This is a genomic window from Bradyrhizobium sp. Y36, from assembly GCF_002531575.1.
GTDB lineage: Bacteria > Pseudomonadota > Alphaproteobacteria > Rhizobiales > Xanthobacteraceae > Bradyrhizobium.
Window position 1 is genome coordinate 1 of record NZ_NWTI01000026.1, and the last position, 55,455, is coordinate 55,455.

At 65.4% G+C, this 55,455-nt stretch carries 57 protein-coding genes and 1 pseudogene (1 of these 58 only partly in view); 29 read left to right on the plus strand and 29 right to left on the minus strand.

Annotated features, from left to right (window positions below):
• The 4 genes and pseudogenes from CO669_RS36490 to CO669_RS30780 form a co-directional block, all read left to right on the plus strand.
• A pseudogene (locus CO669_RS36490) lies at positions 1-97 on the plus strand (chemotaxis protein CheW); the annotation flags it as partial.
• A gap of 72 nt (positions 98-169) precedes the next feature.
• The gene (locus tag CO669_RS30770) at positions 170-535 is read left to right on the plus strand and encodes a response regulator (protein WP_007600538.1); all 366 of its coding nucleotides are present in this window, start codon (positions 170-172) and stop codon (positions 533-535) included.
• A 78-nt stretch (positions 536-613) separates the two neighbouring features.
• Positions 614-1,804 carry a protein-glutamate methylesterase/protein-glutamine glutaminase gene (locus tag CO669_RS30775; RefSeq protein ID WP_097665701.1) on the plus strand — a complete coding sequence of 397 codons (1,191 nt, stop codon included), beginning with the start codon at positions 614-616 and terminating at the stop codon, positions 1,802-1,804.
• Positions 1,801-2,673 carry a CheR family methyltransferase gene (locus CO669_RS30780; protein ID WP_097665703.1) on the plus strand — a complete coding sequence of 291 codons (873 nt, stop codon included), beginning with the start codon at positions 1,801-1,803 and terminating at the stop codon, positions 2,671-2,673. Before CO669_RS30775 ends, CO669_RS30780 begins: the two co-directional genes overlap by 4 nt.
• 54 nt (positions 2,674-2,727) lie before the next feature.
• Here CO669_RS30780 and CO669_RS30785 read toward each other — a convergent pair whose 3' ends face one another.
• From CO669_RS30785 to ctrA, 4 genes are all read right to left on the minus strand, one after another.
• The gene (locus CO669_RS30785) at positions 2,728-3,888 is read right to left on the minus strand and encodes a glutathionylspermidine synthase family protein (protein WP_097665705.1); all 1,161 of its coding nucleotides are present in this window, start codon (positions 3,886-3,888) and stop codon (positions 2,728-2,730) included.
• An 85-nt stretch (positions 3,889-3,973) separates the two neighbouring features.
• Positions 3,974-4,369: a hypothetical protein gene (locus tag CO669_RS30790; protein ID WP_097665707.1), complete on the minus strand. Its 396-nt coding sequence runs from the start codon at positions 4,367-4,369 to the stop codon at positions 3,974-3,976.
• Positions 4,370-4,386: 17 nt separating this feature from the next.
• Positions 4,387-4,791, minus strand: coding sequence for a DUF350 domain-containing protein (locus tag CO669_RS30795; RefSeq protein ID WP_097665869.1), 405 nt, complete (start codon positions 4,789-4,791; stop codon positions 4,387-4,389).
• A gap of 167 nt (positions 4,792-4,958) precedes the next feature.
• Positions 4,959-5,660, minus strand: a complete 702-nt coding sequence (gene ctrA, locus CO669_RS30800; RefSeq protein WP_016848562.1) for a response regulator transcription factor CtrA — start codon at positions 5,658-5,660, stop codon at positions 4,959-4,961.
• A gap of 451 nt (positions 5,661-6,111) precedes the next feature.
• Here ctrA and fliI point away from each other — a divergent pair, with 451 nt between their 5' ends.
• From fliI to CO669_RS30825, 5 genes are all read left to right on the plus strand, one after another.
• Positions 6,112-7,437, plus strand: a complete 1,326-nt coding sequence (gene fliI / locus CO669_RS30805; protein WP_097665709.1) for a flagellar protein export ATPase FliI — start codon at positions 6,112-6,114, stop codon at positions 7,435-7,437.
• A 121-nt stretch (positions 7,438-7,558) separates the two neighbouring features.
• Complete coding sequence (gene fliJ / locus CO669_RS30810) at positions 7,559-7,978, plus strand: flagellar export protein FliJ (RefSeq protein WP_011084990.1); 420 nt, start codon at positions 7,559-7,561, stop codon at positions 7,976-7,978.
• Between the two features lie 181 nt (positions 7,979-8,159).
• Entirely contained in the window at positions 8,160-8,705 is a 546-nt protein-coding gene (locus CO669_RS30815; protein ID WP_097665711.1) for a sigma-70 family RNA polymerase sigma factor, read from the plus strand.
• A gap of 36 nt (positions 8,706-8,741) precedes the next feature.
• Positions 8,742-9,791 carry an anti-sigma factor gene (locus tag CO669_RS30820; protein ID WP_097665713.1) on the plus strand — a complete coding sequence of 350 codons (1,050 nt, stop codon included), beginning with the start codon at positions 8,742-8,744 and terminating at the stop codon, positions 9,789-9,791.
• Between the two features lie 273 nt (positions 9,792-10,064).
• Positions 10,065-11,024, plus strand: coding sequence for a helix-turn-helix transcriptional regulator (locus tag CO669_RS30825; RefSeq protein ID WP_097665715.1), 960 nt, complete (start codon positions 10,065-10,067; stop codon positions 11,022-11,024).
• A 1,293-nt stretch (positions 11,025-12,317) separates the two neighbouring features.
• On the opposite strand, the gene CO669_RS30835 is transcribed toward CO669_RS30825, so the two are convergent.
• The 8 genes from CO669_RS30835 to CO669_RS30870 all read right to left on the minus strand — a co-directional run bounded on the left by CO669_RS30835 (position 12,318) and on the right by CO669_RS30870 (position 19,673).
• Positions 12,318-12,518, minus strand: a complete 201-nt coding sequence (locus tag CO669_RS30835) for a hypothetical protein (RefSeq protein ID WP_097665717.1) — start codon at positions 12,516-12,518, stop codon at positions 12,318-12,320.
• A 294-nt stretch (positions 12,519-12,812) separates the two neighbouring features.
• The gene (gene flhA, locus CO669_RS30840) at positions 12,813-14,954 is read right to left on the minus strand and encodes a flagellar biosynthesis protein FlhA (RefSeq protein ID WP_198964345.1); all 2,142 of its coding nucleotides are present in this window, start codon (positions 14,952-14,954) and stop codon (positions 12,813-12,815) included.
• Between the two features lie 331 nt (positions 14,955-15,285).
• Complete coding sequence (locus CO669_RS30845; protein ID WP_097665721.1) at positions 15,286-15,591, minus strand: copper-binding protein; 306 nt, start codon at positions 15,589-15,591, stop codon at positions 15,286-15,288.
• Positions 15,592-15,607: 16 nt separating this feature from the next.
• Positions 15,608-16,084, minus strand: a complete 477-nt coding sequence (locus tag CO669_RS30850; protein ID WP_502694535.1) for a cupredoxin domain-containing protein — start codon at positions 16,082-16,084, stop codon at positions 15,608-15,610.
• 8 nt (positions 16,085-16,092) lie between these two features.
• A complete protein-coding gene (locus CO669_RS30855; RefSeq protein ID WP_097665871.1) occupies positions 16,093-17,424 on the minus strand; it encodes a multicopper oxidase family protein in 1,332 nt (443 codons plus the stop codon).
• Between the two features lie 13 nt (positions 17,425-17,437).
• Positions 17,438-18,862, minus strand: coding sequence for a TolC family protein (locus CO669_RS30860; RefSeq protein WP_097665725.1), 1,425 nt, complete (start codon positions 18,860-18,862; stop codon positions 17,438-17,440).
• 9 nt (positions 18,863-18,871) lie between these two features.
• A complete protein-coding gene (locus CO669_RS30865; protein ID WP_097665727.1) occupies positions 18,872-19,156 on the minus strand; it encodes a hypothetical protein in 285 nt (94 codons plus the stop codon).
• A gap of 73 nt (positions 19,157-19,229) precedes the next feature.
• Entirely contained in the window at positions 19,230-19,673 is a 444-nt protein-coding gene (locus tag CO669_RS30870) for a hypothetical protein (RefSeq protein ID WP_097665729.1), read from the minus strand.
• 153 nt (positions 19,674-19,826) lie between these two features.
• Between CO669_RS30870 and CO669_RS30875 the strand changes: the two genes are divergently transcribed.
• On the plus strand, positions 19,827-21,092 hold the full coding sequence (locus CO669_RS30875) for an MFS transporter (RefSeq protein ID WP_097665731.1): 1,266 nt from the start codon (positions 19,827-19,829) through the stop codon (positions 21,090-21,092).
• Positions 21,093-21,098: 6 nt separating this feature from the next.
• On the opposite strand, the gene CO669_RS30880 is transcribed toward CO669_RS30875, so the two are convergent.
• Complete coding sequence (locus tag CO669_RS30880) at positions 21,099-21,515, minus strand: cupin domain-containing protein (RefSeq protein ID WP_097665733.1); 417 nt, start codon at positions 21,513-21,515, stop codon at positions 21,099-21,101.
• A gap of 74 nt (positions 21,516-21,589) precedes the next feature.
• On the opposite strand from CO669_RS30880, the gene CO669_RS30885 reads away from it, so the two are divergent.
• Positions 21,590-22,510: a LysR family transcriptional regulator gene (locus CO669_RS30885; RefSeq protein ID WP_158228806.1), complete on the plus strand. Its 921-nt coding sequence runs from the start codon at positions 21,590-21,592 to the stop codon at positions 22,508-22,510.
• Positions 22,511-22,513: 3 nt separating this feature from the next.
• On the opposite strand, the gene CO669_RS30890 is transcribed toward CO669_RS30885, so the two are convergent.
• Both CO669_RS30890 and CO669_RS30895 read right to left on the minus strand, forming a co-directional pair.
• Positions 22,514-22,921 (minus strand): DUF4864 domain-containing protein, encoded by a 408-nt coding sequence (locus tag CO669_RS30890; protein ID WP_097665737.1) that lies wholly within the window; start codon positions 22,919-22,921, stop codon positions 22,514-22,516.
• A 65-nt stretch (positions 22,922-22,986) separates the two neighbouring features.
• Entirely contained in the window at positions 22,987-23,622 is a 636-nt protein-coding gene (locus tag CO669_RS30895; protein ID WP_097665739.1) for a TetR/AcrR family transcriptional regulator, read from the minus strand.
• A 251-nt stretch (positions 23,623-23,873) separates the two neighbouring features.
• On the opposite strand from CO669_RS30895, the gene CO669_RS30900 reads away from it, so the two are divergent.
• From CO669_RS30900 to CO669_RS30910, 3 genes are read left to right on the plus strand one after another with little or no spacing between them, the layout of a single operon-like run.
• On the plus strand, positions 23,874-24,371 hold the full coding sequence (locus CO669_RS30900) for a (2Fe-2S)-binding protein (protein WP_097665741.1): 498 nt from the start codon (positions 23,874-23,876) through the stop codon (positions 24,369-24,371).
• A complete protein-coding gene (locus CO669_RS30905) occupies positions 24,368-25,423 on the plus strand; it encodes an FAD binding domain-containing protein (RefSeq protein WP_097665743.1) in 1,056 nt (351 codons plus the stop codon). The genes CO669_RS30900 and CO669_RS30905 overlap by 4 nt, the downstream gene beginning before the upstream one ends.
• A complete protein-coding gene (locus CO669_RS30910; protein ID WP_097665745.1) occupies positions 25,416-27,677 on the plus strand; it encodes a xanthine dehydrogenase family protein molybdopterin-binding subunit in 2,262 nt (753 codons plus the stop codon). Before CO669_RS30905 ends, CO669_RS30910 begins: the two co-directional genes overlap by 8 nt.
• A gap of 132 nt (positions 27,678-27,809) precedes the next feature.
• Here the strand turns inward: CO669_RS30910 and CO669_RS30915 are convergent, their stop codons facing one another.
• The 3 genes from CO669_RS30915 to CO669_RS30920 all read right to left on the minus strand — a co-directional run bounded on the left by CO669_RS30915 (position 27,810) and on the right by CO669_RS30920 (position 30,313).
• Positions 27,810-29,321, minus strand: a complete 1,512-nt coding sequence (locus CO669_RS30915) for a lysozyme inhibitor LprI family protein (RefSeq protein WP_097665747.1) — start codon at positions 29,319-29,321, stop codon at positions 27,810-27,812.
• Positions 29,322-29,425: 104 nt separating this feature from the next.
• Entirely contained in the window at positions 29,426-29,578 is a 153-nt protein-coding gene (locus CO669_RS36230) for a hypothetical protein (protein WP_198964346.1), read from the minus strand.
• A 186-nt stretch (positions 29,579-29,764) separates the two neighbouring features.
• The gene (locus tag CO669_RS30920; RefSeq protein ID WP_097665749.1) at positions 29,765-30,313 is read right to left on the minus strand and encodes a cupin domain-containing protein; all 549 of its coding nucleotides are present in this window, start codon (positions 30,311-30,313) and stop codon (positions 29,765-29,767) included.
• Positions 30,314-30,461: 148 nt separating this feature from the next.
• On the opposite strand from CO669_RS30920, the gene aptA reads away from it, so the two are divergent.
• Together aptA and CO669_RS30930 are read left to right on the plus strand one after the other, a co-directional pair.
• Complete coding sequence (gene aptA, locus CO669_RS30925) at positions 30,462-31,790, plus strand: omega-aminotransferase AptA (RefSeq protein WP_097665751.1); 1,329 nt, start codon at positions 30,462-30,464, stop codon at positions 31,788-31,790.
• Between the two features lie 65 nt (positions 31,791-31,855).
• Positions 31,856-33,121 carry a D-amino acid dehydrogenase gene (locus CO669_RS30930; protein WP_097665753.1) on the plus strand — a complete coding sequence of 422 codons (1,266 nt, stop codon included), beginning with the start codon at positions 31,856-31,858 and terminating at the stop codon, positions 33,119-33,121.
• A 192-nt stretch (positions 33,122-33,313) separates the two neighbouring features.
• On the opposite strand, the gene CO669_RS30935 is transcribed toward CO669_RS30930, so the two are convergent.
• Positions 33,314-33,871, minus strand: a complete 558-nt coding sequence (locus tag CO669_RS30935) for an SMI1/KNR4 family protein (RefSeq protein ID WP_097665755.1) — start codon at positions 33,869-33,871, stop codon at positions 33,314-33,316.
• A gap of 63 nt (positions 33,872-33,934) precedes the next feature.
• The gene (locus tag CO669_RS30940) at positions 33,935-34,579 is read right to left on the minus strand and encodes a helix-turn-helix domain-containing protein (protein ID WP_198964347.1); all 645 of its coding nucleotides are present in this window, start codon (positions 34,577-34,579) and stop codon (positions 33,935-33,937) included.
• A 178-nt stretch (positions 34,580-34,757) separates the two neighbouring features.
• Between CO669_RS30940 and CO669_RS30945 the strand changes: the two genes are divergently transcribed.
• Genes CO669_RS30945 through CO669_RS30960 form a run of 4 tightly spaced genes read left to right on the plus strand, consistent with a single transcriptional unit; the run spans position 34,758 to position 38,220 of the window.
• Positions 34,758-35,516, plus strand: a complete 759-nt coding sequence (locus tag CO669_RS30945; RefSeq protein ID WP_097665759.1) for an ABC transporter substrate-binding protein — start codon at positions 34,758-34,760, stop codon at positions 35,514-35,516.
• 26 nt (positions 35,517-35,542) lie between these two features.
• A complete protein-coding gene (locus tag CO669_RS30950; RefSeq protein WP_097665761.1) occupies positions 35,543-36,196 on the plus strand; it encodes an amino acid ABC transporter permease in 654 nt (217 codons plus the stop codon).
• Positions 36,193-36,924, plus strand: coding sequence for an amino acid ABC transporter ATP-binding protein (locus tag CO669_RS30955; protein WP_097665763.1), 732 nt, complete (start codon positions 36,193-36,195; stop codon positions 36,922-36,924). The genes CO669_RS30950 and CO669_RS30955 overlap by 4 nt, the downstream gene beginning before the upstream one ends.
• A 12-nt stretch (positions 36,925-36,936) precedes the next feature.
• Entirely contained in the window at positions 36,937-38,220 is a 1,284-nt protein-coding gene (locus CO669_RS30960; RefSeq protein ID WP_097665765.1) for an NAD(P)/FAD-dependent oxidoreductase, read from the plus strand.
• A 52-nt stretch (positions 38,221-38,272) separates the two neighbouring features.
• Here the strand turns inward: CO669_RS30960 and CO669_RS30965 are convergent, their stop codons facing one another.
• Together CO669_RS30965 and CO669_RS30970 are read right to left on the minus strand one after the other, a co-directional pair.
• Positions 38,273-38,503, minus strand: coding sequence for a hypothetical protein (locus CO669_RS30965; protein WP_198964348.1), 231 nt, complete (start codon positions 38,501-38,503; stop codon positions 38,273-38,275).
• Positions 38,504-38,661: 158 nt separating this feature from the next.
• Positions 38,662-40,251, minus strand: a complete 1,590-nt coding sequence (locus CO669_RS30970; RefSeq protein ID WP_097665769.1) for a gamma-glutamyltransferase family protein — start codon at positions 40,249-40,251, stop codon at positions 38,662-38,664.
• Positions 40,252-40,374: 123 nt separating this feature from the next.
• Between CO669_RS30970 and CO669_RS30975 the strand changes: the two genes are divergently transcribed.
• Complete coding sequence (locus tag CO669_RS30975; RefSeq protein ID WP_097665771.1) at positions 40,375-41,148, plus strand: enoyl-CoA hydratase-related protein; 774 nt, start codon at positions 40,375-40,377, stop codon at positions 41,146-41,148.
• 128 nt (positions 41,149-41,276) lie between these two features.
• Here the strand turns inward: CO669_RS30975 and CO669_RS36235 are convergent, their stop codons facing one another.
• Positions 41,277-41,453: a hypothetical protein gene (locus CO669_RS36235; protein WP_198964349.1), complete on the minus strand. Its 177-nt coding sequence runs from the start codon at positions 41,451-41,453 to the stop codon at positions 41,277-41,279.
• A 9-nt stretch (positions 41,454-41,462) separates the two neighbouring features.
• Positions 41,463-41,696, minus strand: coding sequence for a DUF6894 family protein (locus CO669_RS30980; RefSeq protein ID WP_097665773.1), 234 nt, complete (start codon positions 41,694-41,696; stop codon positions 41,463-41,465).
• 276 nt (positions 41,697-41,972) lie between these two features.
• Between CO669_RS30980 and CO669_RS30985 the strand changes: the two genes are divergently transcribed.
• From CO669_RS30985 to CO669_RS30995, 3 genes are all read left to right on the plus strand, one after another.
• Positions 41,973-44,000, plus strand: a complete 2,028-nt coding sequence (locus CO669_RS30985; protein WP_502694536.1) for a PQQ-dependent sugar dehydrogenase — start codon at positions 41,973-41,975, stop codon at positions 43,998-44,000.
• Positions 43,957-44,895 (plus strand): SMP-30/gluconolactonase/LRE family protein, encoded by a 939-nt coding sequence (locus CO669_RS30990; RefSeq protein WP_198964350.1) that lies wholly within the window; start codon positions 43,957-43,959, stop codon positions 44,893-44,895. The genes CO669_RS30985 and CO669_RS30990 overlap by 44 nt, the downstream gene beginning before the upstream one ends.
• A 122-nt stretch (positions 44,896-45,017) precedes the next feature.
• Positions 45,018-46,043, plus strand: a complete 1,026-nt coding sequence (locus tag CO669_RS30995) for a histone deacetylase family protein (protein WP_097665779.1) — start codon at positions 45,018-45,020, stop codon at positions 46,041-46,043.
• Between the two features lie 115 nt (positions 46,044-46,158).
• On the opposite strand, the gene CO669_RS31000 is transcribed toward CO669_RS30995, so the two are convergent.
• Positions 46,159-46,890, minus strand: coding sequence for a 4'-phosphopantetheinyl transferase family protein (locus tag CO669_RS31000; RefSeq protein ID WP_097665780.1), 732 nt, complete (start codon positions 46,888-46,890; stop codon positions 46,159-46,161).
• Between the two features lie 609 nt (positions 46,891-47,499).
• On the opposite strand from CO669_RS31000, the gene CO669_RS31005 reads away from it, so the two are divergent.
• Positions 47,500-48,450: a DUF6492 family protein gene (locus CO669_RS31005; RefSeq protein WP_198964351.1), complete on the plus strand. Its 951-nt coding sequence runs from the start codon at positions 47,500-47,502 to the stop codon at positions 48,448-48,450.
• Positions 48,451-48,462: 12 nt separating this feature from the next.
• On the opposite strand, the gene CO669_RS31010 is transcribed toward CO669_RS31005, so the two are convergent.
• Positions 48,463-49,530 carry an endo-1,4-beta-xylanase gene (locus CO669_RS31010; protein WP_097665784.1) on the minus strand — a complete coding sequence of 356 codons (1,068 nt, stop codon included), beginning with the start codon at positions 49,528-49,530 and terminating at the stop codon, positions 48,463-48,465.
• Positions 49,531-49,838: 308 nt separating this feature from the next.
• Between CO669_RS31010 and CO669_RS31015 the strand changes: the two genes are divergently transcribed.
• The 3 genes from CO669_RS31015 to CO669_RS31020 all read left to right on the plus strand — a co-directional run bounded on the left by CO669_RS31015 (position 49,839) and on the right by CO669_RS31020 (position 52,260).
• Positions 49,839-51,275: a lipopolysaccharide biosynthesis protein gene (locus CO669_RS31015; RefSeq protein ID WP_097665786.1), complete on the plus strand. Its 1,437-nt coding sequence runs from the start codon at positions 49,839-49,841 to the stop codon at positions 51,273-51,275.
• A 319-nt stretch (positions 51,276-51,594) separates the two neighbouring features.
• Positions 51,595-51,861, plus strand: a complete 267-nt coding sequence (locus CO669_RS35515) for a hypothetical protein (RefSeq protein WP_143278773.1) — start codon at positions 51,595-51,597, stop codon at positions 51,859-51,861.
• A 48-nt stretch (positions 51,862-51,909) separates the two neighbouring features.
• The gene (locus CO669_RS31020) at positions 51,910-52,260 is read left to right on the plus strand and encodes a hypothetical protein (RefSeq protein ID WP_097665788.1); all 351 of its coding nucleotides are present in this window, start codon (positions 51,910-51,912) and stop codon (positions 52,258-52,260) included.
• A gap of 79 nt (positions 52,261-52,339) precedes the next feature.
• Here CO669_RS31020 and CO669_RS31025 read toward each other — a convergent pair whose 3' ends face one another.
• The 3 genes from CO669_RS31025 to CO669_RS31035 all read right to left on the minus strand — a co-directional run bounded on the left by CO669_RS31025 (position 52,340) and on the right by CO669_RS31035 (position 53,758).
• Positions 52,340-52,606 (minus strand): hypothetical protein, encoded by a 267-nt coding sequence (locus CO669_RS31025; protein WP_245444591.1) that lies wholly within the window; start codon positions 52,604-52,606, stop codon positions 52,340-52,342.
• Between the two features lie 16 nt (positions 52,607-52,622).
• On the minus strand, positions 52,623-53,300 hold the full coding sequence (locus tag CO669_RS31030) for a Crp/Fnr family transcriptional regulator (RefSeq protein WP_097665790.1): 678 nt from the start codon (positions 53,298-53,300) through the stop codon (positions 52,623-52,625).
• 137 nt (positions 53,301-53,437) lie between these two features.
• The gene (locus CO669_RS31035) at positions 53,438-53,758 is read right to left on the minus strand and encodes a hypothetical protein (protein WP_245444593.1); all 321 of its coding nucleotides are present in this window, start codon (positions 53,756-53,758) and stop codon (positions 53,438-53,440) included.
• Positions 53,759-54,587: 829 nt separating this feature from the next.
• On the opposite strand from CO669_RS31035, the gene CO669_RS31045 reads away from it, so the two are divergent.
• Positions 54,588-55,455, plus strand: the 5' portion of a protein-coding gene (locus CO669_RS31045; protein ID WP_097665794.1) for a fatty acid desaturase. 161 nt of this gene lie beyond the right edge of the window; only the first 868 of its 1,029 coding nucleotides appear in the window; it begins with the start codon at positions 54,588-54,590; its stop codon lies off the right edge, out of view.

Consider the following 55,455-nt stretch of genomic DNA (forward strand, 5'->3'; position numbering starts at 1 on the left):
GCTCGCCGGCGGCGTCCATCGCCTCGACGGTCAGCTCATGGTCGTCCTCGACGTCGATCGCGTGCTCGAGCTCGCGCCCGAGATGATGGCGGCCTGATACGGCGGTCTCGCCGCCGACGTGCCAGTAATTGGAAGTGCCCCCGCAAAGGGGGAGGAAGCAGAGGTTCACATGCGAACTTGTCTCGTCGTTGATGATTCCAGCGTCATCCGCAAGGTTGCGCGCCGGATTCTGGAGGGCCTCGACTTCCAGATCCTCGAAGCCGAGGACGGTGAGAAGGCGCTGGAAGCCTGCAAGCGCGGCTTGCCCGACGCGGTGCTGCTCGACTGGAACATGCCCGTGATGGACGGCTACGAGTTCCTCGGCCATCTCAGGCGGATGCCCGGCGGCGACCAGCCCAAGGTGGTGTTCTGCACCACCGAGAACGACGTCGCGCATATCGCGCGCGCGCTGCATGCCGGTGCCAACGAATACATCATGAAGCCGTTCGACAAGGACATCGTGACGGCGAAATTCCAGGAAGTCGGCCTTATCTGAGCGACCGGCCGGAGGAGGCCTCACGGATCCTTCGGCGCCCGTTTTCAACTGTCCTCTTTCAGTCTGAGTTGGTGAGTAATGAGTGTTGCGTTCGCAGGGAATTCGACCACAGGCTCGTCGCGCGAAGCCGGGCCGCTGCGTGTGATGATCGTCGACGACTCCGTCGTCATCCGCGGTCTGATCTCGCGCTGGGTCGGCGCCGAACACGACATGGAGGTCGCAGCTTCGCTGCGGACCGGGCTCGAGGCGGTCAACCAGCTCGAACGCATCAACCCCGATGTCGCCGTGCTCGACATCGAAATGCCCGAGCTCGACGGCATCTCGGCGCTGCCGCAGCTGCTGGCGAAGAAGCGTGATCTCGTCATCATCATGGCTTCGACGCTGACCCGCCGCAACGCGGAGATCAGCTTCAAGGCGCTGTCGCTCGGCGCCGCCGACTACATCCCGAAGCCGGAATCGACGCGCGAGGCGTCGGCCGCCGACATCTTTCACCACGACCTGATCCAGAAGATCCGTCATCTCGGCGCGCGGCTGCGACGCAAGCCCGCGGTTGCGAGCCCGCCGCTGGCGCCCGCAACGCCGGCTCCGGCCCCGCGCGGTCCCGTGGCGCGGCCCGCCGCGCCCGCGCCGGCCTCGCAGGTCCCGTCGTCGGGATCGCTGGTCACGCGTCCGTTCTCCAGCCAGGCTCCCAAGGTTCTGCTGATCGGCTCCTCGACCGGCGGCCCGCAGGCGCTGATGGCGCTCGTCACCGAACTCGGTTCGGTGATCGATCGCTTCCCGGTGCTGATCACCCAGCACATGCCGCCGACCTTCACGACCATCCTTGCCGAGCATCTGGCGCGCTCGAGCCGCAAGCCGGCAGCCGAGGCGGTCGACGGTGAGCCGGTGAAACCGGGACGGATCTATCTGGCGCCCGGCGGCAAGCACATGCGCGTCGCACGCAACGGCGCGGACACCGTGATCGCACTCGACGACGGCCCCGCCGTCAATTTCTGCAAGCCCGCGGTCGATCCGCTCTTCACCTCCGCCATCGACATCTGGCACGGCAACATCCTCTCCGTGATCCTGACGGGCATGGGCTCGGACGGCATGCGCGGCGGCAAGGACATCGTCGCCGCCGGCGGCAGCGTGATCGCGCAGGACGAGGCCTCCAGCGTGGTCTGGGGCATGCCGGGCGCGGCGGCCAATGCCGGCATCTGCGCGGCGATCCTGCCGCTCAACCAGATCGGCGCCAAGGTCAACCGCCTGTTCGCGGGAGACCGCTCGTGACGCCCACCGATTACGATTATCTGCGCAAGTTCCTGAAAGAGCGCTCCGGCCTCGATCTGTCGCCCGACAAGCAGTATCTCGTCGAGAGCAGGCTGCTGCCGCTGGCGCGCAAGGCAAGCCTTCCCGGCATTCCCGATCTCGTGCTGAAGATCAGGAACGGCGACGGCCGGCTTGCGACCGACGTGGTCGAAGCGATGACCACCAACGAGACCTTCTTCTACCGCGACAAGATCCCGTTCGATCATCTGCGCGACACCATCCTGCCGGGCCTGATCCAGGCGCGCGCGGCACGCAAGAGCCTGCGCATCTGGTCGGCGGCGTCGTCGACGGGGCAGGAGCCTTATTCGATCGCGATGTGCGTGAAGGAGATGGGCGCGGCGCTCGCCGGCTGGCGCATCGAGATCGTCGCCACCGATCTGTCGCAGGAGGTGCTGGAGAAATCCAAGGCCGGCGTCTACAGCCAGTTCGAGGTGCAGCGCGGCCTGCCGATCCAGCACCTGATGAAGTATTTCACGCAAGTTGGCGAGCTCTGGCAGCTCAATGCCGACATCCGCGCCATGGTGCAGTTCCGCCAGCTCAACCTGCTGCAGGACTTCTCCCATCTCGGCACATTCGACGTGATCTTCTGCCGCAACGTGCTGATCTATTTCGACCAGGACACCAAGGCGGTGATCTTCGAGCGGATGGCGAAGACGATGGAGGCCGACGGCACCCTGCTGCTCGGCGCCGCCGAATCCGTCGTCGGCATCACCGATGTGTTCCGTCCCATCACCGAGCGTCGCGGCCTCTACCAGCTCAACCCCGCGCGCTCCGGCCGTCCCATGGGCGGGCTGATGCCGCAGCCGCTGAAGATCGCCGCGGCGAAGTGATGTCATCGTCATTCCGGGGCCGCGCGCAAGCGCGGAGCCCGGAACGACGGGACCTCACAAAATCGCATGCGGCAGGAAGCGCGAGTGATTGCCCGTGATCGGGCTCTCGTCCTCGCGGATCGACAATCCGCACGGCTCGTGGTTCACCAGCCAGCTTCCGATCACCGGATAGAAGCCCGAGAAATTCGGCAGCGGTGCCAGCGCCTGCCGCACGAAGCCCTCTGCGCCGTAGGGGCCCGTCTGCGCGTCGAGGGCCATGCCACCCGACACGATCGTGACGTTGGCGCCTTCCCGCGACAGCAGCGGCTTGCGCACATAGGACGTGCCGAGCTCGGCGGCGCGCGGATCGTCCTCGAAGAAGGCCGGCAGCAGATTGGGGTGGTTCGGAAACATCTCCCAGAGCAGCGGCAGGATGCCCTTGTTGGAGAGCACCGCCTTCCACGGCGGCTCGATCCAGTGCGTCGGGGCGTCCTTGAGCTTTGCGCCGAAGGCGTCCTGGAACATCCATTCCCAGGGATAGAGCTTGAAGGCGAGCGCAATGTCTGTCTCGTCGAGATCGACGAAGCCGCCGCCCTCGTCGCGCCAGCCGACCTGCTCGATGTCGAGCAGCCCCGTCGAGAGCCCGGCCTGCCGCGCGGTGTCCTCGAGATAGGCGAGCGTGCCGGCATCCTCGGCGTTGTCGAGGGTGCCGGCGAGGTGGACGTGGCGGCCGGCTGCAATCTCCTTCCACGCCGCGATCAACCGCTCGTGGATGGAGTTGAACTGATCGGCGCGCGCGGGGATGACGCGGCGTTCGATCGCCTGCTCGAGCCAGGTCCATTGAAACACCGCGGCCTCGAAGATCGAGGTCGGGGTATCAGCATTGTATTCGAGCAGCTTGGCCGGCGATTTGCCGTCGTACTTCAGATCGAGCCGGCCGTAGAGGCTGCGGTCGTCGCGCTGCCAGCTCTCGACGATCAGGCTCCAGAACGCTTCCGGGATCTGCAGGCGCCGCAGGTGCCGCTCGTCGCCGATGACGCGGCCGGCGAGCTCCAGGCACATCGCCTCGATCTCGCCGGTCGGCGTCTCGATGCCGCGCTCGATCTCGTCGAGCGTGAAGCCGTAGTAGGCGCGCTCGTCCCAATAGCGTTCGCCGTCGATGGTGTGGAAGACGAAGCCGCACTGCGCCGCGGTCTCTCGCCAGTCGTCGCGCTCCAGGCAGGTGATGCGCTGCATGCTATCTCCTGCGCATGATCTCCGCGCAAACGCGTTTCGCGTTTGTCGCGAGGGAAAACCGGTGACCACTTTTCCGGATCATGCGCTAGCCGCCGCCCGAAAAACCGTGGCCGAACGAGCCGAAGCCGCCGCGGCTCACGCTGCTGTGGCCGGAGTCGGACGACGAGGTTCCCGAAGAAGAATGGCTCGATGAATCGCTGCTGAAGAAGCTCGATCGCGACGACCAGCGCGAGCTGCTGCCGCCCGACGAGCTGCTGCTTGTGCAGGTCGTGGTCGTCTGCCCCGGCACGGCGCCGGGCGTGGGCTCGCAAGTCTGCCGCGGCATCAAGGTGTAGGCGGTGGTGCCGACCGCGAGCGTGCCCATCACCAGCAGCGCGACGTGGCCCGAGCGCTTCACCGGCTCCCGCGGCGGCAGCGGCAGGTCCGCCGGCAGGCGTGGCCGGCGCTTGCCGAACTGCTTGCTGGGAGGATTGTCGGCCATGTCACTTCGCTATCATCTCAGTAGATCATGCAGGCGGCGTTGAGGAGGCCGGCGGCGAGCGAGGACAGGCCGAGCCAGATCGCCGGGGCCAGCTCGCCGGCGGCAATCCGCGCCGACAGGTTCGGCACCGGTACCCTCACCAGGAACAGCACGATGATCTGCACGATCAGCGCGATGATCGCCCAGATCATGCAATCCAGCACATTGGCCGAATGCGCGATGGCGCTGACCAGCGGCGCCACGAAGCCGAGCAGGCTGAGGCCGAGCGCGATCGCCGCGGCCGGCTCGTTGTCGCGGATCAGCTGGAATTCGTTATGCGGGGTGATGCGGGTATAGACCAGCAGATAGGCCACGATCGCGATCAGCCCGGTGCAGAAATAGACCAGGAAGGCGGGCAGGCCGGCCAGTGATTGCAGGATCATCGTTCCCCCATCGTGCAGCGACCATTCGTCGGCGGGGGAAGCATAGCGGTTCAAAGCTCAAGCGCGAGATGAAGCATCCCCGCAAAAACAAAACCCCGCCATTTGCGGCGGGGTCCAGGCTGGGAGGAGCGAGCCCGAAGGGGGCTCGCGACGTAAACGGAAGAAGATCAGGCGGGGATGCGCTCGTCGGCCTCGTGCGGCTCGCGCAGCACGTAGCCGCGGCCCCACACGGTCTCGATGAAGTTGCGTCCCTCGGAAGCGTTGGCGAGCTTCTTGCGGAGCTTGCAGATGAAGACGTCGATGATCTTCAGCTCGGGCTCGTCCATGCCGCCATAGAGGTGGTTGAGGAACATTTCCTTGGTCAGGGTCGTACCCTTGCGGAGCGAGAGCAGCTCCAGCATCTGGTACTCCTTGCCGGTCAGGTGCACGCGCTGGCCGCCGACTTCCACCGTCTTGGTGTCGAGGTTGACGACGAGGTCGCCGGTCTGGATGACCGACTGGGCGTGACCCTTGGAGCGGCGCACGATCGCGTGGATGCGGGCAACCAGCTCGTCCTTATGGAAGGGTTTGGTCATGTAGTCGTCGGCGCCGACGCCGAGACCCTTGACCTTGTCCTCGATGCCGGCGAGGCCGGAGAGGATCAGGATCGGTGTCTTGATCTTGGAAACCCGAAGCTGCTTGAGCACGTCGTAGCCGGACATGTCGGGCAGGTTGAGGTCGAGAAGGATAATGTCGTAATCGTATAATTTACCGAGATCGACGCCTTCTTCCCCCAAATCGGTCGTGTAGACGTTGAAGCTCTCAGACTTCAACATCAGCTCGATCGACTGCGCGACGGCGCTGTCATCTTCAATCAGCAAAACGCGCATGCCAGTTCCCCATAGTCGCCGCTCCTGGGCGTCAGGTCGGCCGCATTCGCGGCACTCAACAAAACGCCTTTGAACAACTGATTCGGATCCTGACAACAGATGGTTAACAAATCCTGATTCTGGAACGCAAGTCCCCCCGGTGCAATTTTTGTCGAATCGCCCTAAGGTCTTGCGCGTGAAGCAGCTTTCGTCACCCAACTCCGTTCAAGTTCCACTTTAAGAGACGGGCCTAACCGACTCCCGTGACTCAGCCTTCTTCTGAAGGGGAGTCACGCTCAGTCACAAAGACAGTGACGCAATGATTAATGATGCGGGTAAACACGAAGTTAAGCTCCGTTCAGAAATATGGCGAAACTTAAGGTTTTCACCGTGAAGTCCCGGGGATCGCTGGCGCGACCACCATCTTATATGAAGGCCCTCATATGAAGGCGCTCCTGATGAAGGCCCCCCGATGAAGGCGCTGGCCGAACAGATCGGCGATATCGACGGCGTCAACATCTATGGCCGCGTGGTCGGCGTTCGCGGCCTGATGGTCGAGGTGGCAGGACCCATTCACGCGATGTCGGTCGGCGCGCGGCTGGTGATCGAGACCGGCGCCAACCGTTCGATTCCCTGCGAGGTGATCGGCTTCTCCGGCAACAACGCCGTCGTGATGCCGTTCGCCGGCCTCGACGGCGTGCGCCGCGGCTGCAAGGCCGTGATCGCCAATGCCGCCAATCTCGTGCGGCCCTCGTCCGCCTGGCTTGGCCGCGTCGTCAATGCGCTGGGCGAGCCGATCGACGGCAAGGGCCCGCTGCCGCAGGGCGCTTCGCCGATGCCGTTCCGCAATACGCCGCCGCCGGCACATTCGCGCAAGCGCGTCGGCGCCCCGCTCGATCTCGGCGTGCGCGCGATGAACACGTTCCTCACCTGCTGCCGCGGCCAGCGCATGGGCATCTTCGCAGGCTCCGGCGTCGGCAAATCGGTGCTGCTGTCGATGCTCGCGCGCAACGTCGATGCCGCCGTCAGCGTCATCGGGCTGATCGGCGAACGCGGCCGCGAGGTGCAGGAGTTCCTGCAGGACGATCTCGGCGAGGAGGGTCTGGCGCGCTCGGTCGTGGTGGTCGCGACCTCCGACGAGCCGGCGCTGATGCGCCGCCAGGCGGCGTATCTGACGCTCGCGGTCGCCGAATATTTTCGCGACGAAGGCCAGGACGTGCTCTGCCTGATGGATTCGGTGACGCGCTTTGCCATGGCCCAGCGCGAGATCGGCCTGTCCGCCGGCGAGCCGCCGACGGCCAAGGGCTACACGCCGACCGTCTTCACCGAGCTGCCGAAGCTGCTGGAGCGCGCCGGCCCGGGCCTGGGCGAGGGCGCCATCACCGCAATCTTCACGGTGCTGGTCGACGGCGACGACCACAACGAGCCGATTGCGGACGCCGTCCGCGGCATCCTCGATGGCCACATCGTGATGCAGCGCTCGATCGCCGAGCGCGGCCGCTATCCCGCCATCAACATCCTCAAATCCGTCTCCCGCACCATGCCGAAATCGGCCGATCCGCAGTTCTGGCCCGTGATCCAGAAGGCGCGGGCGGTGATGGCGACCTATGCCGACATGGAGGAATTGATCCGTCTGGGCGCCTATCGGGCCGGCTCCAGCCCGGAGGTGGACGAGGCGATCCGCCTGCACGAGCCGCTGGAGGCCTTCCTGCGCCAGCGCAAGGACGAAAATGCATCACTGGCCGACGGCTACCGCCAGTTGGCGCAAATCCTCGGCAATTTGGAAACGGAACGCTAACTTTGTCCCGTCATCATCCGACCCCACAGAGTAGCAGAGCCGGTCTGGGCCCCGATCGGGCCCGTGGGGTGACCGGTATCGTCCCACGTGCAGCGGGGGGACTTCTGGGGAGTACGAGTCGATGAAGTCACGAGATACCCTCATTCGCCTGAAGAAGTTTCAGGTCGACGAGAAGCGCCGCCGGGTCACCCAGATCGAGACCATGATCGCCGATTTCCAGCGCATGTCGGTCGATCTCGAACGCGAGATCCAGACCGAGCAGGAGCGCGCCGGGATCAACGATCCCTCGCACTTCGCCTATCCGACCTACGCCAAGGCGGCGATCCAGCGCCGCGAGAACCTGACCCGCTCGGCCGACGAGCTCAAGGGCCAGCTCGACGAAGCCAAGGCTGCGCTCGCCGAGGCCTTCGAGGAGCTGAAGAAGGTCGAGCTGCTCGACGAGCGCGACCAGGCCCGCGAGCGCGCCGAGGAGAACGCCCGCGAGCAGGCCGACCTCGACAGCATCGGCCTGATGCGCGCCCGCATCGGCGCCGTCGCCTGAGCGGTGCCGGCAGCCTGAATTTGCAGGAATCAGCAAAACCCGGACCGGCAAGGTCCGGGTTTTTGCATTTGCTATCCACAGCGTGGCGCCCCGCCCCTTGGTGAGGGGCTTTGCCGCGCGCTATGGTAGCGACGTGCTGGGGCCTGCGCGGAACGCGACGGCCCGCGTGTTGGGGGGCTGAATGCTGACGCCAGCAGAGCTGGTCGGGTTGATCGAGGCGGTGGCGAAGGGCGATCAGGCCGCGTTCGAGCGCCTCTACGCCGCCACGCGCGCGAAACTCTATGGCGTCGTGCTCCGTATCTTGCGCCGACAGGATCTCGCAGAGGAGGTCATCCAGGAGACCTACGTCAAGATCTGGAACGGTGCCGGCGGGTTCAATCCGGCGCTGTCCTCGCCGATCACGTGGATGGCCTCGATTGCGCGCAACCGCGCGATCGACATCGTGCGCAAGAAGTCGGAGGTCTCGATCGAGGAAGAGCCTCAGGCGATGGAGGTGGCGGCCGACAGCCCCGACCCGCTGGCGCGCCGGGAGATGACCGAAGAGTTGAAGCGGCTGCTCGAATGCGTCGGCCGGCTCGAGCCGGACCGTCAGCGGCTCGTGCTTCTCGCCTATTACAACGGCTGGAGCCGCGAGCAATTGGCGGAGAAGTTTTCAGCGCCCGTCAACACGGTGAAGACGTGGCTCCGGCGCAGCATGTTGGAGATCCGGGAGTGCCTCGGACTATGAGGGTTCTACTGTGAGGGTGGTTCTGGACCGCAATTGATGGCCTATTCGGAGGACCATATCGCGCTCGCCGCGGAATACGCGCTCGGTACGCTGGATGCCGACGAGCGCGCGCAGGTCGAGACCATGATGGCGGTGGACGAGGCGTTCGCCGCGATCGTGCAGGCCTGGGCCTTCCGGCTCGGCGCGCTCAACCAGATGGTCGGCTCGGTCGAGCCGCGCCCGATCGTGTGGGAGAACATCAGGTCCGAGATCGCGCGCACGGCCCTTGCCCAGCAGCCGCCCGGTCTGGCCGACGTCGGACCGCCGCCAATCCCGCCCGTCGAAGCCGCGCCGCCGCAAGCGCCGCTGGAGCAGGTGACGCAACCGGAGCCGCAGCCTCTCGAAGCAGGGCGGCCCGGGCCGGTGCGCTCCGAATCCGATGCGATTGCCGACATCGCGCCGGTGTTCATGCCGCAGGTCCATGCGCCGGATCCCGAGGTCGTCCGGGCGCCGCAGGTGGCCATCGCCGACGACACCAACGTGATCCGTCTCGAGAGCCGCGTGAAGCGCTGGCGCTCCGTCGCGTCCGCGGCCGGCGCGCTCGCGGCCGCGCTGCTGGTGACGCTGTCGCTTCAGATCTTCCTGCCCGACGCGCTGCCGGGGGCCTTGCGTCCCGCGCCGCGCATCCAGACGGTGGAAGTGAAGATTCCGGCCGCGCCGCTCGCTGCCGCGGCGCAATATGTCGCGCTGCTGCAAGGCCAGGCCGGCGGGCCCGCTTTCATCCTCACCGTCGACGGTGCAACCAAGAACTTCACCGTGCGCAAGGTCGGCGCGACGCCGGAGGCCGGCAAGAGTTTCGAGCTCTGGCTGATCTCCGACAAGCTGCCGCGTCCCCGCTCGCTCGGCGTGATCGGCGCCAGTGATTTCACCGCGCGTCCGCTGCTCGCCGGCTACGATGCCGACGTCGTCAACGGCGCGACCTACGCCGTCACCGTCGAGCAGGCCGGCGGCTCGCCTGACGGCCGGCCGACCTCGGCTCCGGTATTTTCGGGCAAGCTGATCGAGACGGTGCCGCCGTCCGAGCCGCAGGCGCCGGCGAAGAAGTAGGGCCGTAGCCCGGATGGAGCCAACGGGTCGGCGCGAAGCGCCGCCCGATGACAGGCTCCGCGCAATCCGGGACCACCGTCCCCGCATTCCGCTCCGCTCCATGCGGGCTACAAGACCCCGCCCTGTCGCCACGGTCCGTTCCGCCGTCGCATCCCGACAAATCCTCCTGAATCGCCCCCCGATTTGAACCTCGCCGCAGTCCGTGGCGTCAAATTCCCGGAAATTGCAGTCGGCACCGCCGATCGCGGAGCCGAAAGAGGGGCTAGACATCAGATGGATGCAGCGAAAACGCCGGGCATCTTCGTTCACCAATATACGGGACTGCCGCAAGGTGCGGCGTTCGAGCATTGGCGCGAGCGGGCCTTGGGGGCCTGCGGCCTCGATATCGGGCCGAGCCGTGGCGACAGCATCGACTGCCGGCTCCAGATCAGCGTGGTCGACAACATCGCGCTCGCCATTCCGGAAGGCGCCTCCGCGCAATATTCCCGCAGCCAGAGCCACCTCGCCGACGGCAGTGACGATCTCGTGCTGATCGCGGCCCATGCGGGCCTCGTCCGGGTCGGGCAGAACGGTCATACCGTGGAGCTCGCGCCCGCGCAGATGGTGCTCGTCGACATGGGCATCACCGGCACCGTCGGCCACACCATTGAGGACCGCTTCACCACCATCCGCATGCCGCGTCGCGCGCTGCTGGAGATCAATCCGCGCGCCGAGGACAAGCTGTCGCAAGTGCTCAGCGACGGCGCGGTAGCCGAGACCATCTTCCGCTACCATGCGCTCGCCGCCAATCACGCGCCGCATCTCGACGCCGTCGGCCAGCGCCTGACCGCGCAGCACATGGTCGACCTCGTCGGCCTCCTGCTCGGCACCGATGCCGAGCACGCCAGCCTTGCCCGCGGCCGCGGCCACGCGGCGGCGCGTCTCGACCTCATGCGCGCCGACGTGATGGCGGCGCTTGGCCGCAACGATCTCTGCCTGTCCGAGGTCGCGACGCGCTCGGGCCTCAGCCCGCGCCAGGCGCAGCGCCTGTTCGAGCAGGCCGGCACCACCTTCACCGAATTCGTGCTCGAGCAGCGCCTGCTGCAGGCGCGAAAACTGCTCGGCGATCCCCGCGCCAGGACGCGCAAGATCAGCGACATCGCGCATTCCTCGGGCTTTTCCGACCTGTCCTATTTCAACCGCGCCTTCCGCAAGCGCTTTGGCGCGACGCCGTCGGAACTGCGCGAGGCGTAGGCCGCGATTCGTAGCCCGGTGAGCGCAGCGATACCCGTGACCGCTCGTGGTGAGGGCCCCGGACATCGCTGCCGCCCATCCGGGCTGCAAGACCAATTGCGCAAATCGACATCGCGTCGCCATTCCGGGGCGATGCGCAGCATCGAGCCCGGAATCCATCGGCCCGCATCACGCGCTGCCAAATGGATTCTCTGATGCGCAATTGCGCATCAAAGTTCGCGACGTCGTCGCGCCCCGGAATGACGAGGGGCGCCACAATCCCTTGCGTTGCCCGACGGGCAAAACACCCAATTGGTCGGTCAATCCGCGTGGTCGAAAATATTCCACTTTACCGAAATTCGGAAAGCGCGTATGTGTCGCCGCAACCCGGCCCAGGGAAGAGGGGCGTATCGCGATCGTCACGAACGCGGGCTGGGCGGCGGTGGACGCCGATGACATCGGCGCAAAGGATTTCGCAGGGCGGGCAACCGTGAGCGAAACACTTGGCGCCCACGACAGGTGCCATCAGCGTACGGCAAAATCGTGTGGTCCTGGCGCCCGGGGTCTGTGCGCCAAGTCTTGTGGTGATGTGGTTTGCTCAACCGGGCAAGCGCATCAGCCATCCGCAAGGCGACGGGGGCAATAGCGCAACGCTCCCCGGGGAGATCACGACATAAGCCGTCAAACCACTGCGCAGGGAAGGCCGGGATGTCCTGGCTACACCTGTATGCCGCTGTGCAGCTTCTCGTCACGCAGGATTCGCACAGTGGACCGCGGGTGCCAGCCGGCACCCGGTCTTCCCTGCGCCCTCTTTCAATGGAGGGTGAAGCGATCAAGCAAAGCTCGGGCGAGAGACGCCGCGGGGATGCGAAGGTGTGTCTCGGAGGCGTAGGATGGGTAGAGCACTTGCGAAACCCATCATGTTTCAACACAGGGGAGGCGTTGATGGGTTTCGCTGCGCTCTACCCATCCTACGAGCTGCGTCCAAATTCCGCTCTCGTGCCCCGGACGCAGCGCAGCGCTTCTTCAGCGATGCGCTGCAGAGCCGGGGCCCACGTGGCAGCAAATGCCGTGGCCTGCTGGGTCCCGGCTCAGCGCAGCAACGCGAAGGGCGTTGCAGCGCGTCCGGGTCACGAGAGCAGGAGAATGCCGCTTCCCGCGCATTCCGTCAGAACATACCCCAGACATGAGAAAGCGCCCGTGGGGGGCGGGCGCTTTCTGTAGTCGACTTGGGGTTGGGGTCGTCTACATATCCACGTGGCGACTTTGGGGGGCTGGTAAAGAGCCGCGTGAATTCCTGAAACTCATGTCTCCTTAGCGAACGAGGGACGCGTTCGAGCTGGTGATGGTAACCGGCTTGCCGGCCTTGAGGACGCGGGCGGTCTGGGTCAGGCCTTCGTCCGAACCCGTGCGTGCCGTGATGCCGAAGCCTGCCACCGTGATCCCTGCAACGAGGGCCACGACCACGATCTTCAAGTGGGTCGAGCGATCTGCGCTGTAAATCGAGTGGTTCATGGAAGGCTCCTGCCGCCATCTACCCGAAGTAGTCGCTACCCTGTTCGGGCAGGTTCATGCTTCCGGTGCCCAACAACCTAGTATTGGGGGGATTCGTTCCCAAGTGGCCATCACAAGAGCGTGACAGGACGTGAAAGATCGCGATCAAAAGCGACCGCTCATCGTAAATTTTGGCAATTATTTCAAAGTCGTAATGTGGGTGTCAGGCGCCTTATCGACAGGTGGTCCACAAGGCGCCAGGAACTCAAAAACCATTTGCCTGTGGCCGAAAAACACACGGCTTCTTAAGGCAAATCAGATGCTTCCGACCGTTTTGAGCCTCGCCCTGGGGTGGATCTCGGCCTGCGACAGCACGGTGGTCTGGGCCCGGAACCGCTCCACCAGGGAGCGCACGAAGGGACGAATTGCCGCAGAGGTGACCAGCACCGGCGCCTCGCCCTCGCGGGCGGCGCGCTCGAACGCCTCGCGCACGGCGGTCATGAACTCCGACAGTTTCGAGGGCTGCATCGCAAGACTGCGCTCCTCGCCCTGGCCGATGATGGATTCGGCGAAGGCCTGCTCCCATTTCGCCGACAGCGCGATCAGCGGCAGGTAGCCGGCATAGGAGGTGTTTTGCGCGCAGATCTGCCGCGCCAGGCGCGCGCGGACGTGCTCGACCATGGTGGCGGGATTGCGCGAGAAGGCGAGCGAGTCGGCGATGCCTTCGAGGATGGTCGAGAGGTCGCGGATCGAGATGCGCTCGGCGAGCAGCAGTTGCAGCACGCGCTGGATGCCGGAGACCGTGACCTGGCCGGGGACGATGTCCTTGACCAGCTCGCTCTGCTCCTTCGGCAGCTCCTTGAGCAGTTTCTGCACCTCGCCATAGGAGAGCAGGTCCGACATGTTGGCCTTGAGCAGCTCGGTGAGGTGGGTCGAGAGCACGGTCGCGGCGTCGACGACGGTGTAGCCCTTGAGCGAGGCTTCCTCCTTGAGGCTGGCGTCGACCCAGGTCGCGGGCAGGCCGAAGGTCGGCTCGGTGGTGTGGATGCCGGGGACCTGCACCTGGCTGCCGCCGGGGTCCATGACCATGAACTGGTTCGGCCAGATCTTGCCGGTGCCGGCGTCGACCTCCTTGATCTTGATGATGTAGGTGTTGGCCTCGAGCTGGACGTTGTCGAGGATGCGGACCGCCGGCATCACAAAACCCATCTCGATCGCGAGCGAACGGCGCAGCGCCTTGATCTGCTCGGTGAGGCGGTCGGTGCCGTCGGGGCCGTTGACCAGCGGCAGCAGGGCATAGCCGAGCTCGATCTTGAGGTCGTCGATCTTGAGCGCGGCCGAGATCGGCTCCTCGGCGGCCGCAGCGCCCGGCGCGCCGGGCTGACCTGCCGCGGGGGCGGCCTTGGCGGCTTCCTCGGCCTTGGCGGTGACGCGGTTGCGGTTGCGGGCGTTCCAGGCCAGCGCACCGGCGCCGGCGCCGAGCGCCAGGAACGGCAGGGTCGGAATGCCCGGCAGGGCCGCCAGCACCAGCATGACCGCGGAGGACATCGCCAGCGCCTGCGGATAGCCGGAGAACTGCTTCATCAGCGCCTTGTCGGCGGCGCCGGAGACGCCGGCCTTGGAGACGAGCAGGCCGGCCGCGGTCGAGACGATCAGCGCGGGCACCTGGGTGACGAGGCCGTCACCGACCGTCAGCAGCGTGTAGCTGCGCCCGGCGTCGGCAAAGGACAGGCCCTGCTGCGCCACGCCGATGATCATGCCGCCGACGACGTTGATGAAGACGATCAGGAGGCCGGCAATGGCATCGCCCCGGACGAATTTGGAGGCACCGTCCATGGCGCCGAAGAAGCCGCTCTCGTCCTCCAGCTCCTTGCGCCGGTGCTTGGCGACCGTCTCGTCGATCAGGCCGGCGGACAAGTCGGCGTCGATCGCCATCTGCTTGCCGGGCATGGCGTCGAGGTGGAAGCGGGCGGCGACTTCGGCGATGCGGCCCGAACCCTTGGTGATGACGACGAAATTGACGATGATCAGGATGGCGAAGACGATGATGCCGATGACGAAATTGCCGCCCATCACGAAGCTGCCGAAGGCCTCGATGACGTGACCGGCGGCCGCCGTGCCCTCGTGCCCGTGCGACAGGATCAGCCGGGTCGAGGCCATGTTGAGCGACAGGCGCAGCATGGTCGAGATCAGGAGGACGGTCGGGAAGGCGGAGAATTCCAGCGGCGTCTGGATGAACAGCGAGGTCATCAGGATCAGGATCGAGAGCGTGATCGAGATCGCCAGGAACAGGTCCAGCACGATCGCGGGCAGGGGCAGGATCAGCACCACGAGGATGGTGAGGATGCCCAGCGCCAGCGCGATGTCGCCGCGCTTGAGGATAGTGACGATCTCGTTGAGGGAGGGGATGCCCGGCCTTGCGCTGCCTACGCCCTGTCCTGCCGTGACGTCGACCATGGTAGCTGCCTCCCCGCGCGAACCCCGTCCGCGCGCCCCAAATGTCTGCGCGGCGGCCGAAGGGCCGCCGTTCCGAAAGTGAGGCACCGCACTGGCGTCCACGGGAGCTCCCGTTCTACGCGGCTGACGACACTCGACTTCACCCGGCAATTTTTGCCCGGTGTATGGTTAGCAAAGGGTTAACGGAGGGATGGGAAGAGGGGCGGACCGGGGTGTTTCGGGGGCAAGAACCGTCATTCCGGGGCGACGCGCAGCATCGAACCCGGAATCTCGAGATTCCGGGTTCGGCTCTTCGAGCCGCCCCGGAATGACAGGCAAGAGAAAGCCGCCCCTACTTCGCCTTGTCCATCCTGGTCACCGTATAGCCCGAGGCCGCCTCCTCGGCCTCGAAGGTGACCTTGTCGCCGACCTTCACCTGCTTGAGCATCGCGGGATCCTTGACGCGGTAGACCATGGTCATGGGCTCCTCCATGCCGAGGCTCTTGGCTGGGCCGTGCTTGAGCGTGATCTTGCCGGCGCCCTCGTCGATCTTTTTGACCTCGCCGCTGATCGCGGCAGCCCCGGCCGCCAGGGCTCCAGTGTTGGCGGTGCTCAACGTCAGCGTCAGCGCTGCGGCAATGCGGATGATGCGGTTCATGGGAGGCTCCTTGTCATTACTTGACGGTGACGTGGCCGACCATGCCGTAGTCGCGATGATCGGGGATGAGGCACGAGAATTCGAACGTGCCGGGCTTGCTGAACTTCCAGAGAATCTCGGCCGTCTTGTGTGGTGCGAGCCGCACGCCGTTGGGATCGTCATGCTCCATGTGCGGATGCTTTTTCATCTCCGCCGCATGGGCGAGATTCTCCTTAGGTGTGGCGAGCAGGAATTCGTGGTCCTCCTTGCCGACATTGCGCAGCACGAAGCGGATCTGCTCGCCGCGCTTCACCTCGATCTTCGACGGTGCGTAGTCCATCTCGTTGAGCAGGATCTCGATCGTGCGTGCCGGCTTGTTGGGATCGCCGGGCTCGCCGGCCGAAAAACTCGCGTGGGCGTGCTTGTCGTGCGCAAACGCCGGCGCGAGCGACAGCGCAGCCAGCGCGAGGCCGAGCTTGAAGGTCTTCATCGTCATCTCCAGTTGGTGGTTCATCGAAACGCTCACATCTTCATCTTGTGCATTGGCCTATCTGGCTCCCGCACCGGTGCCGCATCGGGCGCCTCGACCTCGTAGGCGACGGTTCCTTGCGGGAATTTGTAGGGGCCGGGATCGCGGTAGTCGTCGCGCGCGAGGTCCTCGCGGATCTTCATCACCGTGAACATGCCGCCCATCTCGATCGGGCCGAACTGGCCGGTGCCCGTCATCATCGGCAGCGTGTTGTCGGGCGCGGGCATCTCCATGTTGCCCATCGCCATGCCAGTGGAGCCCATCGCCATCGCGTCCGGCGCAAGCTTGCCGACGGCCTTGGCGAGATCCTTGCGCGACACGCCGATCAGGTTGCGGACGTCGTGTCCCATCGCATTCATGGTGTGATGCGATTTGTGGCAGTGGAACGCCCAGTCGCCGGGATTGTCGGCGAGCACGTCGAACACCCTGACGGCGCCGACCGGCACGTCGGTCGTCGTCTCCGGATATTGCGCGCTCTCGGGAATCCAGCCGCCGTCGGTGCAGGTCACCGCAAAGCTGTGGCCGTGCAGATGGATCGGGTGATTGGTCATGCTGAGATTGCCGATGCGCACGCGCACCCTGTCGCCGAGCCGCACGGCCAGGGGATCGATGCCCGGAAACACCCGCGCATTCCAGGTCCACATGTTGAAGTCGGTCATCTCGTTGACATGCGGCAGGTACGTGCCGGGATCGACGCGATAGGTGCTCATCACGAAGACGAAGTCGCGGTCGACGGGCCGGAAGGCGGGGTCGCGCGGATGCACGACGACCATGCCCATCATGCCCATCGCCATCTGCACCATCTCGTCGGAATGCGGGTGGTACATGAAGGTCCCGCTCTTCCTCATCTCGAACTCGTAGACGAAGGTCTTGCCGGGCTGGATGTGCGGCTGGGTCAGTCCGCCGACGCCGTCCATGCCGCTCGGGATGATCATGCCGTGCCAGTGCACGGTGGTGTATTCGGGCAGGCGGTTGGTGACGAAGACGCGGACCTTGTCGCCCTCGACGGCTTCGATGGTCGGGCCCGGCGACTGGCCGTTATAGCCCCACAGATTCACCTTCATGCCTTCGGCGAATTCGCGCACCACGGGCTCGGCGACGAGATGGAATTCCTTCCAGTCGCCATTCATGCGGAACGGCAGCGACCAGCCGTTCAGCGTCACGACGGGGCGATAGTCGGGGCCGCCGACGGGATGCAGCGGCGGCTGCATCACCACCTTGTCCATGTGCGGCGCTTCCGGAATCGACGCGGCCTGCACGCGGCCTTGAACCGCGGATGCGCCGACGAGCGCGGCGGTGCCCAAAAATCCTCGGCGGGAAAACATTGAGGTCTCCATGTCAGTGGCCGGCATCGGCAGGCGCTGCCGCGGCGATGGTGGTTGGCGCGTCGCCGTCGAAAGCAGCCGCGCCGCCGCCGTTGACGGCGGTCTGCAAGTCGGACTGGGCAAGAAAGAATCTTTGCCTGGCATCGATGGCGCCGCGCAGCGACGCCAGGCGCTGACGCGCCTCGGTCAGCAGCGCAAAGATGTCGACCTGCATGCTGGAGAAGCGCAGCTGCATCTCCTCGGTGATGATCTTGCGCAAGGGGATGATCTCGCGCTGATAATGGCTGGCGATGTCGTAAGTGGACCGGTACGTGCGGTAGGCATCGCGCGCCTCCGAACGCACGTTGACGGCGCGCTCGGTCAAGCGGTTGAAGGCGAGATTGTAGGTCTCGGCGGCCTGCCGCACGCGGACCTCGCCGCCGTCGAAGATCGGGATCTGGAACTGAACGTCAAAACCGCGTTCACGGAACGGCGCGCCTTCAGGATCCCTGGTGCGGCGGGAGATGCCGGCGAGATCGAGCAGGGTCACGAAGCGCGTCGCCTCGGTGAGGCTCAGCGATTTCGCCAGCGCATTCAGCTCGAGCCGCGCGATCTGCAGGTCGATGCGATGAGCGACCGCGTCGGTTTCGATCGAGGGCAGGGCCTGCGGCCGACGCGGCAGCGGCGGCAGTTGATTGGGCAGGCGGAAGTCGAGGCCGCCGTCCCAAAGCCCCATCAGGCGCGCGAGCCTTTCGCGCGCGCTCGTTGCGGTCTGGCGAGCGGTTGCGAGGTCCGCGGTGGTCTCGGCGTAGAACACCTGCTCGCGGGCCTGGTCGAGCTTGTTGATCGAACCGGTCTCGCCGAGCTTGACGGCGAGCTGTGCGGTCGATTCCGCCGTCGCCTTGGCGTCCGTCAGCAATGCCACCATCTCGTTGCCTGCGACGGCGCGCACATAGGCGCGGCGCACCTCGGTCGCGAGCCGCAGCGTCCCCAGCGCCGCGCGCAACTGCGCCTGGCGAAAACGTTCGCGGGCGATGTCGGAGCGGAACGGCAGGGTGGCGAGGGCGAGGATGTCGCCGACGACCTGGCGCTCGATCTCGCTGGCGCCATTGCCCGAGATTCGCGAGATCGAGAACACCGGATTGGGCGGCAGGCTCTGCTCGACCAGATCGGTTTCGGCCAATGCCAGCTCGTTATAGGCGGCTTGCAGCCCCTTGTTGTTGAGCAGTGCGATCTGGACGGCGGCGTCCACGCTGAGCGTCTTCGCCAGGAGCTGGCGCACGCGCGCGTCAACCGTGGCGGCGCCGTCGGCCGTCCGCACGAAGGCGACGTCCTTGTTGATGGTCTGGCTGGTCAGCTCGGAAACCCCGCTCATGCCGCTGTCGGGCGAGAACGCGGCGCAGCCTGAGAGGCTGAGCGCGGTGAGGACGAGCAGGCCTCGCGCAAGATGGCGGTTCATGGCGCGCTCCTACCGGTCTTGCTTTGGCCGTGGCGCGACGGCGTCGTTGCGGTCGCGCCATGGTGCCGGCGTCGCAGGCCGCAGGCTGCTGTAGGGCGCAATGGTCGAGCGATAGGAGGCCGGCGCGACCTTCGCCGCGGGATCGGCGGGATCCGCGCTGGCGATCTCGGTCGTTGCCGGCATGCAGCCGGCTAGCGCCAGCGCAAGTGCGCCCAGCAGCGGCCAATGGAATCGACAGTGTCGTCCGCGCACCGCGGATGCGGCGGCGAACTTCGCCCCGGAAAGCGTCAGCATGATTCATCCCTGATCTGGAGACCACAGGTTCGCGCGCGCAGAAGCGCGCACGGCCCGAAATCGTCGTGTCAGATCAGGAGATGGGAGGCCGGTAGTGCAGGGGCGCGGCCGCGCTGTGCAGGCTGGCCACGATCTCGGGCGCGCACGTGGAAGTCGGCTGGACCGGTGTTGCGACAACGGGCAGATCGGCGGGCAACGCGCTGACACACATCATCGCACAGCACGGGCCCACGGTTCCCTTGCCGCCATGATGATGCGGTGCGGGTGCGTCCTGTGTCGCGGTCTGGTGATGCGCATGCGGCCCGGCGTGATCATGCAAGGTCCCGCCATGAACATGGCCGGCCGAGATCTGGTGATGCGCTGGCGCGTGTTCGGCGATGAGCGCGTCGTCGAGGCACGGCGCGGCAACATTGCCCCATGCAAGACTCGCCGCCGGCGCGAGCACGCAGAACAGATAGGCGAGGGCGATGATTCGCCCCACCCTGATCCGCATCGATCGCGTCAATCGCAGCAACATTCCCGCCGACAATGCTCTCCGCGCGGCCATGGTGCACACGCTGATTGCAAACTAATGGCAAATCGCGCGATCGCCAAGCTCCTTCTTACCGCAGTGCACCGCGCATGCCCAACATCGCGCCACAATGCTTGACCGTGCGACGATCCGCGGGCCATGGTCCGGCCCGTGCACGCGCCGAAACATCCAGGACAAACACCCGCTGCCTTCACCCCTGACTCCCGTCAGGCCTGGGTGCGCCTGGTGCTTGCGCTCGTGATCGGCTCGATCGGCGCCGTCGGCATGTGGGCGGTGGTGGTCGTGATTCCCACCGTGCAGGCCGAATTCGGGGCCACGCGCGGCGCGGTGTCGCTGGCCTTCACGCTGATGATGTTCGGCTTCGGGCTCGGCGGCGTGATTGCCGGCAAGATCACCGACCGGTTCGGTATCGTTGCGGCGATGGCGATCAGCATCGCCTTCCTCGGCGTTGCCAATGTGCTCGCGGGGCTATCGACCCAGCTCTGGCAGTTCGTCGCCGCCTATTTCCTGATCGGCCTCGGCACGTCGGCAACCTTCGCGCCCCTGATGGCGGAAGCCTCGCACTGGTTCGAGCGCTATCGCGGCCTGGCGGTGACTATCGTCGCCAGCGGCAATTACGTCGCGGGGACGATGTGGCCGCCGATCGTGAGCTGGGGCACCGAGACGATCGGTTGGCGCTACACCCATATCGGCATCGGCATCGTTTGCGCGAGCACGATGGCGCTGCTGGTGCTCGTGCTGCGCGCGCAGATGGGCGACGACCATGTCCGCGATCATGCCAACGCGCCGCCGCCCCGCGTCGATCTCAAGCTGTCAACCAACACGCTGACGGTGCTGCTCTCCATTGCCAGCATCGCCTGCTGCGTTGCCATGGCGATGCCGCAGGTGCATATCGTCGCATATTGCGGCGATCTCGGCTATGGCGTCGCGCGCGGCGCCGAGATGCTGTCCTTGATGATGGCCTGCGGCATCGTCAGCCGGATCGGCTCGGGCTATCTCGCCGACAAGATCGGCGGCATTCGCACGCTGCTGGTGGGATCGCTGGCGCAGGGCTTTGCGCTGGTGTTCTACCTGTTCTTCGACAGCCTCACCTCGCTCTATCTGATCTCCGCGATGTTCGGCCTGTTCCAGGGCGGCATCGTGCCGAGCTACGCCATCATCGTGCGCGAGGCGATGCCGGCGAGTGAAGCCGCAACGCGCGTCGGCATCGTGATCTTCGCCTCCGTGTTCGGCATGTCCTTCGGCGGCTGGGTGTCGGGCGTCATCTTCGACGCCACCGGCTCCTACGGCGCGGCGTTCGCCAACGGCGTGGCCTGGAACGCGCTCAACATCAGCATCGTCGTGCTGCTTCTGATCCGCTCGCGGATGAGCTCGACGAAGACGGGGCCGGAATTCGCGACTTAGGCCTCCTCAATGGCCCAACGGGTCGAGGAAGGGTGTATCGACCGCGCTGACGTAGAAGATGACGACCCGGGTCTCTCCGTCTGTCCGGTTGTAGCCGGTCATCGGCACTCCGGGTGGTTCGACCAACGCCTCGCCGGCCTTGACCGTGAGGGGCGGCTTGCCGTCCAGCTCCAGAGTGAAAGCGCCTTCGAGCACGTACACGGTCACGGGGTAACGGTGGGTGTGATAGACGGTCTTGTCGCCCGGCTTGAATGACGCGGTCATTACCCGCACCGACTGTTTGTCCTCCTTCGGTAGCCCCTCAACCACTTGCTGCAGCACCAGATTTGGTTTGGCGATGCCATGCGCATCGTGGCTCTGAGCTACGGCCGGAGCAGTACAGCCCAGTACGATTGCGGTGCCGAGGGCGAGGTGAGGACGCATCTTGAACCTCCATTGCAGGGTCGCTGATGCAGCCTAGGAGCGGTCGTTCCGGCGTGGGAGCCGCAACATTGCGGGTGGCGGCCGCACAAGTGCATAATCCGCGCATGTTCGACTGGAACGATCTCAAATATTTCCTGGCGGTGGCGCGCCACGGCAGCACCATTGCGGCCGGCAAGGCGCTCGGTCTCAGCCAGTCGACCGTGCATCGCCGGCTGGATGAACTGGAGCGGCGACTGGGCCGCACATTGGTGACGCGCCAACAGAGCGGCTACCGCCTGACTGAATTCGGCCAGGCGATATTGCCATATGCGGAGCGTGTCGAAGCCACCATCGTGGACTTCACGCGGCGAGCCAACGACGTCGAGCAGGACATGACGGGCGTGATCCGCGTCACCTGCCCGGAGCCGATCGTGGCCCGGCTGATCCAATCCGGCCTGATCGACGTTTTTCACATGCAGCATCCGTCGCTCCGCGTCGAGTTCGTGATGAGCGATCGCTATCTCGACCTCTCCAAGGGCGAGGTCGACGTCGCCTTCCGCTCAGGCGACACCGACGATGAACTGGTCGGGCGCAAGATCGCGGAATCGGTCTGGGCCGTGTACGCCAGCCGCGGCTATGTCGAACGGCACGGCAAGCCTGAGCGCGTCGCGGATCTCGGTCGGCATCTGCTGGTCGGCCTCGACGATTCGCTGGCCAATCACCGTGCCGTCAAATGGCTCAAGGAGGTCGCGCCGGACGCCAGGATGGCCGCGCGCATCAACAGCGTGCTGGGGCTCGTCTCTGCGATCAGGTCGGGCGTCGGCATCGGGCCGCTTCCGATCGCGCTTGGCGACGCCGAGCCTGGCCTCGTGCGCGTGCTCGGCCCTGTCCCGGAATTGACGCGGAGCTGGCGCATCCTGACGCATCCCGATCTCAGGCGCGTGCCGCGGATCGCAGCTTTTTTCGACTTCATCGTGCTCCAGCGCGAGGCGCTGAAGCCCATCCTGACGGGATGATTCCTAAACCGCCTGTCCTGCCTTCAGCAGCGAGCAGCCCGTGATCTTGTAGCTGCCATCCGCCTGCTGCTCGAGCGTGTACAGCGCTATCCACGCTTCGCCGTTGGCGTCGATGATGTGGACGCGCTGCGCGATCCAGCCGCCTTCAACCTTGCTCTCGCCGAACTCGAAGCTCCTGTGGCGGAAGACCGGCGGGTAACCGCTCTGCACCATGGACATGAAGACGTCGGGAGCGGGGAAGATCTCCCTGATCGACGGCGCGGCGTGAGAATAGGCGGCGTTTGCATCGCCGCGCACGAAGGCTTGCTCCTGGGCGCGGATGACGTCCTGGGCCGCGGCGATATCGTCGGCGAGGGCTGCGGTCGAGCTGAAGACGAGGCTGATGGCGACGAGCAAGGCGGCGATGCGCATGACAGGCTCCGCGTTGAAATCCCGGCGATGCTGATCCTAGCATCACCTCGGGGAAATACGGGCGCCTATCGTTTTCGTTTCACCGCGAGTTTCGCCGGCTTGGCGCGCGCTTTGGCCTTGCCGGCCGGCTGCAGGCGCAAGCCATCGACGAACACGTCGAGCATGCGCAGCACCGAGGATTGCCAGCCCGGCTGGTCGTGCATGTAGCACATGCCGATCAAGGCCCTGAGCAGGTCTTCCGGGCTGATGTCGCCGCGCATCTGGCCGGCGGCAATCGCCGGGCCAAGCAGCGATCCGATCGCCTTGGTCAGCCGGTCCATCGAGAACGCCGCGAGTTCCGAGGAGCTCTGATAGGTCAGTGCCAGTGCGGCCGACATGCCTTTCTTGGTGGCGACGAATTCGACTGCGGAGCGCAGCCAGCGGCGGAGCGCGTCGACCGGGTCCTTGGCGGTCCTCAACTGTTCGGCGAGCTCGCTGAGCTGCCCGACCTCGCGCCGGTACACGGCCTCGAACAGATCCTCTCGCGTCGGAAAATGCCGGTAGAGCGTACCGATCCCAACGCCGGCGCGTTTCGCCACGGCCTCGAGGCTCGCCTCGGGGCCGCCGGCGTTGAACACGGCCTTCGCGGCCTCGAGCACGCGCTCGCGGTTGCGCACGGCATCGGCGCGGGGCTTGCGAATTGGGTCGGTGTGGTCGTCCATGGCGCGCAATCTAGATCACGAATTGGTTAGATTGAACCCTCGTCGGACCTTTGCAGGGCTGCATCGCGTTGGCGATGCACGGGCTTTCGACGAATTCCAAATATTTTCGGGCGGCTCTTGTTAAGCGGAGGGTGCCTCCGTATCTTCGCGTGGACGTTGGCCGGCTTCTGTCGGCCGACATCATATCGACGGCGGCCACGGCGGTGGCGCGCCGAGCGATGAGACATGTCCATTTCTGATCGGAGCCTTGTATGAACCACTCCATCAGCCTCACCGTGAACGGTGCGCGGCGCGACTTCGTCCTCGACGATCCGCGCGTCACGCTGCTCGATCTCTTGCGTGAGCGCCTCCATCTCACCGGAACCAAGAAGGGATGCGACCGCGGCCAGTGCGGCGCCTGTACCATTCTGGTCGACGGCAAGCGGATCAACTCCTGCCTCGCGCTCGCCGTCAGCCATGACGGCGCCGACATCCTCACCATCGAGGGCGTCGCGCGCGGCGACCAGCTGCATCCGGTGCAGGCGGCCTTCATCGCCCATGACGGCTTCCAGTGCGGCTTCTGCACGCCCGGCCAGATCATGAGCGCGATCGGCATGATGCAGGAAGCGCAGGCCGGCAGCGATCCCGAGCGCATCCGCGAATGCATGAGCGGCAATCTCTGCCGCTGCGGCGCCTATGCCGGCATCGTCGATGCCGTGCTCGATGCGCAAGGACAGATGGACGAATCCAACCAGAGGCGCTCGGCATGAAGCAGTTCGATTATGTCAGGCCCGCGACCGTCGCCGAGGCCGTCGCCGCCGCGGTCCAGCCGGGCGCGGCCTATCTTGCCGCCGGCACCAATCTGCTTGATCTCATGAAAGGCGGCGTCAGCCGGCCGGACCGGCTGGTCGATGTCACCCATCTCGACGGGCTCGATGCGATCGAGACGCTCGCCGACGGATCGCTCCGCATCGGCGCGCTGGTGAGCAATGCCGATCTCGCGCATGACCCGGTCTTTGCAAGGTCCTACCCGGCCGTCGCCGAGGCGCTGCTCTCCGGCGCATCCGCGCAATTGCGCAATGCCGCGACGGTCGGCGGCAATCTGCTGCAACGGACGCGCTGCGCGTATTTCTACGACACTGCCAGCCGCTGCAACAAGCGCGAGGCCGGCAGCGGCTGCGATGCCCGCGACGGTGAGAACCGCGGCCATGCCGTGCTCGGCTGGAGCGACAGCTGCATCGCCACCCATCCGTCCGACTTCTGCGTGCCCCTGGTCGCGCTCGACGCCGTCGTCGAGATCGAGGGCAAGAGCGGCCGTCGCGAGATCGCGCTCGACGAGCTGCATTGCCTGCCCGGCAATTCGCCCGAGCGTGAATCGGCGCTGGAGCCCGGCGACATCGTCGTCGCTGTGCGCCTGCCGCCTGCTGCACGCGGCTTCGCCGCGCATGCGCGCTACCTCAAGGTTCGTGACCGTACCTCCTACGCCTTCGCCGTGGTGTCCGCCGCGGCCGCGTTGCGGATCGAGAACGGCAAGGTCGCGGAGGCGCGGATTGCGCTCGGCGGTGTCGCCGCCAAGCCGTGGCGCGTCCGCGCCGCCGAGGACGTGCTGAGGGGTGTCGCGCCCACGGCGGACGCGTTCCAGGAAGCCGCCTGGCGCGCGCTCACCGACGCAAAGCCGTCCGGCGACAACGCCTTCAAGATCGAGCTGGCGCGCCGCATCGTCATGCGCGCGCTGACCCTTGCCGCCGCGGGTACGCCCGCGCGCCTGCCGGCGTTGCCGGCCTCTCCCTTTGCCGCGACATCAGGAGCCATCCATGCCTGAGCTCAATCTCACCAGCGCCCCCGCCCATATCAGGCACGGCTCGAACATCGGCCAGCCGCTGACCCGCCGTGACGGCGTCCTCAAGGTCACGGGGCAGGCGACCTATGCCGCCGACAATCACCTGCCCGGCATGTTGTTTGCGGTGATCGCCGTTTCCAGCATCGCGCATGGCCGAGTGGTCTCGCTCGACGTCACCGCCGCAAAACGGCATCCCGGGGTCGTCGATGTCATGACGCCCGACCACAAGCCGCAGCTCGCGATCGACCCTGAGATCAAGACCAATCCGTTCGTGTTCCGAATGGAGGCGTTGCAGAGCAACGAGGTCCGCTACGCCAACCAGCCGATCGCGGTCGTGATTGCGGAAACGCTGGAAGCCGCGACAGAGGGTGCGGTGCTGCTGGCGCCGCGCTACGAGTCGCTGCCGCCACTGGTCGGGCTCGACGCCGGCGAGAGCTTCGTGCCGCCCGTCGTCGGCGTCGGCAATCCCACCGAGAACCACCTCGGCGATGTCGAGGCGGGCCTTGCCTCGGCCGAGAAGCAGATCGACGCGACTTACGAGACGCCGCCGCAATATCACAATGCGATGGAGCCGCACGCGATCGTGGTTCAATGGGACGGCGACAGGCTATCGGTGGACATGCCGACCCAGGGCCTGGTGCTTTCGCTCGCGCGCATTGCCGAACTGTTCGGTATTGCGCACGACAAGATCCACATTCGAAGTCCCTTCCTCGGCGGCGGCTTCGGCTCGAAGGGGCTCATGGGCGGTCCGCCGGTCCTCGGCATCATGGCGGCGAAGCTGGTCGGCAGGCCGATCAAGCTCGTGTTGCGCCGTGAGCAGATGTATGGGCCGGTCGGCCATCGCGCGCCGACGCGCCAGCGCCTGCGCATCGGCGCCGACGGCGAGGGCCGCCTGACCGCGCTCGACCACCACGCGCGGACGGTGTCGAGCACGTTCGACGATTTCTACGAACCCGCTGCCGACGCATCGCACACGCTCTACGCGGCGCCAGCGATCCGCACCTCGCATGACGCCGTGCGTGTCAACACCGGAACGCCCCTGTTCATGCGTGCGCCCGGCGAGGCGACCGGCTCGATCGCGCTGGAGAGCGCGATTGATGAAATGGCCTGGGCCTGCGGCATGGATCCGCTCGCCTTTCGCCTGAAGAACTACGCCGAGGTCGAGCCGATCAGCGGCAAGCCGTTCTCGTCGAAGGCATTGCGTGCCTGCTACGAGCAGGGTGCAGCGCGGTTCGGCTGGGCGAAGCGATCGCTCCAGGCGCGGCAGATGCGCGACGATGCCGGCCTTCTGGTCGGCTGGGGCATGGGCACCGCGACCTTTCCGGCGCTGATGTTCCAGGCGGAAGCGCGTGCGGCGATCCGGCGCGACGGCACTGGCGTGATGGAGATCGGCGCGCACGACATGGGGCAGGGCGCCTGGACGGCGCTGGCGCAGATCGCGGCCGATGCCGTCGGCCTCGATATCGACCGCGTCACGTTCAAGGCCGGTACGTCAGACCTGCCCGATGCCGGCATCGCGGGCGGCTCCGCGCATACGGCAACGGCGGGTGCTGCGATCCACAGCGCCGGCGCGGCCGTGATCGCAAAGCTCGCCGATCTCGCCACCGGTGACGAGCGCTCGCCGCTGTTCGGCGCCGGCAATGCCGGTGTGATCGCACGCGACGGCAGGCTGATCCGCCGTGACGACGAGAGCCGCGGCGAGAGCTACGCCGAGATCCTTGCGCGTGCCGGCGTCGCCGAAGTCGAGGCCCGCGGCACCGGCGCGCCGAACCCCGCGGCGATGGAGGAATATGCCATGCATGCCCATGGCGCGGTGTTTGCGGAGGTGAAGGTCGATCCCGAGCTCGGCCAGATCCGTGTCAGCCGCATGGTCGGCGCGTTTGCCGCCGGGCGCATCGTCAACCCGCGGATGGTGCAGAGCCAGCTGTTCGGCGGCATGATCTGGGGGATGTCCTTTGCTCTACACGAGGAGGCGATCACCGATCGCCGGACCGGCCGCATCATGAACGCCAATCTCGGTGAGTACCATGTCCCGGTGAATGCCGACGTGCCGCCACTCGATGTGATCACGGTCGATGAGCACGACCCGCACGTCAACGCGCTCGGCATCAAGGGCGTCGGCGAGATCGGCATCACCGGCAGCGCCGGCGCGGTCGCCAACGCGGTCTGGCACGCAACCGGCGTGCGTGTCCGCAGATTCCCGATCCGGATCGAGGATTTGCTGACGCAGTCTTGAAAGGCCGCTGAGCGCCGGGCTCGCGTGCCCGGTGCTAGAGCGGTTTCGAGTGAAGTGGGTACCGGTTCGCGTCAAGAAAACGCGTCAACAAGAGTCTAGAGTTCCGTTCCGATTCCATCGGAGCGGAACAGGCTATCGGATCGAGCCGGAGAAATTGTCGATGTCGGGCGAGGGGCGCGCCGGAAACAGCCGGGCGGTCGAGGAGTTGTCGAGCCTTCGCCTGCACTTCGCCTCGTCGTCGGTGTCCTTGCCATTGCGCTTCTGCGCGAACACGTCGTCGAGACGGTTGACGACCAGCATGGCGTGGTCGCGCTCCAGCGTATCGGGATTCTTGCGCTGTTCGTCGGAGCGGAAGGTGCCGCCGGCCATCTTGCCGGTCATCTCGTAGTCGCAGCCGGCCTTCCAATCGCCCTGGTCCCATTTCCAGCCCTGCGTCGTCAGCCGGCCATCCTTGTCGATCGTGACCTTGAGGATCGCGTTGTAGGCGAGCCAGATGCCGGCGAGGCCCGCGCGCTTGTCGTCGAAGCCTTCCAGCAGTGCGATCCGCTCGCGCTGGAGGGCATTGACGTGATCCCGCCCGCTGGCGGTGGCGTGCATTTCCGAGCTGCGCTTTTCCCAGGCCGGATGCAGAAATTCGGGGAATTGCAGGGTCTGCGCCTGCACCCAGTTGCGCTGGTCTTCCGTCAGCGCGCGCCGTGTCGCATCGTCGAGCCGTGGCAGCAGCGCCTTCCAGGCACGGTTCAATCGCTGGTCGTTCTCGGCGAGATCGGGATCCGAGCAGATCTCCTCGTCCGTCGCCGTCGCCGGACGCACACAATCGAAGGTCGGCGCGACGAACGAGGTCTCGGCCTTGTCGGCGGCGTCGGAGGGGCCGCTCGCGAAATACGTGCCGGTGACCTGCCACAGATAGTCGCAATCATCGCCTGCCTCGGTCGTATCGTCGCCATCGATCGTGACGACGCGAAGGGTCTCGCCCTGGCGACGGAGCTTGATCGCCGGGAGTTTCCCCGGCCTGGTCTGCTGCCGGCCTGCCGGCGATGCGGCGCTCGGCAGTTGGATCGAGCCGCTCAGCCAGCTGCCGGCCTTCGTCACGGTCGTGCTCAGCTTGCACTGCCGATGCCTGTCACTGCCGTAATAGGCCTTCATGTCGATCGTCAGGTGCCGCACGCCGTTCGCATCCGGCGAGAGTGTGAGGCTTCCGAACGCGTTGGCCCATTTGCCGGAGAACCCGCTCCGGCCGAAGCCGCCGGCGATCTCATCGAGCGCGACCTGGCGCTGGCGCAGCGTAGCGGCAAAGTTGTCGCGCAGCTCGTCATCGTCGACCTCCTGCACGGTGTCGGCGGCTTGCGAGATCATCTCGTTGAACCAGGCCTCGTCGCGCTTGAGCAGAGGCCGGATATTGACGGGCGCCCTGGCGAGCGCAGCATCGAAGGATTTGTCGATCGCGGCGACGAGCTTGTCGTAGCCCCTTTCCTGGCAAATGGCGGGCTTGATCGCACTGCCGTTGCCGTTGGCCTCGCCGCATAGCGTGATTGCGGTCGGCGCACTGCTGGCGGCGCGGAGGAAATCGTCCATGGCGTGGCAGGTGATGGGAGCGAAGAGGGCCGTCGCGGTGACGAGCGCGAGGCGAAATGGGGCGAACATTGGCGGCCCTTGGCTGGAGCGGGATCGTGCCTGGTTCGTTGGTCGTCCGCGGCGTCAGCAAGGTTCAGGAGGGCTCGGGGATGTCGACCGCCGTGCCGATCCGATCAATGCAACTTCCTGCGGAGGGCCTTGACCGCTTCTCGCTGCATCTCGATGTACTCGGCAATGACCTTGCGCAGCTCGCGCGAATGGAGCTTGTCGGCGTCGCGCAAGGCTTCGTCGAGCACGGCTTCCGCATTGGCAAGAGTGATCTTCATGCGCTGGCTCCCGTTACGAAGCGGCCCCGGAGTACCTAGGAGTCCGGGGCCATAACCTCAGCACCTTTGCGCCAGGCTGCTCGGCTACGTTTCGTAATATATAGCGGTCGCGCGCGCGGAAATTGAGATGGCTCAAGGACCGTAAGATACCGGTGCTCGTACGATTGCGGATGGGCCGATCGCGCCTCAGAACGTCGGCGGCGTGCAGGCCGAGATCACCTCGCACGGCTTGCCGCCGACGCAGCGGAAGCGATGCGGACGGCGGCTCTCGAAATAATAGGCATCGCCGGGGTTGAGGATGCGGCGCTCGTCCTCGACGGTGACTTCGAGCTTGCCCGAGATCACGATTCCGCCTTCCTCGCCCTCGTGGACGAGGTGGACGCGGCCGGTGTCGCTGCCGGGCTCGTAGCGCTCTTTCAGGATCTGCAGGCTGCGGCCGAACAGATTGTCGCCGACCTGCCGGTACGAGATCGGCTTCTTGCCGACCTCGGTCAGCTCCTCGGCGCGGTAGAAGATCTTGCGCCGGGACTCCGGCTCCAGCGCGAAGAACTCGGCAAGCCCCATCGGGATGCCGTCGAGGATGCGCTTGAGCGCGCCGACGGAGGGGTTCATCTGGTTGGATTCGATCAGCGAGATGGTCGAATTGGTGACCCCGGCGCGCTTGGCCAGCTCGCGCTGCGACAGCTTCTGGCGGGCCCGGATGAATCGCAGCCGTCCACCGATGTCGACGCTCATAGCCAGGTCCCGTGTTGCACGTGTTGCGGATCGCGCAAATATGGACCGGCAGCCCCAGACAAATCAATGGGTTGCGGCGCGACAGAAAAGGACTTGTTGCGCATCCCAAGCCGTGGCTCAGCTATGGGGTCAGCACAGGAGCGCGGCCGTGACCCTTCATCAGATTCCGAACACTATCAAGACCGACTCGTTCTGGATGCCGTTCACGGCCAATCGGCAGTTCAAGAAGGCGCCGCGCCTGTTCTCCTCGGCCGAGGGCATGCACTACACCACCGTCGACGGCCGCAAGGTGATCGACGGCTCCGCCGGCCTCTGGTGCGTCAATGCCGGCCACGGCCGCAAGCAGATCGCGGCTGCGGTCGAGCGCCAGCTGATGACGCTGGACTTTGCGCCGTCGTTCCAGATGGGCCATCCGCTGGCCTTCGACTTCGCCGAGCGTCTCGCCGAGATCGCGCCGAAGGGCCTCGACCGCATCTTCTTCACCAACTCCGGCTCCGAGTCGGTCGACACCGCGCTGAAGATCGCGCTCGCCTATCACCGTGCCACCGGCCAGGCCAGCCGCACCCGCCTGATCGGCCGTGAGCGCGGCTATCACGGCGTCGGCTTCGGCGGCACCTCGGTCGGCGGCATGGTCGCCAACCGCCGCGCCTTCACCACCCTGCTGCCGGGCGTCGACCACATCCGCCACACCCACGATCTCTCCCGCAACGCCTTCGCCAAGGACCAGCCCGAGCATGGCGCCGAGCTCGCCGACGATCTCGAGCGTCTGGTCGCCCTGCACGGCGCCGAGACCATCGCCGCCGTCATCGTCGAGCCGGTGCCGGGCTCGACCGCGGTGCTGCCGCCGCCGAAGGGCTATCTGCAGCGGCTGCGCGAGATCTGCGACAAGCACGGCATCCTCTTGATCTTCGACGAGGTCATCACCGGCTTCGGCCGCCTCGGCACGCCGTTCGCCGCCAATTTCTTCGGCGTCACGCCGGACCTGATGACGACGGCCAAGGGCATCACCAACGGCACCATTCCCTGCGGCGCGGTGTTCGCGAGCCGCAAGGTGCACGACGGCATGATGGTCGGCCCGGAAAACATGATGGAGCTGTTCCACGGCTACACCTATTCGGCGCATCCGACCGCCTGCGCCGCCGGTATCGCCACGCTCGACATCTACAAGGACGAAGGCCTGCTGACGCGCGGTGCGTCGATTGCCGAATACTGGCGCGATGCGCTGCATTCGCTGAAGGGTCTGCCGAACGTCGTCGACATCCGCAATTGCGGCCTGATGGGAGCGGTCGAGCTCGCGCCGCGCGACGGCGCCGTCGGTGCACGCGGCTATGACGTCATGGTCGACTGCTTCAACACCGGCCTCTACCTGCGCATGAGCGGCGACAGCTTCGCGATGTCGCCGCCCCTCATCGTCGAGAAGAGCCATATCGACCAGATGGTCTCGATCCTCGGCGACGCCATCAAGAAGGTGGCCTGATAATTGCTCTCGCCGTTGCGAGTTGTGTCCTTGCAGCGGCGAGCGCCGCGGGAGTTTGACGAAGCGTGAAAGTCCTGATCCTCGGCAGCGGTGTCATCGGTGTCACCTCTGCCTACTACCTCGCCCGTGCCGGCCACGACGTGACGGTCGTCGACCGTCAACCGGAGCCGGCGCTCGAGACCTCATTTGCCAATGCCGGCGAGGTCTCGCCCGGCTATTCCTCGCCCTGGGCCGGCCCCGGCGTGCCGGTGAAGGCGATCAAGTGGCTCCTGATGAAGCACGGCCCGCTCGTGGTCCGGCCGAAGCTCGACCCCGTGATGTGGGTCTGGCTGCTCAAGATGCTGCGCAACTGCACCAGCGCGCGCTATGCGGTCAACAAGAGCCGGATGATCCCGATCGCGGAGTACAGCCGCGATTCCTTGCGCGACCTGCGCCGCGACATCGGCATCCAGTATGACGAGCGCTCGCAAGGCACGCTGCAGCTGTTCCGCTACCAGGCGCAGCTCGACGGCACCGGCGAAGACATTGCCGTGCTCAAGCAATATGGCGTGCCGTTCGAGGTGCTGAGCCGCGAGGGCTGCATCGCGGTCGAGCCGGCGCTCGCGGGCGTGAAGGAAAAATTCGTCGGCGGGCTTCGCCTGCCGCAGGACGAGACCGGCGACTGCCACATGTTCACGCAGGCGCTGGCCAAGCATGCCGAGGCGCTCGGCGTGCGCTTCATGTTCAACACCTCGATCGACCGCATCGTCACCGAGGGTGCGCGCGTCAGCGGCGTCGCCACCAGCGCCGGCTTGCTGCAGGCGGATTCTTACGTGCTCGCGCTCGGCAGCTGGTCGTCGCGGCTCGCAGCCCCGCTCGGCATTTCGCTGCCGGTCTATCCGGTGAAGGGCTATTCGATCACGGTACCGATCAAGGACGCCTCCGGCGCGCCGGAATCGACCGTGATGGACGAGAGCTACAAGGTCGCGATCACGCGATTGGGCGATCGCATCCGCGTCGGCGGCACCGCGGAAATATCCGGCTATTCGGACAAGCTCTACGACGCGCGCCGCGCCACGCTCGATCACTCGCTGACCGACCTGTTCCCGCGCGGCGGCGATCTCGCCAAGGCGACATTCTGGAGCGGGCTGCGTCCGATGACGCCGGACGGCCCGCCCGTGATCGGCCCGACGCAATATGCCAACCTCCACCTCAACACCGGGCACGGCACGCTCGGCTGGACCATGTCCTGCGGCTCGGGGCGCGTGCTCGCGGACCTGCTGTCGGGCAAGACGCCGGATATCGATGTCAGTGCGCTGACGGTGGACCGGTATAATCATCGGTTTGGGTAAAGGTCTCGTCATTGCGAGGAGCCCTTGCGACGAAGCAATCCAGAGTCTTTCCGCGGAGACAGCCTGGATTGCTTCGCTGCGCTCGCAATGACGGCGTGGACGCCGTTCGCCCTTTACCTATCACCGTCACCCCGAGGTGGCGGCGGAGCGGCCCTCGCAAGGGGGCGGCCCGGGAAGCCGGTAGCGCTGAGCTCAAAGCTGCTTGCGGCGGGCAGAGATGATCCGGGCGATATGGCCTTCGTCGCCGTACATGGCGTCCCACAGATCGACGCCGGAGGCCCACGAACTGATCCAGTGTTCGAAACTGGGAGCGTCGTCAAAGAACGCGTCGGTCCAGTCATCGCCATCGTGACCATTGGGATCGAAGATCCGCATCCGGAAATCCTGGTCGCGACAATCGACGCACGAATAGATGGCGCATCCCCAGTGGCAGATCGGCAGAAGGCCATCCGGCCATGTCAACTCCGGATCGCTCCGAAACAAATCGTAGATCGCAACAGCGGTCTTGCCGGTGTCGTCGGGAACTCCGTTGGTCAGTCCGATTAGCCCGTATCCGGGGCCGAAACCTCCGTTGCCGACATCTGCATACATCCGCTTCAAGAGAGGCGGCAGCCGGAAGCGAAGATGCGCTTCGTCGGAAGCAATGACGCTTGCGGTGGCGGGGACGAGTCCTGCGCGCGGAGGTTGGCCCATATCGGTCGGCTTTGTCTTCAGCCGTCGCCGGATCGCAGCGATGATAAGCTCATCCATCGATGGGGCCCCTCGTCCTGAAGAATGCCTTCACATCATGCCAGCAGACGACTTTAAGTGAAACTACCCCGCCCCCGTCACGCAATTCACCCACAGCACCACGGATTTCGCATCCTGCGCCGGATTGGAAAACCGGTGCGGCCTTCGGCTCGCGAACCTGAAGCTGTCACCGGTTTTCAGCGACCATGTTTCGCTGTCCACCGTCAGCATCATCTCGCCTTCGAGCACAAGGCCGGCCTCTTCACCGTCATGGGTGTAAAGTTCGTCGCCGGTGGAGCCGCCGGGCTCCAGATGCACCAGGAACAGATTGAGCTTGTTGTCGGCGCTGGCCGGGCTCAGCAATTGCTTCGACACGCCGGTGCGCCACAGCTTCAGCTCCGGTCGCTGCAATCCCCGCGTCACGACCTGATCGGAGGCGCCGTCGGCGCTCGGGCTTGCGCCGAACAAGGCGGCGATGCCGACGCCGAGCACGTCGGCCAGCGTCGCCAGCACGCGCAAGGAGGGCGAGGACAGACCGCGCTCGATCTGGCTGAGGAAGCCGATCGACAGCTCCGTGCGCGCCGCGACCGTCTCCAGCGAGAATTGCCTGACGCGCCTGAGATCCCGGATGCGGCGGCCAACCGCGACGTCCATCGCAGGCTCCGCCGGCTTGGCGACGGCTTTGGCTTTCACCTTCCTGGCCGGCTTGCCTGCCGCCGGTTTGCGCATTCTCTTGCCACCGCTCACGTCAGACCGCTTCCTTCATGTGCATGAAAACCGCTTGCATCGTCCGCGAAAGTGTGACCAAATTTTCATATTGGTGAAAATAGGCTGAAACGGCGCGGCCCGCAACGTCTGATCACGACAGCGTAAGCGCCGACATCGGCCAGACCCAAAGGGGGATGCGATGAAGCGTATGGTTCGGGCCGCGATGGCGGCACTCGCGATGGCAGTGGTGACGCCGGCCTCGGCGCAGCAGGTGCTGAAGGTCGGCTCGACGCCGACGGGCATTCCCTTCACCTTCCTCGACACCAAGACCAACACCATCCAGGGCATCATGGCCGATCTCATCACCGAGGTCGGCAAGGATGCCGGCTTCAACGTGCAGATCGAGCCGATGCAGTTCTCGGCGCTGATCCCCTCGCTGACCTCGAGCAAGATCGACATCATTGCCGCCGCGATGTTCATCACTGCGCCGCGCAAGGAGGTCGTCGACTTCTCCGACCCGATCTACACCTATGGCGAGGGCCTCGTGGTGCCGAAGGGCGACACCAAGGCCTATGCCACCCAGGAGGATCTGAAGGGCGAGACGGTGGGCGCGCAAGTCGGCACCGCCTTCGTCGACGCGCTGAAGAAGTCCGGCCTGTTCGCCGACGTCAAGGCCTACGACACCATTCCGGACATCCTGCGCGACGTGAACACCGGCCGTCTCAAGGCCGGCTACGCCGACTATCCGATCCTCGCCTACAATCTGAAGCAGGGTGGCTTTCCCGAGGTGCGCCTCGTCGACGGCTACAAGCCCGTCACCGTCGGCTCGGTCGGCATCGGCGTGCGCAAGGGCGAAGCCGCGCTGCTGGGCAAGATCAACGCCTCGCTCGCCAAGCTCAAGGCCAACGGCACCATCGACAAGATCCTCGACAAATGGGGCCTCAAGGCCCAGGGCTGATCCTAGCGATTGATCAAGGCTGCCCAATGAAAGGCTTCTGGCACGACGCCGCCGAGTTCTTCCCGATCCTGATGAACGGCGTCGTGCTGACGATCGTTGTCACCATCGGCTCGCTTCTGCTCTCGACGGTGCTCGGCCTGGTCTGGGCGATGATGCGGGTTTCCGGCATCAAGGCGCTGTCGATGATCAGCGCCAGCCTGATCAACGTGATCCGCGGCATCCCGATCATCGTGCTGTTGTTCTACCTGTACTTCGTGATGCCCGATCTCGGTGTCACGCTGTCGGCCCTGCAGGCCGCGATTCTCGGGCTCGGTATCGCCTATTCGGCCTATCAGGCGGAGAACTTCCGCGCCGGCATCGAGGCGATCGACAAGGGACAGATCGAAGCGGCGCAGTCGATCGGCATGGGCTGGTGGCTCACCATGCGCCGCGTGATCCTGCCGCAGGCCGTGCGCATCGTGCTGCCTCCTTACGGCAACGTCATGATCATGATGCTGAAGGATTCCTCGCAAGCCTCGACCATCACCGTCGCCGAGCTCGCGCTTCAGGGCAAGCTGATCGCGTCCTCGACCTTCAAGAACACCAACGTGTTCACGCTGGTGGCGCTGATGTATCTCACCATGAGCATTCCGCTGATCCTGCTGGTCCGTCACTTCGAGAAGCGGGCGGGCAAGCGATGATCGAGCTGAACGACGTCCACAAGAGCTTTGGCGTGAACGAGGTGCTCAAGGGCATCACGGCTTCCGTCGAGAAGGGCGAGGTGGTCTGCATCGTCGGTCCCTCCGGCTCCGGCAAATCCACCATCCTGCGCTGTATCAACGGTCTCGAAAGCTACGACCGCGGCGGGATCAGCGTCGAGGGCCTCAAGGTCGATCGCGATGCGCCGTCGATCCTAGACATCCGCACCCAGGTCTCGATGGTGTTCCAGCGCTTCAACCTGTTCCCACATCGCACGGCGCTGGAGAACGTGATCGAGGGGCCGCTCTACGTGAAGAAGGAGCCGCGTGCCCAGGCGCTGGAGCGCGGCCGCGCGCTGCTTGCCCAGGTCGGCCTCGCCGAGAAGGCCGACGCCCATCCGCCGCAGCTCTCCGGCGGCCAGCAGCAGCGCGTCGCCATCGCGCGGGCGCTCGCCATGCAGCCCAAGGCGATCCTGTTCGACGAGCCGACCTCGGCGCTCGATCCCGAACTCGTCGGCGACGTCCTCGGCGTGATGCGCAAGCTCGCCGACGACGGCATGACCATGGTCGTCGTCACCCACGAGATGGGCTTTGCCCGCGATGTCGCCGACCGCGTGCTGTTCATCGACGGCGGCGTCATCGTCGAGCAGGGGCCGGCCAAGGCGCTGCTCAACCAACCTCAGCATCCGCGCACGCAGGACTTCTTGCGGCGCGTGCTGCATCCGCTCTGACCGGTCTTCGCCATGACGCGCCTGCCTCTGCCGCCCTCGCTCTATGCCGACACTGCCGTCGCGCCGGTCGCCACGCCGCCGCTCGACGTCGACAAGTCCGTCTCCGTCGCCATCGTCGGGGGCGGCTACACCGGCCTCTCCACCGCGCTGCATCTGGCGGAGCAGGGCGTCGAGGCTCTGGTGCTGGAGGCGCAGGAGCCGGGCTGGGGTGCGTCGGGCAACAATGGCGGCCACACCAATCCCGGCTTGAAGCACGACCCCGATCAGATCGAGGCGGATTTCGGCCCCTCACTCGGCCGCCGCATGATCGACTTCGCTTACGGCACCACTGATTTCACCCACGATCTGATCCGCCGCTACCAGATTCCCTGCGAGGCACGGCAGAACGGCACGTTGCGTGCGGCGTACAACGAGGCCAGCGCCGCCGCGATCGAAAAGACCGCGCAGCAATGCATTCGGCGCGGCATGCCGGTGACGTATCTGGGCCGCGAGCAGCTCCGCGAGATGACCGGCACCGACCGCTACATCGGCGCCATGCTGGACACCCGCGGCGGCGATCTGCATCCCCTGAGCTACGCCCGCGGCCTTGCGCGCGCCGCGATCTCCGCCGGTGCGAAGGTGCATGGCGAGACGCCGGCGCTGTCGCTGCGCCGCGACGGCTCGCGCTGGCGCATCGAGACGCCGCGAGCGGTGGTGCGTGCGGACAAGGTGCTGCTCGCCACCAACGGCTTTACCGACGATCTCTGGCCGGCGCTCCGCCGCACCATCGTGCCGGTGTTCTCCTCGATCGCCGCCACCGCGCCGCTGTCAGATGCGGTTGCGCGCGCGATCATGCCGACGCGGCCCGTGCTCTACGAGAGCGGCCACATCACCGTCTACTACCGCATCGACCAGAATAACCGTCTCCTCATGGGCGGCCGCGGGCCGATGCGCTGGATCAAGTCGCCGCACGACGTCGCCTATCTGATCCGCTATGCCGAGCGGCTGTGGCCGCAGCTCAAGGGCGTCGCCTGGACTCATGGCTGGAACAGTCGCCTCGCCATCACCGCGGATCATTATCCGCACGTGCATGAGCTGGCCGAGAGCATCCTGATCTCGCTCGGCTGCAACGGCCGCGGCGTTGCGCTCGCGACCGCGATGGGCGCGCAGCTCGCCCGACGGCTGATCGGCGGCGCCCCCGCCGAAATTGACATGCCCATCACGGGCATCAAGCCGATGCCGATGCACGCGTTCTGGCCGATGGGCGTGACGACCGCTGTGATCGCGGGCCGCGTCCGCGACCGGCTCGGCATTTGAAGAAGGCGCCGCCCGGTCAGGAGCGGCGCCTTGCATCGTAAACGATCGCGCGTCAGCAGCGGCCCTGCTTCCACAGGCCGGGCGGGCAGCCATGGCCGCGCCAGCCGACCTTGCGTCCACGCGACCATCCGTGCGGCGTGCCATGGTGGTGATGGCCCATCGAATGGCCGTGGCCATGGCCATGACCATGGCCGCCCCCATGGCCGCCCTTGGCGAGTGCGGGGCCGGCAAAGGTGAAGCCGGCCGCAATGACCAGCGACGCGGCGAGCGCAAGTTTCTTCATGATGTCCTCCGTCAGGGCGAGCGCACTTGTCCGTTCAATGAACGAAGCGTGGGCAGGTTGGTTCCCCGCGAATGTGAAAGCGTCATGACGCTCGCGCAGATGCATCATCGCGCGAGAGCTCAACGCGCGATGGAATAACCTCGAATCAATCCTTGCGCTCAGTCTTCCGCCACGGCGTCGGCCCAGGGCTGGAAGATCTCGACCGCGCCGGAATTGACGTCGCCCTTGCGCATCACAACGCTGGGACAAGCGAATTTTTGCGGCAGGGCCTGCACGCGGCTCTCTTCATAGTCGAAGCGTGTGGCCAGCGCCTTGCGCACGTCGGCCGGCAGGCGGGCGTCGCCGATCACCACCGCGCCCTCGCTGGCGTCGATGCGCGGCTGGTGGATGGCGGCGTCGAGGTCCATGCCGTAATCCATCGCGAAGGAAACGAGCTGCATCACCGACGGCAGGATGCGGCGTCCGCCGGAGGCGCCGACGGCGAGGCGCTTGCCGTCCCTGGTCTCGGCGATGACAGGCGTGTAGTTGCAAAGGCAGCGCTTGCCGGGGGCCAGCGAGTTGGTGGTGCCCGGCGTCGGGTCGAACCACATGATGCCGTTGTTCATGGTGATACCGGTATGCGGCGTCACATATCGCGAGCCGAAGGACGAGAGCAGCGTCTGCGTCACGGCGGCGATGTTGCCGTGACGGTCGACCACCGAGAAATGCGTGGTGCAGGCCGGCGCCAGATATTCGGCGCCGAGCGAGCGCTTGCCGTCGGCATCGCCCATGTCCTTGAGCCGCTCGCGGAAGGCCGCCTGCAAGGCGAGTGCATATTCGACATAGGCGCCGGCATCCGGCGCACCCGCGGGCGTCAAGCTCTGCTGCAACAGGCGTAGCGCATGCGCCATTGTCGGCCCCGCCGTGAGCTCCGGCGTCGCATACACCTTGCCCCCGCGATAGGGGATCGCCAGCGGCGCGCGCAGATGGGCGCGGAAGGCGGCGAGATCCTCCACCGACAACGAGCCGCCGTCGGCCTTGATGTCGGAGGCGATGCTCCTGGCGAGATCGCCCTGGTAGAAATCGCGGGGGCCGGCCTCGGCGAGATGCGACAGCGTCGCCTTGAGGGCGTCCTGCGGCAGCCGCGTCTCGGCCTTGACGCCCCAGGGCGCGGTCGGCGGCAGGCCGTCCTTCAGGTAGGCGGCCGCGCTTGCCGGATAGCGCCTGAGATCGGCGGCCGAGCCGGAGATCGTCACCGTCGTCCACCAATCGACCAGCAGGCCTTCGCCGGCGAGCACGGCAGATGGTGCCACCAGATCCTTCCACGGCATCTTGGCGTAGCGGCGATGCGCCTCTTCCATTCCGGCGACGACGCCGGGGACGGCGATCGAGCCGGGGCCATGGACGTTGCGGTCGTCCTTCACGCGCGGCCAGGGAAACAGGTCGGAGGCGGCGCCTCCGCCGCTGAGCGGATAGTCGGCAGGGCGCAGGCTCTGCGGCGCGCACATGCCGTAGTCGATCACCTCAGTGCGATTTTCCTTGGCACGGTAGAGCACCATCGCGCCGCCGCCGCCGATACCGCTATTCCAGGGCTCCAGCACGTTCAGGGCAAACGTGGTCGCGACGATCGCGTCCACGCAGTCACCCCCCGCGGCCAGCACCTGCGCTCCGACCTCGGCCGCCCGCCGCGACTGCGAGGCGACGATGCCGCCTTTGGATGTGACGGCGGGTTTGCGGACGGTTTGGTTGAGGCTGAACTGATGAGGCATGATGTCGTCTTGATCTCTGGATTCAGTTGCGTCGTTGCAACCGAGGTTGAAGCTCCGCAATTGGCGAAGCCCGCGGACAATGGCACATTGCAGCCAGCGAGAACATCGAAAGGGAGACGCGGCATGGCTGGTGTGAAACAGGCGCGGGATGGCGCGGTCGGGATCTTGACGCTCGACGAGCCGGCAAGCCTCAACGCGATGACGCCGGACCTGCTCGGCGCACTGGCTAGCGCCGTCGCCGCGATGAGCGCGGACGAGAATATCCGCGCGATGATCCTCACCGGCGCCGGGCGCGGATTTTGCTCAGGACAGAATTTGAAGGCATCGGACGCGCTCGGCGAGGATATCGCGGCCGGCGTGATGCGGTTCTACTGGCCGGCGTTCAAGGCATTGCGCGAGTGCCGCGTGCCCGTGGTCGTCGCCGTAAACGGGGTGGCTGCCGGCGGTGGTTTCAGTCTTGCCATGGCCGGCGACATGATCGTCGCGGCGCGGTCGGCGAGCTTCATCCAGGTGTTCAGCCGCATCGCGCTGGTGCCGGATCTCGGCTCGACCTGGCTGTTGCCCAGGCTGATCGGCCGGCAGCGCGCGCTCGAGCTGATGCTGCTGAACGAGCCGCTGACGGCAGAACGCGCCCAGGAGATCGGCCTGGTGCGGCAGGTCGTCGACGATGCCAAGTTGATGGACGAGGCGCTCGCCCTGGCGCGGCGCCTGGCCGAAGGGCCGACGCGGGCTTTGGTGGCAACACGCCTGCTGGTCGAGGAGAGCGAGCACGCCACCTACGAGGCCCAGTTCCGCCGCGAGATCGAGCTCCAGGCGACCATTCGCAAGACCGCGGATGCCCTCGAGGGCCGCACCGCCTTCGTCGAGAAGCGCAAGGCGAAGTTTACGGGGACGTAAAGTTTTCCAAGCCGTCATGGCTGGGCTTGTCCCGGCCATCCACGTTCTCAGTTGCGGCCAGAAACGTGGATGCCCGGGACGAGCCCGGGCATGACGAGTGGAGCGACCGTTGGAGATCTGCGAAGCGCTCAGAGCGAGCGGTTCAGCCGGCTGGCCTGATACTTGGCGCGCCATTTCGGGCCGGGCCCGCGCATGTAGTGAAGCTCGGGACGGTAGGGGTCACCTGCGACCCGGATCAGCGTCTGCCATTTGGCGGCGACGAAGCTCAGGGGCTGGCGGAAGAGGCTCAGTGAAGCGATCAACATGGCATCACCTCAATGCGGCTTGCCGAGCATGGCGGTGAAGGGAAGGTCGAAAATCTCTTCGCCGTCGTCGCCGCTGACATGGATCACCCAGTCGCGCCAGTCTTCGTTGCTCGGCGTCAGGATCATCGACCGCATGATCTGGGACGCACGGTCGCGGGCCTCGGTGAGGTTGGACACGGCGGCGCCGTAGCGGTCGATCAGCGTGCCCTCGGTGTTGGAGCAGTGAAAATAGACCTGGACCATGTGCGTCTCCTGTCGGGAGCAACTGGGATGGCAAAGCGATACCACCCGAAGCCTTCGCGAAACATTCGGGTCGAACCCGGTAAGGGAATGTACGGATATTGGTCGGCACGAAGATCGTTACAGGTTTAATCACAGGCGAGTGATGTTCAGCTGGACGGCGTTTTCCCGGCATGGAACAGCTTTTTGCGGGAAATCCGGGAGGCCGCTGTGAGCTACTTCACATCTGGGCGCGAACGCCGAAGGCTGTGCGCATGTGCGGGCGTCCTGGTGTCGGTCTTGGCGTCGGTTTTGGCGGTCGTGCTCGGGCTCGTTTCGGCGGCGTCATCGGAGCTGCTTCGCCGGAGCGGCTATGCGATCGGCGGGGAGACCTGCGGCAGCGGGGATCTCGTTTTTCCCCGGATCCAGATCGACATGAAGGCCGGATTTTGCGCCGGGCTCGTCGCCAGCGAGGCTGATCGCCTCAAGTTTCCGCGCGCGATCGTCCAGGTGCCGGGGCGCGACCTGTTCGTGGTGGCCGACATGGGCGGCTGGGGCCACGCCGACGGACGGTTGCTGCTGCTCGATCCGCGCGCGCCCGAGGGCGGTCGGCTCAAGGAGCTCCTGGCGGGGGTCGAATATCCGTTCGGTCTCGCGATCGGTCCGGACAGGAAGCTCTACGCTTCGACCGCCGAGACGATCTTCCGGTTCGATCCGCTCGCCGACAATCCGCGCGGCACGGTCGAGACCATCATCCGTCACATGCCCGGCCGCCGGATCACGCTGCCCGACGGCACCGGGGTCGAGGAGAGCGCGCATCCGCTCAAGGCATTCGTCTTCGACAGGAACGGGCGGCTGTTCGTCAATGTCGGCTCGCACAGCGACGACTGCATCACGCCGGCGCCGATCACGAAGCCTTGCGCGGCCGCCGAGGGCGCGTCCGCCATGGCATCGATCTGGCTGTTCACGCCGCCCGCGAGCGGCGTCTTCCCGGCGCTGACACCGAAGGATCCCGATCCGCCGCACGTCGTCTATGCGCGGGGCTTGCGCAACTCGATGGCCCTGGTGCTGCATCCGAATTTTCCCGATGCCGGCTACGCCTTCCTGCAGGGCGAGAACAGCCGTGACTTGCCGGACATTTTCAAGCCGAACGAGGAGATCAACGCGATCGAGCAGGGCAGGCATTACGGCTGGCCCTATTGCTACGATCTGTCGACGCCGAGCCCCGAATTCAGGACCGTGCTGCAAAGCGGGGTCTACAAGTCGCTCTGCACGGCCAGCGCGCTCTACAAGGCGCCGCTCACGCTGATGCCGCCGCACGGTGCGCCGCTGGGGATGCTGTATTATCGCGGCGGCAAATTTCCGGAGCTGGAGGGCAAGCTGCTGGTCGGCCTGCACGGCTATCGTCCGACCGGCAGCCGCCTGCTGGTCTACGACGTCGATGACCACGGCTTCCCCAGGCCTGTTGCGGCACCGGTGCGCTATCGCGTCAGCTGCGCGGCGGAGCCGTCGCGAAGCTTTCAGACCGACGCCGGCGAGGTGGCGGCTGCACCGTTCGACGAGCTGATCGCAGGCTGGCACCGCGTCAACGGCGCGCGGCCGCAAGGTGCGCCGGTCGGCATGACGGTCGCGGAGGACGGCGCGATCTGGCTGGTCGAGGACAAGAACCAGACCGTGATCCGCATCGATCGTGCCGCGGGCGATCCGCCGCCGCCGCTGCCCTGCGACATGCGCAGCCAGGCGATGATCGACCAGCTCATGGCCTTCGTCGCCAGGGATGCGCAGAACAACGCCCGGCTGACCACGCTGCGCAAAGGCCTCGTCGAGAAGCACTGCGTCGGCTGCCATTCCGATTTCGGTTTGAAGCCAGGCCAGTCGGAGACGGAGAAGGACGTGGCGGTGCTCCGCTTCATGCTCGCGCAGGACGGCTGGATCTATCCGGGCGATCCCTTCTCCGGCAAGCTGCGCACCCGCCTGCGCGGCATCGGTGCCGAGAAGCTGATGCCGCCGGGCGGCGAGAGCCTGCCGAAGACCGAGCCGGGCTACACGCGCCTGCTCGACACCATGGATCTGCTCGTTGCGAAAATGGTGCCGGGCACGCGGATGCGGATCAAGTCCGGTCCGCCGCAGCGCAAGTTCTTTGGCAGAACCAGCAAGGAATGCGGCGAAATACCGGCCGCAAAGGTCGTTGTCGTGACACAAAGGAGCGCTGTAGACAAACCCGGCTTCAGCCGATTCTTCCGGCCGGCGGATCCCTATCTGAATGGCGAGTGCACCGACGACGATGGCTATTACATCCGGCAGGAATTTCTGGTGCCTGTGCAGTAGCATCCTGCTCGTCGCGACGCCGCTGGCCGCTGCCGAAACCAAGCTGTTCGACAGTGTGCAGGTGACGCCCGCAAGCGAATATACCTTCGGCATCGAAGGGCCCGCCGCCGATCTCGACGGCAATCTGTTCGTCGTCAATCTCGGCAAGCCCGGCACCATCGGCAAACTGCCCGCCGGCGGCGCCGCCTCGGAGCTGTTCACGACCCTGCCCGAGGGCAGTGTCGGCAATGCCATCCGCTTCGATCGGAGCGGCACCATGTTCGTCGCCGACTACAAGAAGCACAACATCCTCGCGATTGCGAAGGGATCGACCGAGCCGTCCATCTGGTTTCACTCCGACGAGATGAACCAGCCCAACGACATCACGATCGGCCGCGACGGTACGATCTACGCGAGCGATCCGAACTGGAAGGGCAGGGAAGGCCACATCTGGCGGATTGCCAAAGCCGCCGACGGCACGGTGCAAGGGCAGGTGATGGCGTCGCCGCGCGCGATGGGCACCACCAACGGAATCGATCTCAGCCCTGACGGCAAGACGCTCTATGTCGGGGAATCCAGCAGCGGCCAGATCTGGTCCTATGCGATCAACGGCAACGAGCTGACGGGCGCAAAGCTGGTCAAGGCATTCCAGCCCGACACCATCGACGGGCTGCGCACCGACGTGGCCGGCCGCCTCTACGTCGCGCGCATCCTCAAGGGCACGGTTGCGCTGATGAAGCCCAATGGCGCGGTCGAGCGCGAGATCGCGCTGAAGGCCAAGGAGCCGACCAACCTCGCCTTCGGCGGCAGCGACGGCAAGACCGTCTTCGTCACCCAGCGCCAGGGCGGCTTCATCGAGTCCTTCCGCACCGACCAGCCGGGTCGCGAGCACTGCCTCCAGCGCGGGCGCTGCTGAGCTCCGGTCTGCTTCAGGCGCAGGGCAGTCGAGACGGCATTCTTCTTGCTTGCATCTGGCCGCCGCAGCCATCAAGACATCTGTGGCAACGCCTCAAAAGCATGCGAGCATGGAGTGTTTGAGTGAAAGCCGTCCACACCGAACTGCACCGCAGCCACGATCCGCAATTCTTCCTGGTTCGCGGCGTCGTCAAGCGCACCACCGAGCAGCCGGAGCGCGCCGACCGGCTGCTCAAGGGGCTGAAGGACGGCAAGCACCAGCTGGTCGAGCCGACCACGTTCGGACAGGGACCTCGCGCGCGCATTCACAGCCCGGAATATCTGTCGTTCCTGAGCGAGGCCTGGGATGCCTGGACGGCGCTCGGTGATTCCGGCCCGGAGATGATCGGCAACATCCACCCGGTGCGGCATGCCGCGACCTATCCGACCCACATCGTCGGCAAGCTCGGCTGGCACACCGCCGACACCGCAGCGCCGATCGGTCCGGGCACCTGGGCTGCGGCCTGTGCCGCGACGGACGTCGCGGTCACCGCCGCGCAGATGGTGATGGACGGTGAGGACGCGGTCTATGCGCTCTGTCGTCCGCCCGGTCATCACGCCTATCGCGACATGGCCGGCGGCTTCTGCTTCCTCAACAACAGCGCGATTGCCGCGGCGCATCTGCGGCAGAAGCACGAGCGCGTCGTCATCCTCGACGTCGACGTCCATCACGGCAACGGCACGCAAGGCATCTTCTACGCCCGGCCCGACGTTTTCACGATCTCGATCCATGCCGATCCCGTCGCGTATTATCCCTATGTGTGGGGCTATGCGCATGAGCGCGGCGAAGGACCGGGCCTCGGCGCCAATCTCAACATTCCCCTTGCCATCGGTACCGGCGATGACGGCTACATGCAGGCGATGGATGTCGCGCGCAGGGCGATCGAATCCTTCGCGCCCGGCGCGCTCGTGATCGCGCTCGGGCTCGATGCCTCCGAGCACGATCCGCTGAAGGGCCTTGCCGTCACCACGCCCGGCTTCCGCCGCATCGGCCAGGCCATCGCCAGGCTGGATCTGCCGACCGTGCTCGTGCAGGAGGGCGGCTATCTCTCGGATATTCTGGGCGCCAACCTGACCTCGGTGCTGGCAGGGTTTGAAGAGGCGAGGTGAGGTTCGCTTCTCCCCGCAAGCGGCAAGAGGGAGAAGTAAACATTCCGCCTGACGCGAGAGCCTCGCAGACGCGGTGCGTCTCCGTGCCGCCGGAAAGACGCGGCCGCGAGGAGCGTCACTCCGCCGCTTGCTGCAACGGCCAGGCGTTGCGGCTGATGGGGAGGCCGCCGTTCGCGCGAGAGCCGTCGGCGATGGCGAGGCGATGCGAGGGCGACGGCGAGCACAGCGAGAAGCGCCAGCCGTCGGGATCGTCGGCGATGTCGGGCTTGAAGCTGATCTCGATGGCCTCGCGCGACACCTGCATCGCAAAGGCGTCGAGCGGCAGATTGAGCCCAAAGCCTCTCGCCTTCAGATAGGCCTCCTTGAGCGTCCAGTAGTCGAAGAAGCGCTCGGTGGCAGCCGGCTCGGGCAGTCCGCGCAGCGTTTCGACCTCCTCCGGCGCAAAGAAGCGAAGCGCGGTGGACAACGGCGCCACCCGTCGCGACACGGTTTCGACGTCGATGCCGACGGTCTCGTGCCGCGACACGACGCAGGCGACGCAGCCGTCGGCGTGAGACAGGCTGAAGTGCAGCGCGGTTGAGGTCTCGGGCGCTGCGACGAACGGCCGCCCGTAGCGGCCGGCTCCAAAGGACCAGTCGGACGGCGCGACGTTGGGGGCGACCTGCGACAGCGCCAGACGCAGCATGGCGTGCGCGAAAGTATACTGCCGCCGATGTCGCTCGAACATGAAACGGTCGGCTCGGACCCGTTCGTCGACCGAGAGCAGCCGCCGGCACGCTTCGACCGTGCCCGGCGCGTCAATGGACTGGATCAGTCCGACAAAGAGTTCAATTCTGTCGTTCGGCATCAATTGGGCCTTTTGCGTCTGGCAGGGCAAATCCCCGATCCCGACGGAAGAAACAACTGAGCAAGAATCACCAAGCAGACCGCTCATAGCGATCCACCCGGGCGAATTCTTGTCGATTTGCAGGCCGGCTTACAGGCGCAAGCTTGTGCGAGACCCCGGCTCGACACGCGAGCGGCCCATCTCCGAAAAGCGAAGCCTGATGATTCGTACGGCGTCCCGGCCGGCGAAATCTACTTAATGCTCGCGCCGATCAACTTCGGGCAAGCTTTGCGCTACCCGTCGCTCGCAAGGCATCCTCGGTAAATTTCCTGAAGCCCATAACAATCCCCCGTCGAAAATAATCGTGCAAATCAAAACGCAGGGATATCTTGCGCGGTGACGCCAAATAATCAAGACGCAACTTGGTCATTCACAGCTTTGGCGTGCGACCCCGTAGTCATCCGTGTGTCCGGCTCATGCCGCGCTCCGATCGCCGGCCGAGCCGAAATGTTGGAAGCTGCCGACGGATGGCTAACGCTTCGTTTCATTTTACCTTGATTCCGTTTGTGAGTTTCCAGCACCTCCGCGCGCGGCTATGAGTGCGGCCCGATGGCCATTCGAGCGCGCCCCATGCATTCCGTTGCCCTGCTGACTGCCAGCTACGCCAAGGATATCGAACGGTTTTCGCTCCTCAGCGAGAGCATCGACACCTGGCTTTCGGGATACACGCGGCATTATGTTCTCGTTAACGATGAGGACGTGCCGCTGTTCGCGCGCTTCGCGTCCGACAAGCGGGTCATCATTCCGGCCTCGCGCTATTTGCCGAAATGGCTGTTCGCGCTGCCGCCGGCGCTCCAGTTCGTCAGCAAGCGGCGCGTCTGGCTGTCGCTGCTGTCCTCGCCCGTGCACGGCTGGCACATCCAGCAGATCCTCAAGATCGCCGGCGTCCTCAACGCGCCCGAGCAGCGCGTCTGCATCCTGGATTCGGACAATCTGTTCTTCCGCGAATTCGACGTCGGCCGGTATGCCGGGGCCGAGAAGACGCCGCTGTTCGTGACGCCAAAGGACATCGGTGCCGACCACCCCTTGCATGGGCTGTGGCTGCGCACGGTCGATCAGCTTCTCGGGATCGAGGACCGCTCCTTCCCCGCGGACGATTATGTCGGCAATGCGCTGGTCTGGGACAGGGACACCGCGCGCGCGATGACCGACGCCATCAAGTCGGCAACGGGGCTGAACTGGGTGCTGGCGCTGTGCCGGAAGAAGAAGTTCTCGGAATATCTGATGTACGGCCATTTCGTCGCGAACTCGCCCGCGCATCTGGCCGCCCATCGGGTCACGGAAGACAGCATCGCGGTCTCGCATTGGGACGACACGCCGCTCGACCGTCCGGCCATCGAGGCGATGATGCAGGCCGCTTCGCCCGATCAGGTCGCGCTCTGCATCCAGTCCTATTCCTCGACCTCGGTCGACGACATCCGCGACGTGTTCCGCCTCAATTCGCGCGATCGCCGGGCACCGGGCCTCGTCCCCGACCACGTGGACGAGGCGGCCGAATTCGTCGCGCCGAGGGCGCGCTGAGATCCGGCGCCGTCAGGCGTCTTTCGTAAATTTGCTGATCACGTCCAGGAACGGCTTCGGCTTGAACTCGCCGTCGAGCGGCAGCGGCCGGTTCGGCTGCTTGTCGGCGCGGGCGAAGGTGCCGTTGATCCAGCTGTAGCGGTCCGAAAGGCCCCAGGTCAGGATCGAGCGCACCGGGCCGCTGGTCGAGATCGCGGTCAGCAAATCGTCGACGCGCTTGGCGACGATGGCGTCGCGCTGCGCGGGAGTTCCGCTCAGCTTCTGGTCGTCGACATCGAGCTCGGTGACGAGCACGTCCAGGCCCCAGGAGCGCAGCTCGGTGACGAACTCGGCGAGGCCGTGGGTGTCGATCTCGAGCTCGGCATGCAGATGCGATTGCAAGCCGACGGCGTGCAGCGGGACGCCCTGGTCGAGCAGGTCCATGATCAGGTTGCGATAGGCCGCGCGCTTGGCGATGAACGAGTCCTTGGCGGACTCGATGTCATATTCGTTGATCGCGAGCTTGACGAAGGGGTCGGCCGCGGCCGCCGTGCGGAAGGCCAGCGGAATCCAGCTCTGGCCCAGGTGCTGGGTCCAGAACGTGTCGCGTCGATCTTTCGGGCTGCGGGGATTGTCCGGGATCGGCTCGTTGACGACGTCCCACGAGGTCAGCTTGTCCTTGTAGTAGGAGACGACGGTGCCGATGTGGTCGACATAGGCGCGCTCGACGCCGCGGGTGTCCTTGATCTGCTTGGTCCAGTCGGGAATGTCGTGATACCAGGCGAGCGCGTGGCCGCGCATCGTCAGGTCATTGTCTCGCGCGAAATCCAGGATCGCGTCGGCGCGCTCGAAATTGAACGTGTGCGCATTCGGCCGCAGCATCGGCCATTTCAGCTCGAGCACCGGCACCACCTGCGTGCAATAGGTGCTGATGGCTTCGCCGAGTCGTGGGTCGGCCTGCAGGTCCCAGAGCGTCGCGGCTGCGCCGAAACCCGGACGGCGCTGGGCGATCTTTGAGGCCGGTGCCGCCGACGCAGAAGCGCCCACCGCGAGGGCTGCGGCGCCGCCAAGAAGGAATTCGCGTCTATCGAGCCTGGTCACGGCAGTCCTTTTCGAGCCAACGCATCATCGTACCAAGCGTCGCCTCGCGCCGCCGGGGTTTCGCGGTGTTGGGTTAACCCCTGCCGCCCGCAAGCCATGGTTCCCGTCGGTGGTTGCGCCTTGCCGTTCGAGGAAGGGCAAATTTAACGCTAATGCGCAAAAGCGGCTGCGAAGCCGCATTCGCGGCCCGATCTGCAGACTTATGTGACACTCTTCAGCGATGCTGCGGCGCAGTTGCTTCGCCCGGCCAAGGTCGCATTGATTAACCGCCGTCATATTCGCAAGACCGCTGCCGGTCCCGTGCTCGCATGTTGAACCGCCATTTCTCGATCTATCTGATCGCCTACATCCTGCCCGCGGCGGTGGGCTTCTTCGCCGTCACGGCCTATACGCGGCTGCTGACGCCGGCGGAGTACGGCGTCTACGTCGTCGGCATCAGCCTTGCCGGCATCCTGGGGGCGATCTTCTTCGCCTGGATCAAGCTGTCGGTGTCGCGCTATCAGGCGATGTCGGCCGAGGTCGATTTTCGCGGCACGGCCATGGTCGCCTTCGGCCTGACCGTCGCGGTGCTCTGCGCCACCACGCCGCTGGTGTTCCTGTTCCGCAGCGACGTCAGCGTCGAGCTGCTGCTCGCCAGCATGTTCGTCGCGATCATGGCCAATGCCGTCGATGTCGGCCAGGAGTTCGAACGCGCCAAGTTGCGTCCCTACCGGTTTGCCGCGATCTCGATCGTGCGCAGCGTGTCCAGCGTCGGATTCGGCCTCGTCGGCATCTGGCTCGGCTGGGGCGGATTGGGGCTGCTCGCGGCGTTCGGCCTGGGGTCGCTCACCGGCATCATCCTGAATCTCGTCGGCGACCGTACCAAGATCGCGCGCTTCGAGCGCAGCCAGTTCATGCAGCTGGCGCGCTACGGCCTGCCGCTGACGCTGGCCGGTCTCTCCGTTGCGGTCTATTCGGCCTGCGACCGGCTCATCGTCGCTTACCTGCTCGGCAAGGACGCGGCGGGCATCTTTGGCGTCGCCGCTGATCTGCCGCGCCAGTTCATGGTGATGATCGCATCCAGCGTCGCCGCCGCGACCGTGCCGCTGGTGTTCCGGTCCTTGTCCGAGAACAACAGGGAGACGACGCGGGAGCGGCTGACCGAGAGCCTCGAGCTTCTGCTCGTCGTCGTCACGCCCGTTGCGGTCTGGCTTGCGCTGGCGGCGGATCAGGTCGCCGGCACGCTCGTCGGCGTCGACTTCCGCGCCGGCGTGTCGGCGCTGCTGCCGACCCTGGTGCTCGCCCGCTTCTTCGGGATCGCCAATCAGTTCTACGTGCAGATCAGCTTCCAGCTCGCCGAGCGTCCCTTCATGCTGGCGGCGCAGTCCTTCGCCACGCTGGTCGTGAGCGTGATCCTGATGGTCGCGCTGGTCGCCGGCTACGGCATCTATGGCGCGGCATTGGCAACACTGGCGACCGAGGCGATCGGTTTCATCGTTGCCGTCGTTCTGATGCGTCGCGCTCATCCCGTGCCGTTCGACTTCAACCGGCTTGCCGGGGTTGCCGTTTCGGCCGCGGCGATGGCTGTGGCCACCCTCGTTGCGCGTTCGCAGGTCGGTGGCACCGGCTTCATCGCTCTCGTTATCGTCAGTCTCGCCAGCGGCCTTGCCTATGTCGCGACCGCCTGGCTCCTCAACGTCGCCAACGTTCGGACGCTGTCGCTGCGCTTCCTGCGGGGTTTCAACCGAAAGGCGCTGGGCGTCTAGCTGCGATGTGAAAGCGCTCAGCCGGGACCGGGTTCCGGACGGGTGGGTCCTTTGCTCGGGCGAGCAATATTGACCAGCAACTTCGGCCCCGGCGGCCCATGGTGGCTGCATCACCGCCCCTTGTCGGTATCTGTCGGTGACTGGGAGTGCTGTAACGCTTCCGCCTGATCTCGAGGGTGCATCGCATGCATTTGCAACATGTCCGCTCATCTGGTCCGTCACTCGCACCAGACCAACCGCCGCGCTGTCCCACGTGCGGAGGCCGCATGAATCTGACGACGATTCCCGACCCATCCGCGTTTGAGATCGGAACGTTCGCATGCGCCGGCCGTCATCTCGTCCACACCGCCACGACCGGAATCGATGCGATGAATTCAACCGCGGCTCTCTGGATCGCCAGTCACGATTTGCGGCCTCCGACCTGACCGGGTGCGCTTCGATGGAGGGCCTGGAGGAATTCATTCGCCGCCAAAACCTGGAAATCTTCAGGAGGCAGATCGATCTGGTCAAAGACGACGCCCGACGGCAATGGCTTCTGAAGCGTCTCGCCGAGGAAGAGGCGAAAGTCGAGGTTGCGATCCGATAGGCAATCGGCGGCGCACCACCAAAAGGGTCCGTCGATGGATGGTGAGCCGTGAGCGGATACATATTCAACAGCAGGGGGATTCGCGCCGGCGTGCTGAGCGGCACGTCGATCTTCGACCTCGCGGGCAAGAAGGTCTACGATCTCAGGGGTAACAATATCTATCGTCTCTCGGGCGAGTTGGTCGGTCATACGCTCGACGCGTCGGGTTCTGACAAGCGTCTTGATCGCGCCAGCGAAGGACTGCTCTCTGTCCAGGGGGCGCCGGAATCCGACGAGCCGGAGAGCGATCCCGTGCCGCAAAGGCAGCCGTCTGACAGCTTCAGGGAAGCCATACGTCTGCGCCGCATCCTCTCCGACAGCCCGTCCGGTCGTCCCGAGAATCGTCCCAAGAGACGATGATTGCGCATTGCCGGAGCTTCACGAATGCCTCGCGCGGGCCCGCACCGACGCGCGATGCGGGCCCTGTTGCCGCGAAAATCTATTGCAGCGGCGACCGCTTCCCGGTCGCTGCGTCGTAGATCAGGATTTGCAACATCGGAAACCTGCCGAGCAGTTCGGCGCCGGCTTCTCGGGCGGCCGTTTCGCTGCCGTAACGAGTCTTGAAGTGGCCATCGACCACGAGCGAGAAGCCATCGGCCGGTGCGATGTCAGCCCTTTGAACGGTTCTCGGCTCGATCTCGTCGATTTGTGTGGTCGGCTTTTCATGGGGGGCTTTCATGTTGTTGCACGAGATGGCCTGAGGCATCTCTGCCCCAACCGTCTCAGTCGTCCCTCACGATCTCAGGCTTGTCATACAAGACCGCGTTCAGGAGGGAGCTGTGAACCTCGATCTTGCCGTTGTAGGAGATGAAGCCGAGCTTGCGAAACTTGTTCATGAAGAAGCTGACGCGGGACCGGGTCGTTCCGATCATCTCCGCAAGCGTCTCCTGGCTGACCTGCGTCGTAATGGGCTGGGGCGCGCCATCCTTGCCGAAATTTGCCAGCAGCAGGAGAAGCCGCGCCAGCCGCTTCTCGCTCGAATTGAACAATTGGTCGATCAGGTCTTCTTCGATGCGACTGTTTCGGCCGAGCAGATATTCCATGAACAACTCGGAGAACTTCGGTTCGCTCTTGAGTGTCGCCAGCATCGCTGATTTCGCGATGGATGTGACCACACATTGTTCCATCGCCACCGTTGTCGATATCCGCAAGGCATGGCCGTTCAGGCAGCCTTCGCCGAAGAACTGTCCGGGCTCCAAGATCCCGACCACGGCTTCCTTGCCCTGCTCGGAGATGACGGTGACCTTGATCCTTCCCTTCTGGATGTAGAAAACGGCATCCGCGGCATCGCCCTGCGAGAACACGACCTGGTTCTTGTCGAATTTCAATATGGCTTTGCCGTCGCCGACCTTGGCGAGGAAGAGTTTGGGATCGAACGCGCTTTTCACCGCTTTTGGCATGACATTGTGAAGACCCGATGGAGGCACCCTCAGCTTAGCAGGCCTGGGGCCGGGCGCATCGGGTAAATCTTGCTTCCGATCCGGACCAGGCCGTTGTGGCGGCGGTTTCGGGCGTCGTGCCATACGGTTGATCTGCGTCAATGCCGCACGACCGTCTGATGCCGGTCCTTCATGAGCGCGGCATCCAGTTCCGTTGGGCTGATCGAGAAGGACTGGATCGGCAGTTGGGAGGCAGACGTCGCAGGCGTCTGAAACAGCGTTGCCACGCGCCGGTAGGCGATCCTCGACAGCCCGTCGATCTGCTCGTCGTCAGTGATGACGACATATTCGCCGGCGGGCTGAATGCCCTCCAGTCCCTGAAGGATGAAGGGATTGGTGAATGAAACGATGGTCCGCGTTGTCCTGATGGTCAAGGTGAAATCTCCCGGACGAACCTTCAGAGGCGTCAGCCGCGCCATTTGTCGATCCGGCCTGTCGCTCCGGCCGGAAGCGGCCGATAGACAGCGAGAGTCTATCGATTGGCTCACTCTGTCGCAGAGCAGAATTGCTCAGCTTTGAAGGAATGGTTCGCAATTGATCGTGAGGCGCTCACTGGAACGAACCCCGCCGGGGTTACTTGGTGAGGGCGACCGGATATGGTGCCCACTCATCATAGCCGATGAATGGCGGCCTTGGTTCGTAACCCCCGGGCTGGGGCCGCTTCCTCGGGCGTTACCCTTCGTTGTTATCTGGCTGATCCGTTCGGATCGTCCACCGTTGTCTCGTGGACGTTCCCGCACTTGGAGCATTCGAAGATCCGCAGGTTGGGACCGTCGCAACTTGCCCCGACGTGGACCAGCAGCATGCGGCTCTGGCAGGCCGGGCAGAGTGGCCGGCGTATTGGAATCAGCGTCGGTTCTGGACGAGCATAGATCTCGGACATATGAAGGTCCTGCCCAAATGGCGGGTTATGCTGGAGCCTAAGCCGCCGCCGAAGGCAGCCGATTCGCCGACTGAGCATGCCGCGCTCGCGTGTCAGCCACTGTTCAATATTGCTCACATTGCCGGAAAATCGCCGGCCGGTCCGCGAAAGCGTTCGACCTAGCCCTTCCCATCCCAGTCGCGGTGTGTCATGGGGGCAGGCAAATTCGGCGACAACGCCGGCTCCGGCGAGCAATACTGCTCAGCAGGACATCCTCGCACGGATCAATATGAGCTGTGCGGGGCACGACCTGATAACTGCCGCCGGACGTGTCCGTGGACGACAGCAGTACCTCTTCGGCGGGCATGTTCGGGAGCAGACCAGAGATGACTCAAGGAACGCCGGAGATCCGCGCATCGGCGCAGTTGCTCGCCCGCTATCGCGAGCCGGACAGTGCGCGCGGTGTTCTCGAACTGGTGATCACGGCGGTGCCGCTCTGCGTCATCTGGGCTCTGATCTGGGTCGCTCTCGACCACGGCTATTGGTTTGCTCTGCTGCTCGAGGTGCCTGCCGCAGGCTTGCTGGTTCGGCTCTTCATGATCCAGCACGATTGCGGGCACGGCTCGTTCTTCCGCGGCCGCGTCGCGAACGATTGGGTCGGCCGAGCCATCGGCGTGATGACACTGACGCCGTACGATTACTGGCGGCATAATCATGCCCGCCATCATGCCAACTCCGGCAATCTCGATCACAGGGGCCTGGGCGACATCGATACGATGACCGTGCGCGAGTTTCTCGGGCAGTCGCGATGGCGTCGGACACTATACCGCTTGTATCGGCATCCCATCGTCATGTTTGGCGTAGGGCCCACATATCTGTTCATCTTAAAGCATCGATTGCCGATAGGGATCATGCGGAGCGGCTGGAAGCCCTGGCTGAGCACAATGGGCACCAACGTCGCGATCGCCGTTCTGGTCGCCGCGATGATCCGGCTGGTCGGCTATGGGCCGTTCCTGCTGGTACACCTGCCGATCGTCGTTCTGGCGGCGTCGATCGGTGTCTGGCTGTTCTATGTCCAGCACCAGTTCGAGCACACCTACTGGTCGCACGATGAGACCTGGAATTTTCATGACGCCGCGCTGTACGGCAGCTCCCACTACCAATTGCCGGCTGTCTTGCGATGGTTCACGGCAAATATCGGCATCCACCACATCCATCATTTGTGCAGTCGAATTCCCTGCTATCGCTTGCCCG

Coding starts and splice junctions, on each gene's coding strand:
- CO669_RS30895 (WP_097665739.1), bottom strand. CDS start 23,622: ATGGACGACCACACCGACCCAATTCGCAAGCCCCGCGCCGATGCCGTG.
- CO669_RS30980 (WP_097665773.1), bottom strand. CDS start 41,696: ATGGTCCAGGTCTATTTTCACTGCTCCAACACCGAGGGCACGCTGATC.
- CO669_RS30940 (WP_198964347.1), bottom strand. CDS start 34,579: ATGCGCAAACCGGCGGCAGGCAAGCCGGCCAGGAAGGTGAAAGCCAAA.
- CO669_RS31005 (WP_198964351.1), top strand. CDS start 47,500: ATGCATTCCGTTGCCCTGCTGACTGCCAGCTACGCCAAGGATATCGAA.
- CO669_RS30965 (WP_198964348.1), bottom strand. CDS start 38,503: ATGAAGAAACTTGCGCTCGCCGCGTCGCTGGTCATTGCGGCCGGCTTC.
- CO669_RS30890 (WP_097665737.1), bottom strand. CDS start 22,921: ATGCGCATCGCCGCCTTGCTCGTCGCCATCAGCCTCGTCTTCAGCTCG.
- CO669_RS30865 (WP_097665727.1), bottom strand. CDS start 19,156: ATGCTGACGCTTTCCGGGGCGAAGTTCGCCGCCGCATCCGCGGTGCGC.
- CO669_RS30860 (WP_097665725.1), bottom strand. CDS start 18,862: ATGAACCGCCATCTTGCGCGAGGCCTGCTCGTCCTCACCGCGCTCAGC.
- CO669_RS30790 (WP_097665707.1), bottom strand. CDS start 4,369: ATGGCCGACAATCCTCCCAGCAAGCAGTTCGGCAAGCGCCGGCCACGC.
- CO669_RS30870 (WP_097665729.1), bottom strand. CDS start 19,673: ATGTTGCTGCGATTGACGCGATCGATGCGGATCAGGGTGGGGCGAATC.
- CO669_RS30920 (WP_097665749.1), bottom strand. CDS start 30,313: ATGAGCGTCGACATCGGTGGACGGCTGCGATTCATCCGGGCCCGCCAG.
- flhA (WP_198964345.1), bottom strand. CDS start 14,954: ATGGTCGACGTCACGGCAGGACAGGGCGTAGGCAGCGCAAGGCCGGGC.
- CO669_RS30785 (WP_097665705.1), bottom strand. CDS start 3,888: ATGCAGCGCATCACCTGCCTGGAGCGCGACGACTGGCGAGAGACCGCG.
- CO669_RS30770 (WP_007600538.1), top strand. CDS start 170: ATGCGAACTTGTCTCGTCGTTGATGATTCCAGCGTCATCCGCAAGGTT.
- CO669_RS31035 (WP_245444593.1), bottom strand. CDS start 53,758: ATGGCGCGGCTGACGCCTCTGAAGGTTCGTCCGGGAGATTTCACCTTG.
- CO669_RS30855 (WP_097665871.1), bottom strand. CDS start 17,424: ATGTTTTCCCGCCGAGGATTTTTGGGCACCGCCGCGCTCGTCGGCGCA.
- CO669_RS30905 (WP_097665743.1), top strand. CDS start 24,368: ATGAAGCAGTTCGATTATGTCAGGCCCGCGACCGTCGCCGAGGCCGTC.
- CO669_RS30875 (WP_097665731.1), top strand. CDS start 19,827: ATGGTCCGGCCCGTGCACGCGCCGAAACATCCAGGACAAACACCCGCT.
- CO669_RS30975 (WP_097665771.1), top strand. CDS start 40,375: ATGGCTGGTGTGAAACAGGCGCGGGATGGCGCGGTCGGGATCTTGACG.
- CO669_RS30795 (WP_097665869.1), bottom strand. CDS start 4,791: ATGATCCTGCAATCACTGGCCGGCCTGCCCGCCTTCCTGGTCTATTTC.
- CO669_RS30835 (WP_097665717.1), bottom strand. CDS start 12,518: ATGAACCACTCGATTTACAGCGCAGATCGCTCGACCCACTTGAAGATC.
- CO669_RS30970 (WP_097665769.1), bottom strand. CDS start 40,251: ATGCCTCATCAGTTCAGCCTCAACCAAACCGTCCGCAAACCCGCCGTC.
- fliJ (WP_011084990.1), top strand. CDS start 7,559: ATGAAGTCACGAGATACCCTCATTCGCCTGAAGAAGTTTCAGGTCGAC.
- CO669_RS30990 (WP_198964350.1), top strand. CDS start 43,957: ATGGCTATTACATCCGGCAGGAATTTCTGGTGCCTGTGCAGTAGCATC.
- CO669_RS30960 (WP_097665765.1), top strand. CDS start 36,937: ATGACGCGCCTGCCTCTGCCGCCCTCGCTCTATGCCGACACTGCCGTC.
- CO669_RS30935 (WP_097665755.1), bottom strand. CDS start 33,871: ATGGATGAGCTTATCATCGCTGCGATCCGGCGACGGCTGAAGACAAAG.
- CO669_RS31015 (WP_097665786.1), top strand. CDS start 49,839: ATGTTGAACCGCCATTTCTCGATCTATCTGATCGCCTACATCCTGCCC.
- CO669_RS30950 (WP_097665761.1), top strand. CDS start 35,543: ATGAAAGGCTTCTGGCACGACGCCGCCGAGTTCTTCCCGATCCTGATG.
- CO669_RS30850 (WP_502694535.1), bottom strand. CDS start 16,084: ATGAACCACCAACTGGAGATGACGATGAAGACCTTCAAGCTCGGCCTC.
- CO669_RS31025 (WP_245444591.1), bottom strand. CDS start 52,606: ATGCCTCAGGCCATCTCGTGCAACAACATGAAAGCCCCCCATGAAAAG.
- CO669_RS30815 (WP_097665711.1), top strand. CDS start 8,160: ATGCTGACGCCAGCAGAGCTGGTCGGGTTGATCGAGGCGGTGGCGAAG.
- CO669_RS30910 (WP_097665745.1), top strand. CDS start 25,416: ATGCCTGAGCTCAATCTCACCAGCGCCCCCGCCCATATCAGGCACGGC.
- CO669_RS30915 (WP_097665747.1), bottom strand. CDS start 29,321: ATGTTCGCCCCATTTCGCCTCGCGCTCGTCACCGCGACGGCCCTCTTC.
- CO669_RS30945 (WP_097665759.1), top strand. CDS start 34,758: ATGAAGCGTATGGTTCGGGCCGCGATGGCGGCACTCGCGATGGCAGTG.
- CO669_RS30955 (WP_097665763.1), top strand. CDS start 36,193: ATGATCGAGCTGAACGACGTCCACAAGAGCTTTGGCGTGAACGAGGTG.
- CO669_RS30845 (WP_097665721.1), bottom strand. CDS start 15,591: ATGAACCGCATCATCCGCATTGCCGCAGCGCTGACGCTGACGTTGAGC.
- CO669_RS30820 (WP_097665713.1), top strand. CDS start 8,742: ATGGCCTATTCGGAGGACCATATCGCGCTCGCCGCGGAATACGCGCTC.
- ctrA (WP_016848562.1), bottom strand. CDS start 5,660: ATGCGCGTTTTGCTGATTGAAGATGACAGCGCCGTCGCGCAGTCGATC.
- CO669_RS35515 (WP_143278773.1), top strand. CDS start 51,595: ATGCGCCGGCCGTCATCTCGTCCACACCGCCACGACCGGAATCGATGC.
- CO669_RS30825 (WP_097665715.1), top strand. CDS start 10,065: ATGGATGCAGCGAAAACGCCGGGCATCTTCGTTCACCAATATACGGGA.
- CO669_RS30880 (WP_097665733.1), bottom strand. CDS start 21,515: ATGCGTCCTCACCTCGCCCTCGGCACCGCAATCGTACTGGGCTGTACT.
- CO669_RS36235 (WP_198964349.1), bottom strand. CDS start 41,453: ATGTTGATCGCTTCACTGAGCCTCTTCCGCCAGCCCCTGAGCTTCGTC.
- CO669_RS31000 (WP_097665780.1), bottom strand. CDS start 46,890: ATGCCGAACGACAGAATTGAACTCTTTGTCGGACTGATCCAGTCCATT.
- CO669_RS36230 (WP_198964346.1), bottom strand. CDS start 29,578: ATGAAGATCACTCTTGCCAATGCGGAAGCCGTGCTCGACGAAGCCTTG.
- CO669_RS31030 (WP_097665790.1), bottom strand. CDS start 53,300: ATGCCAAAAGCGGTGAAAAGCGCGTTCGATCCCAAACTCTTCCTCGCC.
- CO669_RS30775 (WP_097665701.1), top strand. CDS start 614: ATGAGTGTTGCGTTCGCAGGGAATTCGACCACAGGCTCGTCGCGCGAA.
- CO669_RS30900 (WP_097665741.1), top strand. CDS start 23,874: ATGAACCACTCCATCAGCCTCACCGTGAACGGTGCGCGGCGCGACTTC.
- fliI (WP_097665709.1), top strand. CDS start 6,112: ATGAAGGCGCTGGCCGAACAGATCGGCGATATCGACGGCGTCAACATC.